At 56.4% G+C, this 54,464-nt stretch carries 61 protein-coding genes and 1 tRNA gene (1 of these 62 only partly in view); 41 read left to right on the top strand and 21 right to left on the bottom strand.

What is annotated here, in order from left to right:
* On the bottom strand, positions 1 to 1,168 hold the 5' portion of the coding sequence (locus AC2FEB_RS02775; protein WP_117869023.1) for a selenium-binding protein SBP56-related protein. Its footprint begins 233 nt before the window's first position; only the first 1,168 of its 1,401 coding nucleotides appear in the window; its start codon is at positions 1,166 to 1,168; its stop codon lies beyond the left edge, outside the window.
* Between the two features lie 117 nt (positions 1,169 to 1,285).
* A complete protein-coding gene (locus tag AC2FEB_RS02770) occupies positions 1,286 to 2,017 on the bottom strand; it encodes a FadR/GntR family transcriptional regulator (RefSeq protein ID WP_496673066.1) in 732 nt (243 codons plus the stop codon).
* Between the two features lie 115 nt (positions 2,018 to 2,132).
* On the opposite strand from AC2FEB_RS02770, the gene AC2FEB_RS02765 reads away from it, so the two are divergent.
* The 19 genes from AC2FEB_RS02765 to AC2FEB_RS02675 all read left to right on the top strand — a co-directional run bounded on the left by AC2FEB_RS02765 (position 2,133) and on the right by AC2FEB_RS02675 (position 18,905).
* Positions 2,133 to 2,897 (top strand): DUF2182 domain-containing protein, encoded by a 765-nt coding sequence (locus AC2FEB_RS02765; RefSeq protein WP_496883856.1) that lies wholly within the window; start codon positions 2,133 to 2,135, stop codon positions 2,895 to 2,897.
* A gap of 4 nt (positions 2,898 to 2,901) precedes the next feature.
* Complete coding sequence (locus tag AC2FEB_RS02760) at positions 2,902 to 3,606, top strand: DUF1326 domain-containing protein (RefSeq protein WP_117869020.1); 705 nt, start codon at positions 2,902 to 2,904, stop codon at positions 3,604 to 3,606.
* A complete protein-coding gene (locus tag AC2FEB_RS02755) occupies positions 3,606 to 4,133 on the top strand; it encodes a DinB family protein (protein WP_496673376.1) in 528 nt (175 codons plus the stop codon). Before AC2FEB_RS02760 ends, AC2FEB_RS02755 begins: the two co-directional genes overlap by 1 nt.
* Positions 4,134 to 5,237, top strand: coding sequence for a dimethylsulfoniopropionate demethylase (locus tag AC2FEB_RS02750; protein WP_496673069.1), 1,104 nt, complete (start codon positions 4,134 to 4,136; stop codon positions 5,235 to 5,237). It abuts the gene before it with no gap.
* A 90-nt stretch (positions 5,238 to 5,327) separates the two neighbouring features.
* Positions 5,328 to 6,323, top strand: coding sequence for an acryloyl-CoA reductase (gene acuI, locus AC2FEB_RS02745; protein WP_496673072.1), 996 nt, complete (start codon positions 5,328 to 5,330; stop codon positions 6,321 to 6,323).
* A gap of 182 nt (positions 6,324 to 6,505) precedes the next feature.
* Positions 6,506 to 7,069 carry a ribosome recycling factor gene (gene frr / locus AC2FEB_RS02740; protein WP_117869017.1) on the top strand — a complete coding sequence of 188 codons (564 nt, stop codon included), beginning with the start codon at positions 6,506 to 6,508 and terminating at the stop codon, positions 7,067 to 7,069.
* A 9-nt stretch (positions 7,070 to 7,078) separates the two neighbouring features.
* Positions 7,079 to 7,810 (top strand): undecaprenyl pyrophosphate synthase, encoded by a 732-nt coding sequence (gene uppS, locus AC2FEB_RS02735; RefSeq protein WP_496673075.1) that lies wholly within the window; start codon positions 7,079 to 7,081, stop codon positions 7,808 to 7,810.
* Positions 7,807 to 8,589 carry a phosphatidate cytidylyltransferase gene (locus AC2FEB_RS02730; protein WP_496673078.1) on the top strand — a complete coding sequence of 261 codons (783 nt, stop codon included), beginning with the start codon at positions 7,807 to 7,809 and terminating at the stop codon, positions 8,587 to 8,589. The genes uppS and AC2FEB_RS02730 overlap by 4 nt, the downstream gene beginning before the upstream one ends.
* Complete coding sequence (gene dxr / locus AC2FEB_RS02725; protein WP_496673081.1) at positions 8,589 to 9,761, top strand: 1-deoxy-D-xylulose-5-phosphate reductoisomerase; 1,173 nt, start codon at positions 8,589 to 8,591, stop codon at positions 9,759 to 9,761. The genes AC2FEB_RS02730 and dxr overlap by 1 nt, the downstream gene beginning before the upstream one ends.
* A 4-nt stretch (positions 9,762 to 9,765) precedes the next feature.
* A complete protein-coding gene (gene rseP / locus AC2FEB_RS02720) occupies positions 9,766 to 11,118 on the top strand; it encodes an RIP metalloprotease RseP (RefSeq protein ID WP_117872761.1) in 1,353 nt (450 codons plus the stop codon).
* Positions 11,119 to 11,196: 78 nt separating this feature from the next.
* Positions 11,197 to 11,325: a hypothetical protein gene (locus tag AC2FEB_RS02715; RefSeq protein WP_256369664.1), complete on the top strand. Its 129-nt coding sequence runs from the start codon at positions 11,197 to 11,199 to the stop codon at positions 11,323 to 11,325.
* Positions 11,326 to 11,560: 235 nt separating this feature from the next.
* Positions 11,561 to 13,813, top strand: coding sequence for an outer membrane protein assembly factor BamA (bamA, locus tag AC2FEB_RS02710; RefSeq protein ID WP_496673085.1), 2,253 nt, complete (start codon positions 11,561 to 11,563; stop codon positions 13,811 to 13,813).
* Positions 13,814 to 13,876: 63 nt separating this feature from the next.
* On the top strand, positions 13,877 to 14,398 hold the full coding sequence (locus AC2FEB_RS02705) for an OmpH/Skp family outer membrane protein (protein WP_496673088.1): 522 nt from the start codon (positions 13,877 to 13,879) through the stop codon (positions 14,396 to 14,398).
* A gap of 72 nt (positions 14,399 to 14,470) precedes the next feature.
* Positions 14,471 to 14,944 carry a 3-hydroxyacyl-ACP dehydratase FabZ gene (gene fabZ / locus AC2FEB_RS02700; protein WP_117869011.1) on the top strand — a complete coding sequence of 158 codons (474 nt, stop codon included), beginning with the start codon at positions 14,471 to 14,473 and terminating at the stop codon, positions 14,942 to 14,944.
* Positions 14,941 to 15,726, top strand: a complete 786-nt coding sequence (lpxA, locus tag AC2FEB_RS02695; protein ID WP_496673091.1) for an acyl-ACP--UDP-N-acetylglucosamine O-acyltransferase — start codon at positions 14,941 to 14,943, stop codon at positions 15,724 to 15,726. Before fabZ ends, lpxA begins: the two co-directional genes overlap by 4 nt.
* 4 nt (positions 15,727 to 15,730) lie before the next feature.
* Positions 15,731 to 16,525 carry an LpxI family protein gene (locus AC2FEB_RS02690; protein WP_496883831.1) on the top strand — a complete coding sequence of 265 codons (795 nt, stop codon included), beginning with the start codon at positions 15,731 to 15,733 and terminating at the stop codon, positions 16,523 to 16,525.
* Positions 16,525 to 17,691, top strand: coding sequence for a lipid-A-disaccharide synthase (gene lpxB / locus AC2FEB_RS02685; RefSeq protein ID WP_496673097.1), 1,167 nt, complete (start codon positions 16,525 to 16,527; stop codon positions 17,689 to 17,691). Before AC2FEB_RS02690 ends, lpxB begins: the two co-directional genes overlap by 1 nt.
* Positions 17,684 to 18,259, top strand: a complete 576-nt coding sequence (locus AC2FEB_RS02680) for a hypothetical protein (RefSeq protein WP_496673100.1) — start codon at positions 17,684 to 17,686, stop codon at positions 18,257 to 18,259. Before lpxB ends, AC2FEB_RS02680 begins: the two co-directional genes overlap by 8 nt.
* Positions 18,260 to 18,359: 100 nt before the next feature.
* Entirely contained in the window at positions 18,360 to 18,905 is a 546-nt protein-coding gene (locus AC2FEB_RS02675) for a carboxymuconolactone decarboxylase family protein (protein WP_496673103.1), read from the top strand.
* Here the strand turns inward: AC2FEB_RS02675 and mnmA are convergent.
* A complete protein-coding gene (gene mnmA, locus AC2FEB_RS02670; protein ID WP_117869005.1) occupies positions 18,902 to 20,047 on the bottom strand; it encodes a tRNA 2-thiouridine(34) synthase MnmA in 1,146 nt (381 codons plus the stop codon). The two genes, AC2FEB_RS02675 and mnmA, sit on opposite strands and share 4 nt — an antisense overlap.
* A 128-nt stretch (positions 20,048 to 20,175) precedes the next feature.
* On the opposite strand from mnmA, the gene sciP reads away from it, so the two are divergent.
* The 5 genes from sciP (at position 20,176) to AC2FEB_RS02645 (ending at position 25,970) form a co-directional block, all read left to right on the top strand.
* Entirely contained in the window at positions 20,176 to 20,469 is a 294-nt protein-coding gene (sciP, locus tag AC2FEB_RS02665) for a CtrA inhibitor SciP (protein WP_299896950.1), read from the top strand.
* Between the two features lie 86 nt (positions 20,470 to 20,555).
* The gene (gene ctrA, locus AC2FEB_RS02660; RefSeq protein WP_117869003.1) at positions 20,556 to 21,272 is read left to right on the top strand and encodes a response regulator transcription factor CtrA; all 717 of its coding nucleotides are present in this window, start codon (positions 20,556 to 20,558) and stop codon (positions 21,270 to 21,272) included.
* 123 nt (positions 21,273 to 21,395) lie between these two features.
* Positions 21,396 to 23,648 (top strand): NAD-dependent DNA ligase LigA, encoded by a 2,253-nt coding sequence (gene ligA, locus AC2FEB_RS02655; RefSeq protein ID WP_496673107.1) that lies wholly within the window; start codon positions 21,396 to 21,398, stop codon positions 23,646 to 23,648.
* Positions 23,645 to 25,735 carry an ATP-dependent DNA helicase RecG gene (gene recG, locus AC2FEB_RS02650; protein ID WP_496673110.1) on the top strand — a complete coding sequence of 697 codons (2,091 nt, stop codon included), beginning with the start codon at positions 23,645 to 23,647 and terminating at the stop codon, positions 25,733 to 25,735. Before ligA ends, recG begins: the two co-directional genes overlap by 4 nt.
* Before the next feature lie 112 nt (positions 25,736 to 25,847).
* Positions 25,848 to 25,970, top strand: a complete 123-nt coding sequence (locus AC2FEB_RS02645) for a hypothetical protein (protein WP_256367496.1) — start codon at positions 25,848 to 25,850, stop codon at positions 25,968 to 25,970.
* Positions 25,971 to 26,154: 184 nt separating this feature from the next.
* Here the strand turns inward: AC2FEB_RS02645 and AC2FEB_RS02640 are convergent, their stop codons facing one another.
* Together AC2FEB_RS02640 and AC2FEB_RS02635 are read right to left on the bottom strand one after the other, a co-directional pair.
* A complete protein-coding gene (locus AC2FEB_RS02640; protein WP_496673113.1) occupies positions 26,155 to 26,793 on the bottom strand; it encodes a MarC family protein in 639 nt (212 codons plus the stop codon).
* A gap of 59 nt (positions 26,794 to 26,852) precedes the next feature.
* Entirely contained in the window at positions 26,853 to 27,305 is a 453-nt protein-coding gene (locus tag AC2FEB_RS02635) for an iron-sulfur cluster assembly scaffold protein (protein ID WP_117868999.1), read from the bottom strand.
* Positions 27,306 to 27,353: 48 nt separating this feature from the next.
* On the opposite strand from AC2FEB_RS02635, the gene hisI reads away from it, so the two are divergent.
* Positions 27,354 to 27,743: a phosphoribosyl-AMP cyclohydrolase gene (gene hisI, locus AC2FEB_RS02630; protein ID WP_496673116.1), complete on the top strand. Its 390-nt coding sequence runs from the start codon at positions 27,354 to 27,356 to the stop codon at positions 27,741 to 27,743.
* A 10-nt stretch (positions 27,744 to 27,753) separates the two neighbouring features.
* Here hisI and gluQRS read toward each other — a convergent pair whose 3' ends face one another.
* The 4 genes from gluQRS to AC2FEB_RS02610 all read right to left on the bottom strand — a co-directional run bounded on the left by gluQRS (position 27,754) and on the right by AC2FEB_RS02610 (position 31,663).
* Positions 27,754 to 28,635 (bottom strand): tRNA glutamyl-Q(34) synthetase GluQRS, encoded by an 882-nt coding sequence (gluQRS, locus tag AC2FEB_RS02625; RefSeq protein WP_496673119.1) that lies wholly within the window; start codon positions 28,633 to 28,635, stop codon positions 27,754 to 27,756.
* Positions 28,632 to 29,246, bottom strand: a complete 615-nt coding sequence (locus tag AC2FEB_RS02620; protein WP_496883830.1) for a class I SAM-dependent DNA methyltransferase — start codon at positions 29,244 to 29,246, stop codon at positions 28,632 to 28,634. Before AC2FEB_RS02620 ends, gluQRS begins: the two co-directional genes overlap by 4 nt.
* A 37-nt stretch (positions 29,247 to 29,283) precedes the next feature.
* Positions 29,284 to 30,624, bottom strand: coding sequence for a methylenetetrahydrofolate--tRNA-(uracil(54)-C(5))-methyltransferase (FADH(2)-oxidizing) TrmFO (gene trmFO / locus AC2FEB_RS02615; RefSeq protein ID WP_496673125.1), 1,341 nt, complete (start codon positions 30,622 to 30,624; stop codon positions 29,284 to 29,286).
* Positions 30,625 to 30,877: 253 nt separating this feature from the next.
* Entirely contained in the window at positions 30,878 to 31,663 is a 786-nt protein-coding gene (locus AC2FEB_RS02610; RefSeq protein WP_496673127.1) for an enoyl-CoA hydratase, read from the bottom strand.
* Between the two features lie 58 nt (positions 31,664 to 31,721).
* On the opposite strand from AC2FEB_RS02610, the gene AC2FEB_RS02605 reads away from it, so the two are divergent.
* Positions 31,722 to 32,165, top strand: a complete 444-nt coding sequence (locus AC2FEB_RS02605; protein WP_496673130.1) for a PaaI family thioesterase — start codon at positions 31,722 to 31,724, stop codon at positions 32,163 to 32,165.
* Positions 32,166 to 32,226: 61 nt separating this feature from the next.
* On the opposite strand, the gene AC2FEB_RS02600 is transcribed toward AC2FEB_RS02605, so the two are convergent.
* On the bottom strand, positions 32,227 to 32,454 hold the full coding sequence (locus AC2FEB_RS02600; RefSeq protein WP_117868993.1) for a DUF1127 domain-containing protein: 228 nt from the start codon (positions 32,452 to 32,454) through the stop codon (positions 32,227 to 32,229).
* 99 nt (positions 32,455 to 32,553) lie between these two features.
* Here AC2FEB_RS02600 and AC2FEB_RS02595 point away from each other — a divergent pair, with 99 nt between their 5' ends.
* Positions 32,554 to 33,957, top strand: coding sequence for an aminotransferase-like domain-containing protein (locus AC2FEB_RS02595; RefSeq protein WP_496673133.1), 1,404 nt, complete (start codon positions 32,554 to 32,556; stop codon positions 33,955 to 33,957).
* A 3-nt stretch (positions 33,958 to 33,960) separates the two neighbouring features.
* Here the strand turns inward: AC2FEB_RS02595 and AC2FEB_RS02590 are convergent, their stop codons facing one another.
* The gene (locus AC2FEB_RS02590) at positions 33,961 to 34,326 is read right to left on the bottom strand and encodes a nuclear transport factor 2 family protein (RefSeq protein WP_496673135.1); all 366 of its coding nucleotides are present in this window, start codon (positions 34,324 to 34,326) and stop codon (positions 33,961 to 33,963) included.
* 241 nt (positions 34,327 to 34,567) lie between these two features.
* On the opposite strand from AC2FEB_RS02590, the gene rplM reads away from it, so the two are divergent.
* Together rplM and rpsI are read left to right on the top strand one after the other, a co-directional pair.
* Complete coding sequence (rplM, locus tag AC2FEB_RS02585; protein ID WP_117868990.1) at positions 34,568 to 35,026, top strand: 50S ribosomal protein L13; 459 nt, start codon at positions 34,568 to 34,570, stop codon at positions 35,024 to 35,026.
* A 5-nt stretch (positions 35,027 to 35,031) separates the two neighbouring features.
* Positions 35,032 to 35,517, top strand: coding sequence for a 30S ribosomal protein S9 (rpsI, locus tag AC2FEB_RS02580; protein WP_496673137.1), 486 nt, complete (start codon positions 35,032 to 35,034; stop codon positions 35,515 to 35,517).
* A 71-nt stretch (positions 35,518 to 35,588) separates the two neighbouring features.
* On the opposite strand, the gene AC2FEB_RS02575 is transcribed toward rpsI, so the two are convergent.
* The 9 genes from AC2FEB_RS02575 to AC2FEB_RS02535 all read right to left on the bottom strand — a co-directional run bounded on the left by AC2FEB_RS02575 (position 35,589) and on the right by AC2FEB_RS02535 (position 44,374).
* Positions 35,589 to 36,749, bottom strand: a complete 1,161-nt coding sequence (locus AC2FEB_RS02575) for an ABC transporter substrate-binding protein (protein WP_496673140.1) — start codon at positions 36,747 to 36,749, stop codon at positions 35,589 to 35,591.
* A gap of 25 nt (positions 36,750 to 36,774) precedes the next feature.
* Positions 36,775 to 38,661 carry an AMP-dependent synthetase/ligase gene (locus AC2FEB_RS02570; protein WP_496673143.1) on the bottom strand — a complete coding sequence of 629 codons (1,887 nt, stop codon included), beginning with the start codon at positions 38,659 to 38,661 and terminating at the stop codon, positions 36,775 to 36,777.
* Between the two features lie 5 nt (positions 38,662 to 38,666).
* Positions 38,667 to 39,440, bottom strand: coding sequence for an ABC transporter ATP-binding protein (locus AC2FEB_RS02565; protein ID WP_496673146.1), 774 nt, complete (start codon positions 39,438 to 39,440; stop codon positions 38,667 to 38,669).
* The gene (locus AC2FEB_RS02560) at positions 39,437 to 40,201 is read right to left on the bottom strand and encodes an ABC transporter ATP-binding protein (protein WP_496673149.1); all 765 of its coding nucleotides are present in this window, start codon (positions 40,199 to 40,201) and stop codon (positions 39,437 to 39,439) included. Before AC2FEB_RS02560 ends, AC2FEB_RS02565 begins: the two co-directional genes overlap by 4 nt.
* Positions 40,198 to 41,295, bottom strand: coding sequence for a branched-chain amino acid ABC transporter permease (locus AC2FEB_RS02555; RefSeq protein ID WP_496673152.1), 1,098 nt, complete (start codon positions 41,293 to 41,295; stop codon positions 40,198 to 40,200). The genes AC2FEB_RS02560 and AC2FEB_RS02555 overlap by 4 nt, the downstream gene beginning before the upstream one ends.
* A 3-nt stretch (positions 41,296 to 41,298) precedes the next feature.
* Positions 41,299 to 42,174, bottom strand: coding sequence for a branched-chain amino acid ABC transporter permease (locus AC2FEB_RS02550; RefSeq protein WP_299897000.1), 876 nt, complete (start codon positions 42,172 to 42,174; stop codon positions 41,299 to 41,301).
* A gap of 75 nt (positions 42,175 to 42,249) precedes the next feature.
* A complete protein-coding gene (locus AC2FEB_RS02545) occupies positions 42,250 to 43,278 on the bottom strand; it encodes an alcohol dehydrogenase catalytic domain-containing protein (protein ID WP_496673155.1) in 1,029 nt (342 codons plus the stop codon).
* A 198-nt stretch (positions 43,279 to 43,476) separates the two neighbouring features.
* Positions 43,477 to 44,034 carry a hypothetical protein gene (locus AC2FEB_RS02540; protein ID WP_496673158.1) on the bottom strand — a complete coding sequence of 186 codons (558 nt, stop codon included), beginning with the start codon at positions 44,032 to 44,034 and terminating at the stop codon, positions 43,477 to 43,479.
* Positions 44,035 to 44,284: 250 nt separating this feature from the next.
* Positions 44,285 to 44,374, bottom strand: a tRNA-Ser gene (locus AC2FEB_RS02535).
* A 123-nt stretch (positions 44,375 to 44,497) separates the two neighbouring features.
* Here AC2FEB_RS02535 and AC2FEB_RS02530 point away from each other — a divergent pair.
* From AC2FEB_RS02530 to AC2FEB_RS02490, 9 genes are all read left to right on the top strand, one after another.
* A complete protein-coding gene (locus AC2FEB_RS02530) occupies positions 44,498 to 45,340 on the top strand; it encodes a DUF2059 domain-containing protein (protein ID WP_496673247.1) in 843 nt (280 codons plus the stop codon).
* Complete coding sequence (locus tag AC2FEB_RS02525; protein ID WP_496673250.1) at positions 45,340 to 46,140, top strand: DUF2059 domain-containing protein; 801 nt, start codon at positions 45,340 to 45,342, stop codon at positions 46,138 to 46,140. The genes AC2FEB_RS02530 and AC2FEB_RS02525 overlap by 1 nt, the downstream gene beginning before the upstream one ends.
* A 211-nt stretch (positions 46,141 to 46,351) precedes the next feature.
* Positions 46,352 to 46,960, top strand: coding sequence for a 50S ribosomal protein L21 (locus tag AC2FEB_RS02520; RefSeq protein WP_117868979.1), 609 nt, complete (start codon positions 46,352 to 46,354; stop codon positions 46,958 to 46,960).
* Positions 46,961 to 46,971: 11 nt separating this feature from the next.
* Positions 46,972 to 47,241, top strand: coding sequence for a 50S ribosomal protein L27 (gene rpmA, locus AC2FEB_RS02515; protein ID WP_039535512.1), 270 nt, complete (start codon positions 46,972 to 46,974; stop codon positions 47,239 to 47,241).
* 95 nt (positions 47,242 to 47,336) lie between these two features.
* The gene (locus tag AC2FEB_RS02510; protein WP_496673254.1) at positions 47,337 to 47,945 is read left to right on the top strand and encodes a LysE family translocator; all 609 of its coding nucleotides are present in this window, start codon (positions 47,337 to 47,339) and stop codon (positions 47,943 to 47,945) included.
* Positions 47,942 to 48,478, top strand: coding sequence for a GNAT family N-acetyltransferase (locus AC2FEB_RS02505; RefSeq protein WP_299897077.1), 537 nt, complete (start codon positions 47,942 to 47,944; stop codon positions 48,476 to 48,478). The genes AC2FEB_RS02510 and AC2FEB_RS02505 overlap by 4 nt, the downstream gene beginning before the upstream one ends.
* Before the next feature lie 37 nt (positions 48,479 to 48,515).
* A complete protein-coding gene (gene obgE / locus AC2FEB_RS02500; RefSeq protein ID WP_299897080.1) occupies positions 48,516 to 49,550 on the top strand; it encodes a GTPase ObgE in 1,035 nt (344 codons plus the stop codon).
* Positions 49,538 to 50,644: a glutamate 5-kinase gene (proB, locus tag AC2FEB_RS02495; RefSeq protein ID WP_496673258.1), complete on the top strand. Its 1,107-nt coding sequence runs from the start codon at positions 49,538 to 49,540 to the stop codon at positions 50,642 to 50,644. Before obgE ends, proB begins: the two co-directional genes overlap by 13 nt.
* Before the next feature lie 33 nt (positions 50,645 to 50,677).
* Positions 50,678 to 51,940, top strand: coding sequence for a glutamate-5-semialdehyde dehydrogenase (locus AC2FEB_RS02490; protein ID WP_496673261.1), 1,263 nt, complete (start codon positions 50,678 to 50,680; stop codon positions 51,938 to 51,940).
* Here the strand turns inward: AC2FEB_RS02490 and AC2FEB_RS02485 are convergent.
* Positions 51,937 to 52,533, bottom strand: coding sequence for a histidine phosphotransferase family protein (locus tag AC2FEB_RS02485; protein WP_496673264.1), 597 nt, complete (start codon positions 52,531 to 52,533; stop codon positions 51,937 to 51,939). The genes AC2FEB_RS02490 and AC2FEB_RS02485 overlap by 4 nt on opposite strands.
* Positions 52,534 to 52,576: 43 nt before the next feature.
* Between AC2FEB_RS02485 and AC2FEB_RS02480 the strand changes: the two genes are divergently transcribed.
* From AC2FEB_RS02480 to olsA, 3 genes are all read left to right on the top strand, one after another.
* Positions 52,577 to 52,759: a DUF3553 domain-containing protein gene (locus AC2FEB_RS02480; protein WP_050602459.1), complete on the top strand. Its 183-nt coding sequence runs from the start codon at positions 52,577 to 52,579 to the stop codon at positions 52,757 to 52,759.
* 108 nt (positions 52,760 to 52,867) lie between these two features.
* Positions 52,868 to 53,623, top strand: coding sequence for an L-ornithine N(alpha)-acyltransferase (gene olsB, locus AC2FEB_RS02475; RefSeq protein ID WP_496673267.1), 756 nt, complete (start codon positions 52,868 to 52,870; stop codon positions 53,621 to 53,623).
* Positions 53,610 to 54,464 carry a lyso-ornithine lipid O-acyltransferase gene (olsA, locus tag AC2FEB_RS02470; RefSeq protein ID WP_496673270.1) on the top strand — a complete coding sequence of 285 codons (855 nt, stop codon included), beginning with the start codon at positions 53,610 to 53,612 and terminating at the stop codon, positions 54,462 to 54,464. Before olsB ends, olsA begins: the two co-directional genes overlap by 14 nt.

Here is a 54,464-nt window from a genome sequence, read left to right as displayed (position 1 = left end):
TGATTTCGACCATCTGTGGACCATAGCCAAAGGTTTGACCATTTGGGTGCTTTGTCTTTTTGACGATTCCACCGATCTCGACCTTGCCTGCCAGAGTTGGATTCATCGGGTCGGATACATCGTATTGATGCATCTCGCCGGTTCCCCAGCAAGCGACATAGAGGTACTTGTCATCCAGGCTCAGGTCGATATCAGTGACCAGCGGCGGAACAGCAGAGAAGCCCTTCAGAAGGTCAGGAAGGTCATCGGGATCAGCGGGTTGCGGATCGATTGTTATGGTTTTCTTGGCTTCGAACGTGCCGTCATCATTGCGCCACCAGGTGAAGATCGCACCTTGCAGGTTTGTTGTATCGACGACAACGCCGCAGAACCCGTATTGTTTTACGGGATCATGAGCGGGGCGGATTTCCAAGGCCATCTGATGGTTTTCACCCAGATCGATGGTTTGAATGTTCGTCCGGTTTCGAAGGTTCCAAAAATGGATGCTATGGCCGTATTTATTGGACAACAGGTCTTCGGCCACGAGTCCGTTTTCGAATTGCGGTGGCAGGCCCCATTCGGAACTGACCATGTAGTCACGCGGCAGGTTCCACCAGAAATCATAATGCTTGTCCTGCACGCCGCGCTCGATTTCATAGCGCCCGATTATATCGAAGGTCTCGCAGTCCATGATGAAAATGCCCGGAGGGCCATCTGTCCCGTCGGGGCCGCCACCACCAAGGGTGCTGACATAGATGCCCTCAGGCCCGCAATGGATCGTGTGCGGACGGGAATACCCAGTCTTTGCAAAGACTTCTTCGGGTTCGATGATCTTGTGTATCTTGGCCTCGAGCGGGTTTTTGACATCGATGACGTAAATTCGGCTGGACCGAATGCCTGGGATGATCAAATAGCGCCGCTCCAGAAACGCGTGACCGCTGAGTGGCGACAGGGCCGAAGAACAGGCGTTCCAACCGAAATGGTGAAACTCGTCGCCTTTCTCGGGCATGATCACCTGATGCACGATCTTTCCGAAATCGTCCGAGCTTGGATCAACATTCACAACCGCCAGTCCGTCTGGTTGTGAAAAGTCAGGGCTGAGCATCAGCGTGAATGCAAGTGTCTCAGCGGGGCCCTCCATCGCCAGTTTTGCGGATGGATAAAAGCTAGGGTCCGGTCTTTGATTCATAACGTCCTCCCGTAAGTCATAGATCTTAAATTCACATTGAGAGTTCCGGTCTTGGCGCCGGATGACAATCTGCCTGCTCGTGTGCCCCTTGTTCTGATTTTGTTTCGAATTCAGCCCTCAAGTCGGTTTACGTTTGCTCTTGGCCACATCATGGGCCAGCCGTCGTGTGTAACGTTCCAGATCAATCAGTGCTGAGTCCACGGTATCTGCATCTTTTGTCTCAAGCGCGTCCACTATTTTACCATGCAGGCTGATAATTTCCTCGCGGGATCGCGCAGTGAAAGTGATCATGTTCATCAGCGGTTGCATCGCTTCCACAGCACCTGCCAGTTGATAGGACAGGACCGGGTTTCCAGTCCCATCCACCAACGCGCGATGGAAAGTCACGTCTGATGCGCAAAAGGCTTCATCCGTCAGACCGGGTTGGGACTGGCGGAATATCTCCGCCCTCATAGTCGCCAGGTGATCTGCAGTGCGTCGCTGCGCGGACAAAGGCGCACAGGCCCTTTCCAGGGCATATCGCGCCTCGCAAGCCGTATCGAAGCTGACCGCATTCATCGACAGCAACAATGTCGAAGTCGTGACTTGCTGAGAATAGGCGTCCTCAAAGCTCAGGCGATTTACAAACGCGCCGCCGGAAGCGCCGCGTTGTGTGCGGATCAGGGATTGCGCTGCCAGCCGTTTCAATGCTTCACGCACAGTCGGGCGAGAGACCTGGAACTGATCCGACAGTTCCGCTTCGGATGGCAAGCGCGCGTCCACGATCAGCTCACCCGACACGATCGCATCCCGAATGGCCTGGGCGATCTGGGCAGACAGGTCTGCGGTTTTTCGGGGCGCGGTTTTCATCTTAAGACGACCTTGGGTAAATTTTTATTTGTCTGACATTTAAAAGTCTGACATTTGAAAAGCAAGGGAGTTGAGTCGGGAGGCTGAAGTGAGTCGCACGTGGCTGCGCAGCGGAATGTGGCTGGGCTTTTATGTTCTGATCCTGTTGGCGTGGTGGATCATGTTCTCGATGAGCCGGGACATGGACCTTGATCTGATCGGTCGCCCGGGGCCGATGGGGCAGGCGATGGCCGCAATGGATCCGCGCATGGATATGTACATGCCGATGGCCGAGTTCGGCCCGCTGTTTTCAATGTGGGCGATCATGATGGCGGCCATGATGCTGCCCACCCTGATTCCGACCCTGCGCAGTTACGAGGACCTGATCCGCAGTGCAAATGGCAGCCGCGCCGGCTGGCTGGGGGTTCTGGCCGGGTATTCCGTCGTCTGGGTCGGGTTTGCGGCTCTGATCGCAGGAATACAACTGCTTCTGCTGTTTGGTGGCGTTGTCGATATGCTGGGTATTGCCAAATCCGGCTGGGTCGCGGGCGGCTTGATGATTGCCGTGGGCGCCTTTCAGTTTTCCCGCGTCAAAGAGGTTTGCCACGGTGTTTGCCATGCTCCGATGACTTATTTCCTTGGGCATTGGAGAACCGGTTTTTCAGGCGGTTTACGTATGGGTCTGGGTCTTGGTGCCTTTTGCGTCGGCTGTTGCTGGGGCTTCATGGCACTTGGCTTTGTCGGCGGTATCATGAGCCTGTTGTGGATGGGGCTCGCAACCCTGTTCATGGTTTTGGAGAAACTCCCTCAGATCGGGCACGCTGTGACCCGTCCAATGGGATTTGTATTAATTGCGGGCGGTCTTTTTCTGCTCGTGTACCCAATTAGCTACGGAGGATAAGCCTATGGCTAAAAACAGAAAACAAGACGCCGATCGGCTACCTGTCAGCCAGCGCATCGACAGCCGCATGCCCAACCCCAAGCGGCGTGAAATGAGCCCGACGGAATGGGCCATCAAGGGCGAGCTGATCCTGAACTGTTCATGTGATGTGTTCTGCCCCTGTGTAGTGTCACTGGGCGCGCATCCTCCGACGGAAGGTCATTGTCATGCGTGGATGGGTATCATCGTTGATGAAGGCCACTATGAAGGCGAGGATCTGTCGGGTCTGAATGTCGGGTTGCTGGTCGATATTCCGGGCCGGATGGGTGAAGGCCAGTGGAAAGTCGCCGCTTACGTTGATGAGCGTGCAAGCGGCAAGGCATATAACGGGTTGTTGCAAATCTTCAGCGGTCAGGCGGGCGGTACCACCGGACTGTTTACTATGCTGGTTAGCGAGATCATTGGGGCGGAACGAGCTCCGGTCCAGATTGAGCGCGACGGAAACAAACGCCGGATCGCGATTGGTCGCAAAATCCAGGGCGAGATCGAGATGCTTGCGGGCAAGGATCCGGAGCATCCGGTGATGGTTTCAAACTCCAAATACTGGATGGGACCGGACATCATCGTGGCGCGTGGTACCAAATCGAAGGTGCGCGACTACGGCAGGGTCTGGGATTTCGGCGGCAAGTCCGCTGAAATCTGCCCCATCGACTGGCATGGGCCCAAATGATGATCACGGGCGCGTATGCGCGGGAAATGGCGCGGTACAATCATTGGCAAAACAAGCAGTTGTCAGAGTTTTTGCAATCTCTGACACCCAAGGAACTGACCCTTGAACGCGGGGCGTTTTTTGGCTCGATCATGGGCACGGTAAACCATTTGCTGTGGGGCGATTGGATGTGGATGTCTCGTTTCGAAAAGCGCGACGGGCCCGACGGCAATATTCACAATGCGGGCGGGGGTATCCATGAAAGTGTATACCTGTGCCCGGACCTGCAAAGCTGGTTGGCGTTACGCGAGAAGATTGATGGCCGTATCCAGAAATGGGCGAAAGGGTTGGGGGATGATCCGCTGACCGGATTGTTCACGTGGTACTCTGCCGCGAAAGAGGCCGATGTCACAATGCCTTACGCGTTGTGTGTGATCCATTTCTTCAATCACCAGACCCACCACAGGGGACAAGTGCATAAAATGCTGACCGAGACGGGCTCGGAAGCGCCTGTCAGTGATATCGTCTTTATGCCCGAGGAGGTATGAATGCCACAGATTTCCGCTTCACGCCGCTTGCGGCGCACTCCGTTCTCTGAAGGGGTCGAAGCTGCCGGGGTCAAGGGATACACGGTCTACAACCGTATGTTGTTGCCGACGGTTTTTGAAAGCGTTGAAGCTGATTACCGGCACCTGAAAACCCATGTGCAGGTCTGGGATGTGTCTTGCGAGCGGCAGGTCGAATTGCGTGGCCCTGATGCTGCACGTCTGATGCAGATGCTGACCCCGCGCGATCTGCGCGGTATGTTGCCGGGGCAATGTTTCTACGTGCCTATCGTTGATGAAACCGGCGGCATGCTGAACGACCCGGTTGCGGTGAAACTGTCTGAAGACCGCTGGTGGATATCGATTGCCGACAGCGATCTGTTGCTGTGGGTCAAGGGTATCGCCGTTGGCTACCGTCTGGATGTGCTGGTGGATGAACCTGATGTGTCGCCGCTTGCCGTTCAGGGGCCCAAGGCGGACGATCTGATGGCCCGTGTGTTCGGCGATCGCGTGCGGGACATCCGGTTTTTCAAATTTGATATGTTCGAGTTCGAAGGATGGGATCTGGCCGTCGCACGATCCGGCTATTCGAAACAGGGCGGGTTCGAGATCTATGTGGATGGCAGCGATATCGGCATGCCTTTGTGGAACGCGTTATTTACGGCAGGCGAAGACCTGCAGGTGCGCGCGGGCTGTCCGAACCTGATTGAGCGTATAGAGGGCGGCTTGTTGTCTTACGGGAACGACATGACCGATGACAATACACCGCATGAATGCGGTCTGGGGAAGTTCTGTAACACGCATACCGCGATTGGCTGCATCGGCAGGGACGCATTGTTGCGTGTCGCCAAAGAGGGACCAGTACAGCAAATCCGACCTATCGCCATTGATGGTGATCCGGTGCCGGGTTGCGATCGTCCCTGGGGTATGTTTGCGGACGGAAAGCGTGTGGGGCAGGTGACTTCGGCGGCCTGGTCTCCTGATTTTGAAACCAACGTCGCGATCGGTATGGTGCGCCTGAGCCATTGGGATGCCGGAACGGAACTGGACGTGGAGACACCGGATGGGATGCGTCGCGCAATCGTGCAATCGCATTTCTGGATTTAACACAGTTAAGGGCGCTGTTGTGTCGTCCTCGGGATATTTTTGGCCAGGTGAAGAATTGGGCTGGTCGCTGAAACACGAAAGGAATGACAGATGTTCAATGCTCTTGTAATGGACAAGGATGAAGAAAGCGGACTTGCCACCGGCTCGTTCAAACAGTTGTCAGTGGATGATCTGCCGCATGGTGAAGTCACGGTCGCCGTTGAATATTCCACAGTGAACTACAAGGATGGCCTGTGCCTGTCTCCGAAAGGGGGCGGGCTGGTGCGGGCCTATCCACATGTCCCCGGTATTGATTACGCGGGTACGGTCGAAGTTTCATCGGATGATCGCTACAAGCCCGGTGACAAGGTTGTTCTGACCGGATGGCGCGTGGGCGAGGCTCACTGGGGCGGTTATTCGCAAAAAGCCAACGCGCGGGCCGACTGGCTGGTGCCGCTGCCCGAAGGGCTGACCACGCGGCAGGCCATGGCCGTGGGCACCGCCGGGTTCACTGCGATGCTGGCGGTCATGGCGCTGGAGGATCATGGGCTTACCCCGGATCGGGGGCCGGTATTGGTGACCGGGGCCGCGGGTGGCGTCGGTTCGGTGGCCACAGCCATTCTGGGCAAGCTGGGCTATGAGGTCGCTGCGGTAACCGGGCGCCCCGAAACCGGTGATTATCTGAAATCCCTGGGCGCGACGACAATTGTTCCGCGAGAAGAATTGAATGAGACGACCAAACGCCCTCTGGAAAGCGAATCCTGGGCTGGCTGCATTGACGCTGTTGGCGGCGCCATGCTGGCGCGTGTTCTGGGCCAAATGAAATACGGTTGCTCCGTCGCCGCCGTTGGTTTGGCAGGGGGGGCTGCTTTGCCTGCGACGGTGATTCCATTCCTGCTGCGCGGCGTGAACCTTTTGGGGATCGACAGCGTGATGCAGCCCTATGACAACAGGGTGCGTGCGTGGAAACGGATCGCCACGGATCTGCCGATGGACAAGCTGGAGGCGATGGTTCAACCGGCCAGTCTGTCCGATCTGCCGCAACTGGGGGCCGACATTCTGAAAGGACAGGTCAAGGGGCGCGTCGTGGTTGATGTTAATGCCTGAGGCTGAGCTTTGAACTCAACCTGGCCGGAGAAACTCGGCCAGGTTCGGGAAGACGACGTTTGTCCAAATTGGTCGCAACACCTCTGGCCATTGATAAATTTCCCGATCATGATTGCTATACATCCCAATTGCGATGGCGTAAGACCCATCCAAAGAGTACCTGAAGACGGGGAGTGAGCAGAATGTCTGACGACTTCGAACTGGACACCGATGATCTGCAGCGCCGCATGGATGGCGCAATGGCCAATCTGAGAACCGAATTTGCATCATTGAGAACAGGACGCGCTTCGGCCTCGATGCTGGAACCTGTCATGGTTGACGCTTATGGCTCGATGACGCCAATCAACCAGGTGGGCACCGTGAACGTGCCCGAACCGCGTATGGTCACTGTAAATGTCTGGGATAAGTCACTGGTCGGTAAGGTGGAAAAGGCCATTCGCGAAAGCGGCCTTGGTATCAATCCGCAGTTGAACGGCACCATTATAATGCTGCCGATACCTGAGCTGAACGAGGAACGCCGCCGCGAGCTGAGCAAGGTCGCCGGTCAATATGCGGAAAGCGCACGTGTCGCGATCCGCAATGTGCGTCGCGACGGCATGGATCAGATCAAGAAAGCCAAAGCGGACGGGATGTCGGAAGATGACCAGAAGCTGTGGGAGGGCGAAGTTCAGGAAATGACGGATGAGATGATCAAAGCCGTGGATGCAGCACTGGAAACCAAGCAAGCAGAAATCATGCAGGTCTGAGCCCGACTGATGCCAAAAGACCCGCAAACCGACCTGGATTCCGGCCCGCGCCATGTAGCCATCATTATGGATGGCAATGGCCGCTGGGCACAGGCGCGCGGTCGTCCCAGGCTGTTCGGTCACCATGCCGGTGCGCGGCGCGTGCGCGAGGTTGTCGAGGCCTGTCCAAGTTTGGGAATCAAGTATCTGACGGTGTTCGCTTTTTCTACCGAGAACTGGAAGCGGACACAGGTCGAAGTGGCGGGCCTGATGAACCTGTTCCGCCGCTATATCATCAAGGAAACCCGGACACTTGCGGATAATGGCATCCGGGTTCGGTTTATCGGAGACCGCGTCCGGTTGGATTCGAAACTGATCGAGTTGATGGACTCTCTGGAAGAAGAAACCCAGAACAACGATCTTGTTCATTTGACAGTCGCACTGAATTACGGTGGGCGCGATGAAGTCGCGCGCGCCACCAAACGCCTGGCGCGGGATGTGGCTGAGGGGCGGTTAAAGCCCGAAGAGGTAGATGAAGAAACCCTGCCTAAGTATTTGGATACACGCGTTCTTCCAGACCCGGACCTTGTGATCCGAACCAGCGGCGAAGCACGAATTTCGAACTTTCTTCTGTGGCAGTCCGCCTACTCGGAATATGAATTCATCGATACCCTCTGGCCGGACTTCTCTGCCGCTGAACTAGCCCGTCTGTGCCAGAATTACGGCTCAAGAGACCGGCGGTTCGGAGCGGTTCTGGCATGAGTGAAGGCCGATGGTCTGACCTGACGACACGGGTCCTTTCTGCTGCTGTTCTGGTCGTAATCGGATCAATCGAAGTCTGGCTTGGCGGTTGGTGGTTCGAAACTTTCATTGCCGCAGCCTGTGGGCTGATGACCTGGGAATTGGTTCGGATGATTGACCCACAGGCCCGGGGCGTGGCTGTGCAATTGGGGATTCTGACAAGCGCGGCGGTTGTCCTCAGCTATCATCTGCCCCCGATCTACACTTTGCCGATCTTGCTTGCGCCTGCGCTTGTGGGTGTCGGGCAGGTCAGTCGTTCCAGGGTTCTGTTTGGGCTGTGTGTCGTCTGGATAGTTGGGGCCGGGCTCGGCTTCATTTCGATCCGGGAAAACTCCGGGTTTGGTTGGATGGTTTGGCTAATCGCGGTCGTGGTCGCCACGGATGTTGCTGGCTATTTTGTTGGCAAGGCGGTTGGCGGGCCGAAGTTCTGGCCAAGGGTAAGCCCGAAAAAGACATGGTCGGGAACGGCTGGTGGATGGGCCGCCGCCGCGTGCGTCGGTGTCGTGTTCGCAAGCCAGGCGGGGTTCGGATTCGGTTTTGTCGTTGTTTCCGTTTTGGCCTCAATGGCCAGTCAGGCTGGTGATATTATCGAAAGCGCGGTCAAACGTAAGTTCGGCGTCAAAGACAGTTCGAACCTGATACCGGGTCATGGCGGTTTTCTGGATCGGTTTGATGGCATGATGGGCGCCGCGCTGTTTGTTCTGATCGCAGGGTTGATCTATTCGCCGGGTGAAATGTAATGCGAAAGGTTTCTGTTTTCGGGGCCACCGGGTCGATCGGGCAGAATACGATCGATCTGATTTCGCGCGCGCCGTCCGAGTATGACGTTGTGGCTTTGACGGGGGGCGCCAATATTCAAAAACTTGCGGATGATGCGCGTCGGCTCGGCGCTGATATTGCCGTCACCGCTCATGAAAACCGGCTTGACGACCTGCGTTCAGCCTTGGCCGGCAGTGACGTTGAGGCCGCTGCGGGCCCCGGCGCTATTGTCGAGGCTGCTGCACGCCCGGCGGATTGGACTATGTCGGCCATTGTCGGCTCGGCAGGGTTGGCGCCGGGTATCGAAGTTTTGAAACAGGGTTCGACACTTGCACTGGCCAACAAAGAGACGCTGGTCTGCGCCGGGTCATTGGTTCTGGAAACGGCCAAACAGCATGGCGCGCGATTGCTGCCGGTAGACAGCGAGCATTCGGCTGTGTTTCAGGCTTTGGTTGGCGAGGAAATCGAAGCGGTTGAGCGCATGATCATTACGGCCAGCGGCGGCGCGTTCCGTGATTGGCCCCTGAGTGATCTAGCCAACGCAACTGTTGAGCAAGCCTCGAGCCATCCGAACTGGGATATGGGGCAGCGTATCACCATCGACAGCGCATCGATGTTCAACAAAGCACTGGAAGTCATAGAAACAAAAGAATACTTTGGCGTTGATCCGGATCAGGTCGAAGTGCTGGTTCATCCGGAATCCATAGTGCATGCCTTGGTCGGCTATCGGGATGGCGCTGTTATGGCTCATATGGGATCACCAGATATGCGCCACGCCATTGGATACGCGCTGCATTGGCCCGAAAGACGGGACTTGCCGATACAGCGGCTTGACTTGGCAAAGCTGGGGCAACTGCGTTTCAATGAACCGGATGTGGCGCGTTATCCTGCCCTGAAACTCGCGCGGGACGTGATGAAGCGTGGCGGCCTTGCAGGCGCTGTTTTCAATGCCGCAAAGGAACGCGCGCTGGATCATTTTATCGCACGCCGGATCGGGTTTCTGGATATGGCTGACGCTGTTTCCGCGGTCCTGGACAGGTTCGACGCGTCAGACAGCCTTATTGATGCCCCGATGACCCTTGATAACGTACAGCAAACCGACCATCTGGCACGTCAGTGGGTCGATGACACTGTGGTGGAACGAGCAGGATAGAATTTTGGACGTACTTTCCCTAATCCCCCAATTTGGCAACCTTCTGTGGACGATAGTTGCGTTTGTCATCGCGTTGTCGGTCATCGTCGCGGTGCACGAATACGGACATTACATTGTTGGACGCTGGTCCGGAATCCATGCCGAGGTCTTCTCGATCGGGTTTGGGCCAGTTCTCTGGAGCCGTATCGACAAGCGGGGAACCAAGTGGCAGATCGCGTTGCTGCCGTTTGGGGGCTATGTAAAGTTCCTGGGCGATGCCAATGCCGCATCCGGCAAGGATGAAAAGGCGATGGAAGGCATCGCAACCCAGAGCCCGGAAGAGCTGCGCCGCACCATGCACGGTGCCCCTTTGTGGGCGCGTGCCGCCACGGTCGCGGCCGGGCCTGTCTTCAATTTTGCGATGTCCATTCTGGTGTTTGGCCTGATCTTCTGGTCACAAGGCGTATCGAAAGAGCCGCTGACAGTCGGATCGTTGCAACCCTTGCCGGGCACCGTGCAGGAGCTGAGAGAAGGTGACGTGATCACGGCCATCGCGGGCACTCCAACGCCAGATTATGATGAAGAGGGGGCATGGCAGAACTTCATTGATGCGCTGCCTGTGGAACCGGTTCTGAACTATACGGTGATCCGTGACGGTGAAACCCTGGATGTTCAGGCACCCTGGATGTTTCCGCCACTGATCCGTCAGGTGGCCCCTCGCAGCGCGGCCATGGATATCCAACTGAAACAAGGCGATGTCATCATGTCAGTGAATGGCGAGCCGATCTTTGCCTTCGACCAGCTGAAAGACTTTGTCGAAGGGTCCGACGGTCGGGTTTTGCTGCTGGAGGTCTGGCGGGACGGGTCCGTGCTGGAATTCGCATTGGCACCCCGACGCACGGATGAACCGCAACCGGATGGTGGTTTTGTAACGCATTGGCGGATTGGGATCATTGGGGGCATGATGCTGGAACCGGCGACTGAACCGGCAGGTATTCTAGCTTCACTGACGGGTGGTGTCAGACAAACGGGTCGTATTATCGAAGGATCGCTGTCGGGCATGTGGCACATGGTGACGGGTGCGATTAGTACCTGCAACATCTCGGGACCGATCGGAATTGCTGAAACCTCGGGTGCCATGGCCAGTCAGGGGGCCCAGAACTTCATCTTCTTTATCGCGGTTCTGTCTACAGCGGTCGGATTGTTGAACCTGTTTCCGATCCCGGCACTGGATGGCGGACATCTTGTGTTCTACGCCTATGAGGCCATCGCCGGAAAGCCACCCAGTGACGGGGCCTTGCGGGTGCTCATGGGGGTGGGGATCACTTTTATCCTCACGCTGATGCTGTTCTCAGTGAGCAACGACCTGTTCTGCTGATTGTGGCGCTCAGTGCAAAATTGAGCCGCATTATCGCCTTAATTGGACGGTATTCTCTTTGCGTCTGAGGGAAATGCCATGACCAAAACGCTGAGAAAATCGTATCAGAGCTTTAGCTTCCTGTTCGTGTTGAATTGGGACGTTCTACTGAGCTTTGCGGTTACAGCTTTGGCGATGGCAGGTGCCGCCTATCTGGCGGCTATGTGATTCTTACTGAAACCGACGTCATTAAATTGCTTGGCAGTCTGAACGGCGGCTTTGATTTCGCCTTTTGACAAGCTCATTCAATCCCGTTACTCAGCATTAAAGTCTTAAATTCTGGGTAGAGCATAAAATGACTGACAGGCGAGGGGCGGGCACATCCTGCGGGCAGCAAGTGCCAACAATCAATATTTTGTGGCAGGCGCTAGCGGTTCTTTTCCTTTTTGTTGCAGCGAGCTTAATGACTTTTCCGCATGCAGCACTGGCGCAAAACTATACTATCAATTCGTTTGACGTTCAGGGCAATCGCCGGATTGAAACCGGTACGATCATCGCCCGAACGGGAATCGAACCAGGCCAGAGTGTAACCTCAGGGCAACTCAATGATGCCTATCAGCGTTTGCTTGACAGTGGTGTATTTGAGACAGTCGAACTGACGCCGCGCGGCTCTACGCTGGTCATCGAAGTTCAGGAATACCCGACAATCAACCAGATCAGCATCGAGGGTAACGCCCGTGTCAAAGACGACGTTCTGCTGGACGTAATCGAATCCCAGCCGCGTCGTGTTTTTACCCCGCAGGTGGCTGAAGCTGACGCGGATATAATTGCTGAAGTGTATTCGGCTCAGGGCCGTGTCGCCGCGACCGTGATCCCTCGGATTATCCGCCGTAGTGACAACCGGGTTGATCTGGTCTTTGAGGTGGCAGAAGGCACCACCATTGAAGTGGAACGTGTCAGCTTTGTGGGCAACCGCGCATTTTCGGATCGGCGTTTGCGCCGTGTTCTGGAAACCAAGCAGGCGACATTTCTGCGGACTTTCTTCCGGAACGACACTTTTATCGGCGATCGCATCGAGTTCGATAAGCAGGTCATCCGGGATTTTTACCTGTCACGAGGCTATGTCGACTTCCGTGTGAACAGCGCCAACGTCGAGTTTACCAGCGAACGGGATGCGTTTTTCCTGGTGATGAATGTAACCGAAGGTCAGAAATTCTCATTCGGTAAAATCACGACCGTCAGCGAAATACCGGGCGTGGATCCAGCACCTTATCAGGACTCGCTGAAAATCAAGCCCGGCGTAACCTATACACCGTCGCTGGTTGAAAATTCCATTACACGCCAGGAACGTCTGGGTCTGAAACAAGGTGTGGATTTCCTGCGGGTGGAGCCGCGTGTCAAACGCAATGATCGTGACCTGACTCTGGATATCGAGTTTGTCCTGACAAAAGGCCCGCGTATCTTTGTTGAGCGGATCGATATAGAAGGCAACACTACCACCCTGGATCGCGTGATCCGTCGTCAGTTTGACACCGTCGAAGGTGACCCGTTCAATCCACGCGAAATCCGTCAGGCGGCTGAGCGTATCAATGCCCTGGGTTTCTTCGCTGTCGCGGAAGTCGAACCGCGCGAAGGATCGTCGCCCAGTCAGGTCATTCTGGATGTGGACGTTGAAGAACAACCCACAGGCTCGCTGAGCCTTGGAGGCAGCTACTCGGTTACGGACGGTTTCGGGATTGCAATTGGTCTGAACGAATCCAACTTCCTGGGCCGTGGCCAGAACCTCGGTGTCTCGATCTCTACCGCGCAGGACTCGGAGGAATACACAATCAACTTTACCGAGCCCTACCTGCTGGGCCGCAAGCTGCGATTTGATCTTGGTCTGGGTTTGTCAGGCACCAATTCCGGGTTTGCGAGTTACGACACAAGCAGTCTTTTCTTTGCACCTCAGCTGACCTACGCGATTGGTGAATTGTCGGCTCTGCGGGTCCGCTATGGCTGGGACCGCAGCGAGATGACGCAGCAGGACAACGAAACTAACGGTGCAGTGATTGCTTCTGAAATTGCGCAGGGCAAGCGGACGTCCAGTTCTTTGGGTCTGTCCTACATTTACGACAGCCGTCTCGGCGGCCTGGACCCGAATTCCGGTGTATTGTTCGAAGTTGGTGTTGATGCCGCTGGTCTTGGTGGGGACAACAAGTTCTTCAAGACCACGGCGCGCGGTATCGCGCAAACCCGTGTCTGGAATGAAGAGGTGGTGCTTCGGGCTACGATGGAGCTGGGCGCCTTGCATTGGCGCGGCAACGATTTCAGCCGGACTGTGGACCGGTTTGTCCTTGGTCCCAACACCTTCCGTGGTTTCGAACCTGCGGGTATCGGACCACGTGACCTGTCCAACGGTCAGGATGACGCGATCGGGGGCAACTACTATTGGGTTGCCCGTTTCGAAACCGACTTCCCGCTGGGTCTGCCCGAGGAACTGGGTTTGCGGGGTGGCTTGTTCTATGATGTTGGTAACCTCTACAACATCGACAACGTGAACACGGCAGGTGCAACTATTGTCGGCGCAAATGGTTCGATCCGCCACGTGATCGGCATTTCGGTTCTGTGGGAAACCCCGTTTGGACCGTTGCAGTTCAACTTCTCGCAGCCTCTGAAGAAAGAGTCTTTCGACAAGGAACAGAACTTTGATTTCACGATCCAAGCCCGGTTCTGATCCGCGATGCTGAACAGATTGCTTAGCAGAACACGGGGCCCGCTTTGGGCCCTGTGTGCATTTATGACGATGGTCTCGGCGCCTTTGGCAAATGCACAGCAGCTTGGTGTGCCGCAAGCCAGTGTGGTTACCCTGTCCAGTGAAGAGTTGTTTGCCAAGTCAGCCTTTGGACAACGGGTTTTGCGCGAAATTGAAAAGGAAAGCGCCCTACTGGCCGAAGAAAACCAACGGATTGTCGCGGAACTGAGCAGCGAAGAAAAGGAACTCACCGAGCAGCGCGCCACCATGTCGGCCGACGAGTTCCGCCCCTTTGCCGAGGCGTTTGATCTTAAGGTTCAGTCCCATCGCGAGGGGCAAAGGGCAAAGCTGGACGTTCTGGCCCGTCGCAGCGAAGAAGCCCAACAAACATTTTTCGAGATTGTGCGCCCGGTGCTGGTCGATCTGTTGCGCGAAATTGGGGCCAGCGTGATGATTGAACGATCCAATGTCGTTGTCAGCACATCCGACATCACCGAGGCCGCAATCATCCGAATAGATGCGGTAATTGGTGATGGAAGCGATGTGCAAGAAGGGAAGGGCGAATAGGTTCGCTTGCCCTTGGGGTGGTGTATTGCTAACCACGCAAAAAAGAAACATCCAAAACGGGATTTCTGCATAATGAGCACTGAAACCAAAAGCGCAGACATTCAGCTGATCCAAAGGATCCTGCCGCACCGCTATCCGTTTTTGCTGGTTGATAAAGTGGTAGATATTTCGGGCTATCAGTCGGCACGTGGAATCAAGAATGTCACCATGAATGAACCGCATTTTCAGGGGCATTTCCCGGGTACGCCGATCATGCCGGGCGTCACGATTGTTGAGGCAATGGCACAGACCGCCGGCGTGATGCTGGGCGTGGGAATGGACGTCATTGATACCGAGCTGTTGATTTACTTCATGAGCATCGACAAGTGCAAATTCCGCCGCAAGGTTGTGCCCGGTGATGTGCTGGAAATGCATGTGGAAACCGTACGCGGGAAAAAAGGCGGTAAGCTGTTCAAGTTCAGCGGCCGTGCCACCGTCGAAGGGGACGTGGCCGCCGAGGCGGAATTCTCGGCCTATGTCGACTGGGATATGGAAAAAACAACATGAACGGAGTCCATCCCAGCGCAATTATCGAAGACGGTGCGCAGATTGGACAGGATTGCATCATCGGTCCATTCTGCCATGTGGGCGCACAGGTGAAACTGGCGGGTCGGGTCGAGTTGAAATCGCACGTGGTCGTGACGGGTGACACCTCGATTGGCGAAGATACCGTTGTGTTCAATTTCTCGGTGATTGGTGAGATCCCTCAGGATCTGAAATTCAGTGGCGAAAACACCCGTCTTGAGATTGGCAAACGCAACCGCATTCGCGAGCATGTGACAATCAATACCGGAACCGAAGGTGGCGGAGGTGTTACGCGGATCGGCGACGACTGCCTGTTTATGGCGGGTGTTCACGTGGCCCATGACGTTCAGATCGGCAACCGTGTGATCATGGTCAACCATTCAGGTGCGGCGGGGCACTGTATCGTCGAAGACGACGTGATTATCGGCGGCATTTCGGGGCTGCATCAATGGGTGCGCGTTGGACGCGGGGCCATTATTGGCGCGCTGACCATGGTGCCCAAGGATGTTATTCCTTATGGCCTGGTACAGGCGTCGAGGGGTGAACTGGATGGCTTGAACCTCGTCGGTCTCAAGCGCAAGGGTGTATCACGCGAAGATATCTCGGCGCTGCGCGCGGCCTTCAAGGAACTATCTGACGGCGAAGGTACCTTTATGGATCGTGCCAGCCGGATCGGTGAAGGTAACGAAAGCGACTATGTGCAGCAGATCGTTGATTTCGTCACCGGCCATAGTGATCGGTCCTTCCTGACCCCGAGAAAGTAGGATCATGCTTGCGTTGATTGCGGGAACCGGGGCGCTGCCCACCGAAGTTGTTGCCCAGTTGGCAGAACGTCCCCTGATCTGCGCGATGGAGGGGTTTCTGCCGGACACCCTGAGCGCGGATGTCGTGTTTCCTCTGGAACAGTTGGGCAGCTTCATCGCCGACCTGAAGGCGCGGGGCGTGACTGATATCTGTCTGGCCGGCGCTGTTCGGCGCCCGCCAATCGACCCCTCTCGCATCGATGCCGCGACACTGCCGCTGGCTCCGATCATCCAAAAGGCCATCCTGTCCGGGGATGACGGAGCTTTGCGCGCCATGATCGGAATTCTTGAGGGGGCCGGTCTCAACCTCAGGGCCGCGCATGAAATCGCGCCCGGTTTGTTGCCGCCGGTGGGGTGCCTGACCGAAGCGCATCCCTCGGACGCCGACATGGCCGACGCTGACCGTGCAGCGGGTATTCTTCGGGCAATGGGGGCGGCGGATACGGGGCAGGCCTGCGCCATATCCAAAGGGCAGGCGCTGGCTATCGAGGGGATATTCGGCACTGCGTGGATGCTGCAATCCCTGACGCAACGCCCCGACGCAGGCGGGGGCATTCTTTTCAAAGGTCCCAAACCCGATCAGGATCGGCGCGCTGATTTGCCCGCCATAGGACCGGATACCGTCACCGATGCGGTTGCGGCAGGATTGTCCGGGATCGTATTGGAAAAAGGCGGTGTACTCGTTCTGGAAAAAGAACGTGTCATCGCTGAATGCAATCGCCTGGGTCTGTTCCTGTACATCCGCGAGCGGGCGGTCTGATGCGTGTCTTTCTGGTCGCTGGTGAACCTTCGGGTGACCGGCTGGGCGGAGCGCTGATGGAGGGGTTGAAAACCCTGGTGCCTGATGTTGAATTCGACGGGGTCGGTGGCCCGTTGATGCAAGCGCAGGGTCTGAGCAGCCGGTTTCCCATGTCCGAACTTACGGTCATGGGGCTTGTTGAAGTTCTGCCGAAGTTTTTCCACCTGAAACGGCGTATTTCCGAGACAGCACAGGCGGTGCTGGACACGAAACCGGATGTATTGATCACGATAGACAGCCCTGATTTCAGCTTGCGCGTCGCCAAGATCGTCAAAGCCAACAGCAATATCCGAACCGTCCATTATGTTGCCCCCAGCGTCTGGGCCTGGCGACCCGGGCGTGCTGACAAGATGGCAAAGGTCATCGACCATGTGCTGGCGCTTCTTCCTTTCGAGCCTCCATACATGGAACAGGCAGGGATGGACTGCGACTTTGTCGGCCATCCTGTGGCCAGCGAGCCGATTGCCACACCAGACGAGATCGCGGCCTTTCGGAACCGCTTCGATCTGGCAGACGCGCCAATCCTCCTGGCTTTGCCTGGTTCGCGGCGGAGTGAGATCGAACGTCTGGCAGAGTCTTTCGGCGGCGCATTGCGGTTGTTCATCGATGACCACCCGAATTACCGCGTGGTGATCCCGACGGTAGGTTCGACAACCGATCTGATAAATGAATTGGTGCGAGAATGGCCCGGCGCCCCCGTGGTGCTGGACCCTCGCAATGTAGGCGCAGAGCAAGCCACAGCCGACAAACGTGCAGCCTTTGGTGTCGCAGATCTTGCACTTGCTGCATCGGGAACGGTTTCGCTGGAACTTGCGGCGCAGAATACGCCGATGGTCATTGCGTACAAACTCAACTGGCTGACGCAGAAGGTGGCGGAACGGATGGTCAAACTGGACAGTGTTACTCTGGTCAATCTGGTATCGGACACGCGCGCCGTGCCGGAATGCCTGCTGGATAATTGTCAGCCTGAAAAGATCGCCGAAGCCTTGCGTGAGGTGGCCGGCGCACCCGACGCGCAACAGCACGCCATGAACCTGACCATGGATCGGTTGGGGCGAGGGGGAGAAGCACCTGGTTTGCGCGCGGCGCGGGCTGTTCTGAACAGAATGCAGCCAGAAAATGCTTGATCACGCGCTGTTCGCCGTTTCGGCCGGGATCGCAGTGATTTCCACCAATCTTGACAATCTGGCTGTCTTGTTGGGCTTGATCCTGGTGATGGAACAGCGCCGCGCGCTCGTGGGCTTTGCGGTCGCTCAGACAATTGTACTTTCCCTGGCCATGACCGTGGCTGTGGGCCTGAACCAAAGCGGTCTTCCGTTTTGGATCGGCTACCTTGGCCTTGTCCCATTGGTGTTTGGTTTGCGCGGTATCTGGCGGCAATTTCGCAACGCGGAAACTGAAAACACAGAGTCAAAAGGGGCTGTGACCTCAGTGGTGACGCTGTTTCTGAGCCTCTCGATAGACAGTTTCGCGGTTATGACCCCTCTGCTGGCGGACTCGGCGCCTTCTTATCGTGTCGTTGCGTTGGTTGGCGCTGTCACTGCGGCCGCGGGTCTGGTCGTAGTAGCGGCATGGGGGGCACCCTACGCCAAAAGCCTTGGACCTCGCGTTGCCCGTTTGGATCGGATCGCTCCATATATCATGGTCTGCGTCGGGCTCTATATTCTCTTCAACTCTCCCACGGACATGCTGTGACCGCACCGAGAGAGCACTTTATCTCGCACATGTGATCTCTATTCGGCTGTTGCAGTGATGCAGGTCCGAGGTATCGTCACCCGAAAAAGGAGCTTTCGACATGACCCGCATTCCCCCTTTGTCGGATCAGGAAATGACAGTCGACGCGCGCGCGTCCCACGCAACATTGGGCGCGTATGGTCCGTTTGACAACTGGGCCCGCGTTGCGGCGTATTGCCCTCCGGTTCTGAACCATGTCACGGGAATGCTGACAACCCTGCGAGAGCAGGAGAACCTGCCGCGCCGTGCGTTGGAGCTGGCTATGGTGACGGTTTCGAAACTGAATGCCTGCGATTATTGCGTCTCGCATCACACACCGCTGCTGACGGTGGCGGGTCTCAGCCCCGAAGGTGCGGCGCGTCTGCCAGACGTCGCAAATCATTCGGAACTCGATGCCTGTGACAAGGCGGTCGTTCGCTATGCCGAAGCCGTGACGATCCGGTCGGGCCGTATGCGGGACGCTGAAGTGGCGGATCTGAGGGAATGGTTCACGGATGCTCAGATCGTCGAGCTGACCTGGCGCATCGCCTTGTGCGGTGCGTTCAATCGGTTCAACGATGCATTGCAGATTCAGATCGAATCCGAGGTCAAACCGGTTTCAGCTTAATACCCACGCCAGATCCAGCCGCCGCCGAATACGCGGCTGTCTTCACTTGCGTAAAACACACAGGCCTGCCCTGGCGAGATGCCTTCCTCGGGGGTCAGCAGTTCGACCTCGGCCGTTGTGTCCGACAGCGGCCGAAGGATTGCCTCGCGCGGCGGGCGGGTCGAGCGGACTTTGACGGATAGGTGCCATTCATCGCGTGACGTGAAGGGTTCGTCGCCCAGCCAGTTGATCTCGCGCACCGGAACGACGCGCGTTGCCAGCATCTCTTTCGGGCCCACTACGACCTGCTTTTTGTCAACGTCCAGTTTGACGACGTAAAGCGGCTCGCTGAGGCCGCCGATGCCAAGACCTCGACGTTGCCCGATCGTATAGTGGATTACACCGTTGTGCTGCGCCAGAACGCGGCCATCCGCGTGAACGATCTCGCCGGGTTCCGCGGCTCCGGGGCGTAGTTTTTCGATGACGCTGGCATAGTTGCCGTCGGGCACGAAGCAAATATCCTGACTGTCAGGCTTGTCTGCTACAGACAGCCCATATTGTGCAGCCATTTCACGGGTTGCATCTTTTGACGGCAGGTGGCCCAGCGGGAAGCGCAGGAAGTTCAGTTGCTCCGGCGTGGTCGAGAACAGGAAATAGGACTGATCGCGATTGGCGTCTTCGGCGCTATGCAGTTCCGGACCGTTGGCGCCCATCTTGCGCTGAATGTAGTGGCCGGTGGCCATGCAGTCTGCTTCAAGATCCTTGGCGGTTTCCAGAAGATCCTTGAATTTCACCCGCTCGTTGCAGCGGATGCAGGGAACTGGCGTTGCACCTGCCAAATAACTGTCGGCGAACTCGTCGATCACGGCATCCTTGAAGATGTTCTCGTAATCCAGAACGTAATGTGGAAATCCACGCTCTTCCGCCACGCGGCGCGCATCATGGATATCGATTCCTGCGCAACAGGCACCTTTCTTGGCCAACGCCGCGCCGTGGTCATAAAGCTGCAACGTCACACCGACCACATCATAGCCCTGATCGGCCAGATAGGCCGCGACAACGGAACTGTCGACGCCCCCCGACATCGCCACAACGACCCGCGTCTCCGAGGGCGGTTTGGCAAAGCCAAGCGAGTTCAGCGGGGTCTCGGTATCGAGGGCCATTGCAGTTTCCAGTCCGAGTTAAGAAAGACCGGCAGAATATAAGAAAATTCTACACACTCTCAAGGGGCGGTTTCACGCGACCTTAAGTAGGCTGGTGTCAGCTTTGGTGCAGCAAGAAGGGTAAAGCGATGTATTTGCACAAAGTTGAAGGGCCAAGGTCTGTTGCTCTGCCGGATGGATCTATTTTGACGCATGCCGATCTGCCGCCCGCAAACACAAGGCGATGGGTGGCGTCACGCAAGATTCTTGTCGTGCGTGGAGTACTTTACGGTTTGATCAGCCTGTCGGAAGCAAAAAGGAAATACGGCATCAGCGACGAAGAGTTCAACGGTTGGGTGTCGTTGGTCGCAGAGCACGGCGTTGAGGCATTGAAAGCGACGGCGCTAAAAAAGTATCGACAACCTAAAGGCGAGTGTGAATAAATAATTCAACGGCAACGTCAGATTAACCATTCTTGGTCAGGTTTAATTTTAATTGGAATTATTGACCCGAATTGGAGCAGTGAAAAATGCGCATACTTCTTGTCGAGGATGATCCGACCACGTCCAAAAGCATCGAACTGATGCTGACGCATGCGAACCTGAACGTCTACGCGACGGATCTTGGCGAAGAAGGAATCGATCTGGCGAAACTCTATGATTACGACCTGATCTTGCTGGATCTGAACCTGCCGGACATGAACGGGCATGAGGTTCTGCGCCAATTGCGGATCGCCAGGGTGGAAACGCCGATTCTGATTCTGTCCGGTGCTGATGATACTGAAAGCAAGATCAAAGGCTTTGGATTTGGTGCGGATGATTATCTGACCAAACCCTTCCATCGCGAAGAACTTGTGGCGCGCATTCATGCCATTATCCGCCGTTCCAAAGGGCATTCGCAATCGATCATTCACACAGGGCGTGTAGCAGTGAATCTTGATGCCAAAACCGTCGAAGTGGATGGTAAGACTGTGCATTTGACCGGCAAGGAATACCAGATGCTCGAGTTGCTCAGCCTGCGTAAAGGGACGACTCTGACGAAGGAAATGTTTCTGAATCACCTCTATGGCGGCATGGATGAACCCGAACTGAAAATCATTGACGTATTCATCTGCAAGCTGCGCAAAAAGCTAAGCAATGCAACCGGAGGAGAGAACTACATCGAAACCGTTTGGGGCCGCGGTTATGTGCTGCGAGATCCGCAAAACAACTCGCTGGACGAAACACGGATGGCAGTCGGTCTCTGATTTGAAACACCAGTGCCGCCGGTGGTCCAGGGCGGCACATTGCACTCACGGCTCAGCACGTCTGGACCTGGCCATGGCCTCGCCCTATCACTGAGGTCCAAGTACGCGTGACAGGGCGAGGCCATGAGCAACTTAACTTCCATATCCGAGCTGACAGAAGATGAGGCACGTGCCGAGCTTGCACGTCTGGCCGAACTGTTGTCGAAAGCAAATACGCTGTATCACACGGCTGACGCGCCTGACATGTCGGATGCGGAGTATGATGCTCTCAAGCGTCGCAATGCTGAAATAGAAGCGCGCTTCCCCTATCTCAAGCGTTCCGACAGCCCGACGGATCAAGTGGGTGCAAAGCCTGCTGACGGTTTTTCGAAGGTGACGCACGCCGTACGCATGATGTCGCTGGGCAATGCTTTCGATGATGAGGACGTTGCAGATTTCGACAGATCGATCCGGAAATATCTGGGCCTTGGCTTCGGGGAAAGCCTTGCCTACACAGCCGAACCTAAGATTGATGGCCTGTCTCTGTCATTGCGTTACGAAAAAGGACAGCTTGTTCAGGCCGCGACGCGTGGAGATGGTGAAGTCGGTGAAAATGTAACGGCCAATGCCCGCACGGTCTCCGATATCCCGCAGCACTTGCAAAACGCACCCGAGGTTCTGGAAGTCAGGGGTGAGGTTTACATGTCTCATCCGGATTTCGAGGCGTTGAACGCGCGGCAAGCAGAGCGCGGTGGCAAACCCTTTGCCAATCCGCGCAACTCGGCGGCGGGGTCTTTGCGACAACTGGATTCGGAAATCACGCGCTCGCGCCCGTTGCGTTTTTTCGCTTATGCCTGGGGAGAGGTTTCGCAACCATTGGCCGACTCGCAGATGGGGGCGATCGAGCGGCTTAAATCACTTGGGTTTTCGACGAATCCGCTGACCCGTCTGTGCGCAACGACGCACGAGATATTGGAGCATTATCGCAATATTGAAGCCCAACGTTCCACCTTGGGCTATGACATTGATGGGGTTGTCTACAAGGTGAATGATCTGTCGCTTCAGGCGCGTTTGGGGTTTCGCTCAACCACACCGCGATGGGCGATTGCACACAAATTTCCAGCCGAACTGGCATGGACACGGTTGGAGGCGATCGACATTCAGGTCGGTCGCACAGGCGCGCTTAGCCCGGTCGCACGGTTGCATCCAGTGACGGTGGGCGGTGTTGTTGTTTCCAACGCCACTTTGCACAACGAAGACTATATCGCGGGACGCGATGCCAAGGGCGGCACGATCCGCGATGGCAAGGATATTCGTGTCGGTGACTGGGTTCAGGTTTATCGCGCCGGGGACGTGATTCCGAAGCTGTCTGATGTTGATTTGTCCAAGCGTCCACCTGGTTCGCAAACCTTTGCCTTTCCAACGCGCTGTCCGGAATGTCATAGCGAGGCGATCCGCGAAGAAGGCGACGCAGTCCGCCGCTGCACCGGTGGCTTGATTTGCCCCGCGCAGGCCGTTGAAAAACTGAAGCATTTCGTCTCGCGCAAAGCGTTTGATATTGAAGGCCTTGGCGTGAAACAGATCGAGATGTTCTATGAAGATCCGATCCTTCCGATTAAAACTCCGACGGATATCTTTACATTGGAACAGCGTGACAAGGGCAATTTGGCTCAGCTGAAGAACCGGGATGGGTGGGGGGAAACCTCAGCCAGAAATCTGTTCGCCGCGATCGACGAAAAGCGAACCATTCCGTTTGCGCGCCTGTTGTTCGCTTTGGGTATCCGACATGTGGGTGAAGTCGGAGCGCGTGATCTGGCGCTTTATTACCGCGATTGGGAGACCCTGACACAAGCCCTGGACGCCGCGCACCCGGCAGCTCTGGCTCAACGGCAAGCGGATGAGGCGGAAGATGCCGAACGGGCGGCCGCGCTGGCAGAAGGTCGTCGGGCGCGCGTCAAGGAAGCGCGGGATGCGGCCATCACCGCGGCGTGTGTTACGCCGGATGCCAATGCCGCCTGGGCGGAATTGATCGGAATCGATGGGATTGGTGCAACACTTGGTCTGTCTCTGTCCGATGCGTTTTCGAACGTGGAAGAAAGACGCGCCTTCGATACATTGCGCAAGGAATTGACAATAATCGCACCTGATGCACCGGCATCAGACAGCCCAGTGGCAGGCAAGACGGTTGTGTTCACCGGGACGCTGGAAAAGATGACGCGCGCCGAAGCCAAGGCGCGGGCCGAGGCGTTGGGTGCGAAGGTGTCAGGTTCCGTCAGCAAGAAAACCGATATTCTGGTCGCCGGTCCCGGTGCGGGTTCGAAAGCCAAGAAAGCGGCAGAGCTGGGTATCGAAACCCTGGATGAGGATGGCTGGTTGCAGCTGATCGAAGGCGCATGAGCGGGAGGCCGGAACAGCTGTTCCCGCTGTTTGCGGAGCTGGAAACACTCGACGGCGTTGGCCCCAAAACCGCGCAAGCCCTGGAACAGGCCGGTATTGAGAGCCCACGCGACGTTCTGTTCGGCCTGCCCTATGCCGTTGTCGATCGACGCCGGCGAGAGACGATTCAGGGCGTCGATCTGCCCGCCACGTTGACCGTCGAAGTGACGGTCGGTCCACACAGGCCGCCTCGAAACAAGGGTGGGGCATACCGCATTCATGTCGAAGACAGTCAGTCTGATTTTCAGTTGGTTTTCTTTCACGCGCGCGGGGACTTTCTGAAGAAAGTGCTGCCTCAGGGTTCGCGCCGTGTGGTTTCGGGCAAGCTGGAGCTGTTCGATGGCATGGCTCAGATGGTGCATCCGGATCATATGTTGCCCGTCGAGCAAGCCAGTGAGATCCCAGAGTTCGAACCGGTTTACCATCTGACACAGGGGCTGACCCAAAAGACGGCGCTCAAGGCCAGCCGCAGTGCTCTGGCGCGGGCGCCGGAGCTGGCGGAATGGATCGACCCTGCGCAGATGGCACAGCAAAACTGGCCGGATTGGATCTCTGCAATTCGTGCTGGTCACAATCCTCAAGGGGCTGATGATGTCTCACTGTTTGCGCCCGCACGTCAGCGTCTGGCCTATGACGAGCTGTTCGCGCATCAGATGACGCTGGCTATGGCGCGTCAGCGAGAGCGGAAATCCCGTGGCGTCGTCAGCGTAGGGACAGGCGCGTTGCAATCCACGGTCTTGGCCAGTCTTCCTTATCGTCCGACCAGCGCGCAAAGCCGCGCGATCGAGGAAATCGCGGCCGATATGGCATCAGACGCCCGCATGAACCGATTGTTGCAGGGTGACGTGGGGGCCGGCAAGACGTTGGTGGCTTTCATGGCCCTTCTGATTGCAGTCGAGGCCGGAGGGCAGGGTGTGATGATGGCCCCGACCGAGATCCTCGCGCGACAGCATCTTGAAGGGTTACGCCCGCTGGCGGAAGAGGCGGGAGTGGTGCTGGAACTGCTCACCGGGCGAGACAAGGGCGCAGAGCGGCGCGCCAAGCTTGAGGCTTTGAAAAATGGCAACATTCAAATTCTGGTCGGCACCCATGCCGTGTTTCAGAGTGATGTTGAATTCAAAGCGCTGCGATTGGCTATCGTTGACGAACAGCACCGGTTTGGTGTGCGCCAGAGGATGGAATTGTCGGAAAAAGGGCAGGGTGCGGACGTATTGGTGATGACTGCCACACCTATTCCACGCAGTCTGGCGCTGGCCCAATATGGCGACATGGACGTCTCTGTGCTGGACGAAAAGCCGCCGGGGCGCAAACCTATCAAGACAGCGATTGTCAGCACGGAGCGCATGGATGAGGTCGTATCCCATCTGCGTCGCGCGATTGAAGAGGGGCGGCAGTGCTATTGGGTCTGCCCTTTGGTCGATGAATCCGAGGTTTCGGACCTGACGGCTGCTGAAGAACGATTCAAGCACTTGCGTGCTATATTGGGCGAAGGTGTGGTCGGGCTGGTTCATGGGCAGATGCCGGCGGCCGAAAAAGACGCGGCAATGTCTGCATTCCAGAATGGGGCCACCAAGGTTCTTGTGGCCACGACCGTCATTGAAGTAGGGGTCAACGTGCCCAATGCCACGATCATGGTCATTGAACGGGCCGAGATATTTGGTCTGGCCCAACTACATCAACTGCGCGGTCGCGTGGGGCGTGGTGACGCGGAATCGACATGTTTGCTGATGTACCAACCGCCGCTCAGCGAGGGGGGACGTAAGCGGTTGGAGGTTCTTCGTGAGACTGAAGACGGGTTTCGTATCTCTGAAACCGATCTGGAAATGCGTGGTGCGGGGGATCTGATCGGAACCGCACAGTCCGGTCTGCCCAAGTTCCGCATTGCTGATCTTGAGCGTCAGGCCGGATTGATGGCTGTAGCCCAATCCGATGCCCGGGCGTTGCTGAATGCGGATCCCGAGCTGACCTCAGACCGGGGCCGCGCGGCGCGTATGCTTTTGTGGCTGATGAAGCAGGATCAGGCGATCCGTTTGATTTCAGTAGGTTAGGCAAAAAGTTCCAAAAAGTTCACAAATGTTCTCAAAAAGTTCTTTACCGACTCGGGCAAATATGAGAACAAAAGGTCAACAAAGGATTAAAACTCTGACCGGAGGTTACCCTATGCTGACCCAGATCAAGACTGTATTCAGCCGCTCGCAATCGACTATCCTGCAGGATGCAGTGGGCGTGATGTCTCTGGTCGTGATCCTGATGGTCGCCCTGCACCTTCCGGTTGGATTCTAAGCCTTTCTGCCTGCGATCTCGTGCCAAAATAACCGCGCTGTCATCCCCATTTCAGTCAAGGGTGACCTGCCTGTCCCAAACCCCTTGAGGGGCCATGCCTCGGCCCCGTGCGGTAATCCGGACCCCACGCGAGACACGCAATGCCTGCCGCCGCCCTTTCGCCCGGAAGGTGCGGCGGCTTTTTTTACAACTGTCCGGTTCTGAAAATCTCAAGCAATGCGGACAGGACGGAATTGACCGCGACAGAGGCCAGGATCATCCCCATGATACGGCTGATGATCGCCGCTCCAGAGTGGCCAATCAGGCGAATGATCGGTTCCGCCAAGAGCATGAGAACAAAGGCAACAACCAGAACTGAAAGCATGACCAGCGCGGTAATCCCTTGATCTGCTGCACTATATCGATGGTTGTCTGTCAGGATGACGACGGCCAGCATCGCCCCGGGTGAGGCCAGAGACGGAACGGCAAGAGGGAAGATTGCAGGGTTTTGCTTGTGATACTTGTCTTCCTGATCTTCTTCGGCCTGACGTTGTTCAATTTCCTGTTTGCTCTCGCCGAAGATCATCGTCAGTGCAAAAAGAAACAGTATGATACCCCCAGCCACCTGAAACGAATTCAGACCGATATCCAGCGCTTCGATCAGCAATTGCCCGAACACAAGAAAAAACAGCAAAACGCCTGCGCTTATAAGGGCGGCTAACAGGGCCGTTTTCCGCCGGGCCGCAGCAGTAAGACCGGCGGTGACGGCGATAAAAACCGGAATTGTGCCAATCGGGTCAATGACGACCCAAAGCGTCACAAAATGCTCAAGCAGATTATTCAATACCCATCCCTCCTTAAATCTGTACGGAAGGTAAACGGGTTTGTCTCAAATAGCTACAATCAGGCGCAATGTGCCTGTTCCGCCTGCGCCATGGCTTCCGCAGTGGCGTCCAGCGCCAGCAGGATTGAAGCATGGCGGTTCTTATAGTCCCGCGCTGGCATCAGAACCTTGAGACCGTCGAAGGGCGCGTCCGGAGCGGGGCCATCCTTTTTCAACATCGCAGCAAGCTGATCGCGCGCCGCTTCGACCTGTGCACGCGTCGCGCCAATGATTGCGTCGCCAACCAACGAAGCGGACGCCTGACCCAACGCACAGGCCTTCACGTCCTGTCCAAAGGCACTGACGCGACCATCCTGAACGTTCAGATCAACCGTCACTGTAGAGCCGCATAGAGGTGCGCGTTTCTTGACCGTTGCATCCGGGTTTTCCAGCCGATCCAGATGCGGGATGTCCGCCGCCAGCGCCAGAATGCGTCCGGAATACAGCTTAATCAGGTCGTTCTCGCCGCTCATGGCTTTCCCTCGTCGTGTGTTCCTCATACATAGTGACCAGCCAACCGGATGCAAAAGGTTTTTGTCATGTCTGACCCCGTCGCGTTTGATCCATCGACTCTGAAATATAACGAGGCGGGACTGATTCCGGCAATTGCGCAGGATGAGGTGTCAGGTGAAGTTCTGATGATGGCATGGATGAATGCGCAGGCCATTGAAAAGACATTGGAAACGGGCAGGGTGACCTATTGGTCACGCTCGCGTCAGTCTTTCTGGATCAAGGGCGAAACCTCGGGTCATGTGCAGAAACTGGTGGACTTCCGCATCGATTGTGACCGCGATTGCCTGTTGGTTCTGGTGCGTCAAACCGGTGCTGCCTGTCACACCAAACGCCGGACGTGCTTTTACACCGCGGTGCGGGACGGGACCGAAACCGAACTGATGGCTCCGATGGAGTAACGGAGCAAGATCAAAGCCCCACCATATGGCGGATGTCAGCCGGGTTGGCACCTTCGGCCCGATATTTCGAAATCGCACGTGCGTCGTCCCGTTTGGCCAGTCGTTTGCCCGCGTCATCGCGGATCAGATCGTGGTGGAAATACTCGGGTGTAGGCAGGTTCAACAGCGCCTGAAGCAGAACATGAATCCGGGTGGCTTCGAACAGATCCCGACCGCGAACCACACGGGTGATCCCTTGAGCTGCGTCGTCAAGAACGACGGACAAATGGTAGGACGTACCCATGTCACGGCGGGAAAGTACAACATCGCCGATATTTGTTGCCATTTCATCCGGGGTGAATGTGACAGTTCCTGTTTCGCCATCGGGACCTGAGCCCAGTTCCGAGAATTGGAATTTGGCAGGATCTCGGATTGCTCGACAGGCTTTGGCAACGTCCAGTCGCAGCGCCTGGTTTCGCGGATGATGGATTCGGCTTAAGTCTTTGGCTTGGTTAGCATTTCGACATGTTCCGGGATATACTATTCCATCTGGTCCAAGCAAGGGCGCGCCTTCTTGGGGGGCGCTTGCGGCGGCAGCAATATCTTTGCGGTTACAGACGCAGGGATACAGAAGACCCCTTTTCCACAACCGATCCAACGCTCGATCATAGATACTCAGCCGATCTGATTGACGCAAAACCGGTTTCGGCCAGGTCAGCCCCAACCATTTGAGGTCATCGTAGATCTGATCCTCCCAATGCCGACGCGAGCGGGACTGATCGATATCTTCGATGCGCAGCAAGAACTGTCCATTTTCGGATCTGGCCATGTCGCTGGCGATCATCGCAGAATAGGCGTGCCCAAGGTGAAGTGGACCGGTCGGGGATGGCGCGAAACGCGTTACGAAAGTCACGCTTTTTCTAATACATACACGTCAGAGTTAAGGTTGATACCGGGCAAGTGTGGCCCGTATTCACGAAATAGAAAACGTGCTGCCCCCATGTCGACCCAATCCGTCAGTCGGCAGGTGAATTTGTGATCTGCCAGCGCATGATCGTTCAAGGAATACGCAAGCAACCCACCTTTGGGCAAGGCGTGCATCAACAGGTCGAATGTCTCGGGTGGCGCCGCGCCCTGGCCGATGACACCAATGGCCGTGATCACCGAATACGCGTCGCGCCTGAGCAGGGCTGGCTTGGTGATGTCAAAACCGGTCAGGGTTCGGTAAACACCCTTGGCCTCTGCCTCTTCCAGCATTTTGGGGGTAGGATCGATACCATCGATGACTTCAAATCCCGCCGCCCGCAAGGCGAGACCGGAAAGCCCGGTTCCACAGCCGAAATCCAGAATTGGCGTTTGGGGGTGAGGGTGGAATTTCCACAAAGCCGCGGCCACCCGCCCCGGGGTTGCATATCCCTGTTCCGCGACCTCTTTTTCGTAGGTCGCAGCCCAGTTCTGATAGTGCGTTTCAGTGTCTTTGGGCGTGTCGAGATTGTAGGTGTTGTCCAGGAACTTGTCGCTCATCCCGGCATGCTAGGCCGATAGCATGTCGCGCGTCCAGTCAGCATTGGTCCAACCATGTTTGCCATTCTGCCTTGGCGCGATCGGTATAGGCTTTGTACCGGTCCCTCCGGCCCCGCCGCCCGCCTTTCAGGCCGTCGACGGGGCGGAATAGGCCGAAGTTTACGTTCATCGGTTGAAACGTCTTGGCTTCGGCCCCTCCGGTAATGTGATGGATCAACGCACCCATTGCACTGTCTTTGGGTACTTCGGGCAATTCACACCCCAGTATTTCCGCGGCGGCCGTGCGACCGGCAAGCAATCCCATCGCGGCACTTTCAACATAACCTTCGACGCCCGTAATCTGGCCGGCAAAGCGGATGTTGGGCTTGGATTTCAACCGCATCTGTGCATCGAGCAGGGTGGGAGAGTTGATGAACGTGTTGCGGTGAATGCCGCCGAGACGAGCAAAACTGGCGTTTTCCAGACCGGGGATCCTGCGGAACACGTCGGTCTGGGCTCCGTATTTCATCTTGGTCTGAAACCCTACGATGTTGAACAATGTGCCCAATGCGTTATCGCGCCGCAACTGAACCACGGCATGGGGTTTGACATCAGGCGCATGAGGATTTGTCAGTCCTACCGGCTTCATCGGACCGTGGCGCAAGGTCTCGCGTCCGCGTTCGGCCATGACTTCAATTGGAAGACAGCCATCAAAATAACCTGCAGTTTCACCCTCGTGAAACTCGGTTTTGTCCGCAGCCAGAAGGGCGTCTATGAAAGCTTCGTATTGATCACGGTCCATCGGGCAGTTCAGATAAGCCGTGCGTTCTTCCTCGGTCTCACCTTTGTCGTACCGGGATTGCATCCAAGCTTTGCTCATGTCGATGCTGTCGGTGTAGACAATCGGCGCGATTGCATCGAAAAATGCCAGCGCGTCAGATCCTGTCTCGGCCCGGATTGCTTCCCCCAGTGCAGGTGAGGTCAACGGACCGGTCGCAAAGATCCACTGTCCATCGTCGGGAAGGGCGGTCACTTCTTCGTCGGTAATCGTCACACGCGGATGTGCGCGGAGTTTTGCGGTGACATCTTCGGCAAAGCGATCGCGGTCCACGGCGAGCGCACCACCGGCTGGCAGGCGATGTGCATGGGCTGTGGTCATGATCAACCCATTGGCGGCACGCATTTCCCAGTGCAGCAGACCCACGGCATTTTGTTCATCGTCATCTGATCGGAAAGAGTTTGAACACACCATTTCCGCCAGGTTTCCGGTTTGATGTGCAAAAGTGCCAACAGTGGGGCGCATTTCATGAATGATCACGTCAACGCCCATTTCAGCGGCTTGCCAGGCCGCTTCGGACCCAGCCATTCCACCGCCAACGATATGCAAAACTTGTGTCATGTGCAGCCACATAGGGCACCGCACACACAGGCGCAACTGCCGTATTTTTTATGACTGTTTCAGAGGGAGGGTCTTGGGGTCGCCGCTGCGGGAATGTCAGCGCTGGTGAGAGAGACCAGCTGGAGGGACCTTCCGCCCACGGCGACCCAAAAGTGTACTGAGGCCTTAGCCTCGACCCAGCTTTGCCACAGAGTTGCCCTTTTGGAAAGTGCTAAAATGAAAACAGTGGCAAAAAATGTTCAAAACAATTGCGTCATTGGGTCCAATTCGGGGGGCGCTTTTCAATAAAGGCGGAAATGCCTTCTTCTGTATCGCGGTACAACATATTCTGCGCCATTGCGTCTCCGGTATAGCCATAAGCCTGATCCAAAGGCATTTGCAGCTGTTGATAGAACGCTTCTTTCCCGATCTTCACGGCCACGCCAAGCTTGGATGCGACCAGTTCCGCCAACCCGTTGGCTTCTTGTTCCAGCAGCGTTTCCGGAACGACACGATTTACCAGACCCAACTCGGCGGCGCGTTCCGCTGAGATGAACTCGCCGGTGGTCAGCATTTCAAAGGCCTGCTTTCTGGGAATATTTCGGCTGAGCGCCACCATCGGCGTGGAACAGAAAAGGCCGATATTGACTCCGTTGACGCCAAACCGTGTCCCTTCCGCAGCCACCGCCATGTCACAGGTTGCAACCAACTGACACCCAGCGGCGGTCGCAATGCCATGGATTTGCGCGATAACAGGTTGAGGCAGGGATTGGATGGACATCATCATCCGGGCGCAGCGGGAAAAGAGGTCCTGAAAGTATGTCTTGCCGCCATCTTCTGATTGGCGTCCGGCGGTCATCTGTTTCAGATCATGCCCGGCACAAAACGCCTTTCCTGCCCCCGACAGGACCACGGCCCGGATCGAGCTGTCCTCGCGCAGTGCATCAAGTTCGGCCTGCAATGCAGCCAGCATCTCATCACTCAGCGCGTTCAGCCGGTCCGGTGCGTTCATCTTAAGTCTTGCAACCGCGCCAGTGTCGTTACGTTCCAGAATTGTCATCTTGCCCTCCGATCCCAAGTTGGGCCAACTCTAGGTCGGCAAGAGCAGGAGGGGAAGTATGGCTTTAGAAATGAACCGAGACGAACTGTCACAATACCTCAAAGAGGTGTTCCCTCAGGTGCGCAAGGATTTCGTCGTCGAAGACTTGACCGAAGACACCATCACCATGCGCCTTGTGGTTCAGGACCAACACCTGCGCCCCGGAGGCACGGTATCAGGCCCGTCCATGTTCGGGCTGGCCGATGTCAGTGTCTATGCGATGGTTCTTGCGCGTAAGGGGCGTCAGTCATTGGCCGTTACAACCAACAGCTCATTTGATTTCCTGCGCAAACCGGAAGGCGGCGCCGATATGATTGCGGCCTGTCGTCTGTTGAAGCTGGGAAAGACACTGGCCGTTGGGGATGTGCTTTTGTACTCGGATGGCGGCGATCTTCCGGTTGCGCGGGCAACGATGACCTATTCCCTGCCGCCAGCACGGTCCGCTGCCGCGAATTTCGGATAAAAAAGGCCGGGGACAGGCCCCGGCCCAGGAAGAGGTCCCAATAATTGGGACTGGGGATCAGTCAAGGCTGCCAGAAAAAGCGCTTTGTTTCCCGGCCGGCCTGATGGCGGGTCAGCCCGACGTCCTGCAGCAAACGGTCATCCAGATAGCCCAGATTGACACGACTGCGGCGACGGCGTTCCCATTGAGTGACCGCCGCCGCAAACCGCACGGCCAGAGCAGCGAGCAGAGGCAGCCGTGGGCTGTCGTTCAGCAGCAGAAGGGCGGGGGTGTGCATTGTGCGTGTCATCTCAGAAATCCTTTCAAATTGTATTGACACAAAACAGTACCATTTGGTACATAGGTTTGATACATTCAGAATTGTGCCAAAGGCAAAGGAAGAATTGTAATGGATACAATTTGGCCGGACGCTCTGCCAAAATCCAAGGGTCCCAAATATACATTGGTTGCTGACGCGATACGGAAAGCTATTGATGACAAGACATTGGATGTCGGTGCTAAGCTTCCCCCGGTGCGCGAACTGGCTTACCGGTTGCAAATCACACCTGGTACAGTCGCACGGGCCTACACGATCCTGACCGATGAGGGCTTGCTCCACGCCGAGGTTGGGCGTGGTACATTTGTAGCCCCGCCAAAATCTCCGATTCTGGACGATGTCTGGGCCAGGCAACTGTATATGAAGGATGACAAATACAACGCCAACGTCAGTTTGTTCAGCCCACGCCTGCCGGATGCAGGGCAGGTCGCGCTTATCCGGGAATGCCTGCAAAAGGTTGCGCAAGCTGACCCTGGGCTTTTTCTGAATTACCCCACGCGGGACGCATACAAACCCATGAGGCAATCAGTTGTGGATTGGTTGTCAGATTTGCCACTGGGTCCGCTCTCACATGATGACATCGTTTTGACCCATGGCGGCCAGAACGGATTGTGTCTGGTGTTTCAGACCATCCTACGCGGACCCAGACCGATTGTGCTGGTCGAAGACCTCTCTTACGCCGGGTTTCGCCGGGCCGGGGAGTTGATGCGCGCCGAAGTCATCGGAATCAAAATGGACAAATGGGGCATTGATCCTGAGTCCATGGAGCATGTTTTGCGACAAACCAATGCTCAGGCCATCTGCGTTTCGCCAGAGGTTCAGAACCCCACCGGGGTTCACACGCCGTTGGAACGCCGGAAAGAGGTGGTGGACGTCGCGCGGCGTTACGACCTTCAAATCATAGAAGACGATTGCTATCGCATGGGAGAGGCGCGAGAACCCAGTTATCGTGCGCTTGCTCCGGAACGCGGATGGCACGTTTCATCAATTTCAAAGATCCTCACCCCGGCTTTGCGCGTGGGTTTTGCCATTGCCCCAAAGGATCGCAGCGTCGATCTGCGTCGATCTGCCGAATATGGGTATTTTGGCCTTGCCCAGCCGCTGGCCGAGCTCACGCGGTTGCTGCTGTCGGATCCGCGTACCCGTCAAATTGCCCAGGATGTACGCAAGCGGATGGGCGACTACGTTCGGATCACTGTCAATGCGCTGGGGGGGTTTGATCTGAACTGGGCTCCGGACGTGCCCTTTGTCTGGCTGAACCTGCCGTCAGGTTGGCGCTCTGCTGCGTTCAGCCGTGCGGCAGAACGGGAAGGTATACAACTCAGATCGGCGGATGAATTTGCCCTGCGCGATGGCCGGGCACCAAACGCAGTACGCATCGCAATGAATGGGCATGTTTCGCTGGAACGGTTCGAGGATGCAATGCTGAGGTTGCGCGCTTTGCTGGACAATCCGCCTGAACAGATCAGCGTCTAGCATTCAGGTCAGCGGGGGCGGATCGCCAAAGAATCCGGCCAGATGGGCGATCTTTCCATCTTCGTCCAATCGAATGAAATCATGCCCGGCCACCATGATTGCGCCGTCGGGCGCCACCATATGCCACGTGAAGTGAACGACATCGTGGTGCGAAACCGGACTGCTGGTGATTTCGACGCGCCCATTCGAGCTTTCAAGTATCTCTCCGATATGAGCATTCAACCGCTCACGCCCCGAAACATCAGCTGTTGGATCCACATATCGACCGTTTTCCGCAAAACAATGCGCCAAGAACTCAAGCCGTTTTCCTGAGGATTTTTCCTGCCAGGCGGCACCGTAGCTTTCAATTGTGTGCATTAAATCCTGCATGCAACTCTCCGTGGCTTGACGCGATCAAGTCTGATCTAGTGTATCAGAGTGTTGAAATTAGGAGAATTCCAATTCAGAAATATGGGGTAAAATAATACCTATTTTGCAAGTTGTTGTTTTAATTATATTTAATTAGCATTGGGTCGCTTGACGTGGCAATCATGGGTGTCTAGATACGCATCCATCGAATTCGGGCCGCTCCGCTGGGGCGGTCTTTCACATCAAACAGGACTATCCTGCCATGAAAACCTTTTCTGCAACACCTGCAGACATCGACAAGAAATGGATCCTGATCGACGCCGAGGGCGTTGTTCTGGGTCGTCTTGCCTCGATCGTCGCCATGCGCCTGCGTGGCAAGCACAAAGCGTCGTTCACCCCGAACATGGACATGGGCGACAACGTCATCGTGATCAACGCTGACAAAATCCAGATGACCGGCAAGAAGCGCGAAGAAAACTTCTACTGGCACACGGGTCATCCGGGTGGCATCAAGTCGCGGACCAAGCAGCAGATCCTCGAAGGCAAACACCCTGAGCGCGTCGTGACCCAAGCCGTCAAACGCATGCTGCCAGGCAACCGCCTGTCGCGTCAGATTATGACCAACCTGCGCGTTTATGCCGGTGCCGAGCATCCCCATGAGGCGCAAGCGCCCGAAGTTCTGGATGTTGCATCCATGAACAAGAAAAACACCCGGAGCTAATGACCATGGCTGATCAGATCAATACTCTCGAAGAGCTGGGCGCCGTCGCAGGCGTTGAGGTTGTGGCCGAAGAAGTCATCGTGCGTGAACCCGTACGTGACGAGCTGGGTCGTTCGTATGCCACCGGCAAGCGTAAAGACGCTGTTGCCCGCGTCTGGATCAAACCCGGCTCCGGCAAGGTTACCGTGAATGGCAAGGACCAGGACAAGTATTTTGCACGTCCCGTTCTGCAACTGATCCTGCGCCAGCCGTTCCAGGTTGCTGGTGTTGAAGGTGAGTTCGACGTCGTTGCAACCGTCAAAGGCGGTGGCCTGACCGGTCAGGCCGGTGCGGTCAAGCACGGCATCTCGAAAGCGCTGCAACTGTACGATCCCAACCTGCGTGGCGCTCTGAAAACGGCCGGCTTCCTGACCCGTGACAGCCGCGTTGTGGAACGTAAGAAATTCGGCAAGCGCAAAGCCCGCCGTTCCTTCCAGTTCTCCAAGCGTTAATTCGCCGGGAAAAACCAATAAGAAAGGGCTCGCACATGCGAGCCCTTTTTTGCTTTGCTTTGTCTATGAACTTATTCTTCGTAGACAAGTTTCCACGCGCCGTTTTCAACGACATTGACGAAAACCGTATCCGCCCCCTGGTGATCGTCCGGGCCATAGGAAATATGGTTGCCGACCAGGTCATCCTGATAGTCCAGTGACTCCATCGCTTCGATAAAGCTGTCATGTGTCAGGTCAGGGCCCGCGGCCTCTATTGCTTTGACCATCATTTCAGCAGCGGAATAGCCCAACATGGCGAATCCAACCGGGTCTTCGCCCGTGGCGGCCTTGTATTCTTCGATAAATGCCGCCGGGGCAGGTTGATCCGCACGCGCCCAAAGATCCTGCCACGACGCTGCTGCATAGAATCCATCGGTCACTCCACCGGGAACCTGTGCCACAACAGTCAGGAAACTGGCCGAAGTGCCGAGGAACTTCATGTCCGTCAGGCCCATCTTCTTGGCCGTGCCAACTACGGTGATCGCCTGCCTTACCCCAAGCGCCATGGTGACGATATCGCAGCCCTCTTCCTTGAGCTTGCTGAGCGATCCGACAAAATCCGTCTCATCCGGCTTGTGGGTTGTTTCAGATCCAAAAGCGATACCGGCTTCTTCGGCTCCGGCCTTGCTGCCTTCCAGGATTTCCTCACCGAAATCTGTTGGCAGATACATGGTGCAAACCGACTTTGATCCGAATTCGCCGGCCAGATATTTCACGCCAATACGCGCCTGATCGAAATAGGTCGAGAAGGACGTGAATTTGTTCCGCATCGGTTCCTGCAACATCTGACGCGCAGCAGTCAGAGGCGCAACATTGGGAATGCCCTTGGGATCCAACAACTTGAACCCCGCCATGTTCATCGGCGTGCCCAGCGATTGCAGCATCGCGAACACCTTGTCGCGGTTCAGCAGCTTGTTGTAGCCCTGCATCGCACGCGGCATCTGATAGCCGTTGTCCTCGACCACATAGCGGATCTTGCGCCCGTGAATGCCACCGGCTTCGTTCACTCGGTCGAATACCACGTTGGCACCCTTGGTCGCCGGAACACCCACTGCGGCAAAGATGCCGCTCAGGTCGTTGACGGAACCAATGACTATCTCGTCGTCCGTAACGCCCTGTGTCTGAGCCGAGCCGATGCTTGCTGAGGCGGTCAACGCCGTGGCTGCGGCCAGCCATTTGAGTGACTTCTTCATCTTTCTCCTCCCGAAAACTCTTTGCCTAAGTGTACATGTCTTCAATCAGATGTCCGTGTTTCTTTTCCACCAGACCGCGTTTCAGTTTCATCGTGGCGGTAAGCTCGTCATCTTCGGCGGTCAGCAAAACGTCGATCAAGCGAAAATCCTTGATCTGTTCAACTCTTGCAAACTTCGCATTGACGGTTTCGACTTCGGAACCGATCAGATCCCTGATTTCGGACGCGGCACAAAGCGAGGCAAAGTTCGAGAATGGGATCTTCTGGTCTTGCGCATATTTCTCGACGTTTTCCTGATCGATCATGATCAACGCCGTGAGGTATTTACGCTTGTCACCAATGATAACCGCGTCCGAGATGTAATGGCTGAACTTCAGCCGGCTCTCGATTTCGGCCGGGGTGATGTTCTTGCCACCGGCGGTGATGATGATGTCTTTCAACCTGCCGGTGATGGTAACGAACCCGTCCTTGTCGATACGTCCCATATCGCCGGTGCGCAGCCAGCCATCGGCGGTAAAGCTTTCCGCCGTCTTTGCGTTATTGCGCCAATAGCCCTGAAAGATGTTCATGCCCTTGAGCTGAATTTCACCTTCGTCCGAGATACGGATATCGCACCCCGGGACGACCTTTCCGATGGTTCCGATCTTGTTGCTTTCAACGGTGTTGAGTGTCGCAAGGCCGGACGTTTCGGTCATGCCGAAGCCCTCGACGATCGGCACTCCGATGGCCCAGTACCATTTCAACAAATCCGCCGAGATAGGGGCAGCACCCGTGCCACCCCGGCGCAGCTTGTCCAAGCCCAGCATCCGGCGCAAATTCTTCAGAACCAACTGATCCCAAAACCAGAACCGGGCCGCGATGGCGGCGGGAACGGGTTTTCCCGAACTCACGTATTCGGCCCGGCGCGCGCCGGCCTTCAGGGCAAGACCGTATGCCATTCGACCCAGCGACGTTGCATCCTGCGCCATGATTTGCACATGCGCATAGATCTTTTCCCAAACTCTAGGTACTGCCGTGAAGGTCGAAGGCGAGACCTCTTGCAGATTTGCAAAAACCGTCTCGGGGCTTTCCGCGAAGTTCACGGTGCAGCGGGCGGCCAGCGGGAAATAGACAGATACGTCGCGTTCCAGAATATGACAGAGCGGCAGAAAACACAGCTGTTCGTCACTGGCCTGCGTTGGCAATGACCAGGCACCGGCCTCAATGCCAGCCAGGATGTTTTCATGGCTTAGCATCGCACCCTTGGGTTGGCCGGTGGTGCCGGATGTGTAAACCAGCAAAGCTGTGTCCTGAGGTTTAGCCTGCGCGATTTCGGCTTCGAACCGTCCCGGATCTTCGGTTTCGACCTGCTGGCCCAAAGCGTAAAGATCGTCGATCATCATGCAGCGTGGATGGGTCAGGTCATGCAAGCCTTCGCCCTCCAGTATGATCACCTTGACCAGGTCCGGAACTTGACTCTCGACTTCCAGAAACTTGTCCAGATGTTCTTCGTCCTCGACGATCAGGAACTTGCTGCCACTGTCATTGACCAGATATTGCAACTGATTGGCAGAATCCGTGGTGTAGACGCCAGAAGAAATGCCACCGACGCACTGAATGCCCATGTCGAACCACATCCATTCCTTGCGGTCCTCGGACAGGATTGAAACAACGTCTTCGCGTTCCAAACCCAGCTTTCGCAGGGCGAGCCCGATCCACTTGGCGTGCCGCCAGTAGTCGGCCCAGGAATATGACTTCCAGATGCCCAAGTCCTTTTCACGATGGGCTGTTCGATCCCCCAGTTCCGCACAACGGCTTTTAAACAGCGCACTGATGGTTGTGTACCCATCCACACGCAACGGGCGTTGTCCGGGGGTTGTATTAAGTTCAATGCCGTTGATCCTGATCTGCGGGGCGAGGGGCGTTGCATCCATCTTGCTTACCTCCACGTCTTTTTGCGTTTCCACCGGCGGTTTTCGCGCGCGCCTTCTTCCCGCACGCCTAGATAGAAGTTCTGGATATCCTCGGACTTCAGTAACTCATCCGCAGCGCCGTCCATGACGATGCGTCCAACCTCCATCACGTAACCATGATGCGCCAGTTCCAATGCTGCATTGGCGTTCTGCTCGACCAGCAGCATTGTCATATGCTGTTCTTCGTTCAGACGTTTCAGAATGCCGAATATCTCTTGTACCAGTAGCGGCGACAGACCCAGTGACGGTTCATCCAGCAGCATGATGCGGGGGCGGGCCATCAGCCCACGTCCGATCGCCAGCATCTGTTGTTGCCCACCTGACAGGGTGCCGGCCTCTTGCGTGCGGCGATCTTTCAGAACAGGGAAATAACTGAAAACAAGGTCGCGGTCCTGGGCGATCTGCGCTTTGTCCGAGCGAGTATACGCTCCGAGGCTCAGGTTTTCATCGACGGTTAGTAGAGGAAATACCTCGCGCCCTTCGGGCACATGCACAATCCCGCGCTGGACGACTGTATGCGGCTCAGCCCCCTGAATGTCGTCGCCATCAAAGGTAATCGTGCCCTTTTCCGGGTCCATCACACCCGAGACGGTTTTCATCAATGTCGTTTTACCTGCACCATTTGCGCCAAGGATCGAGGCAATCGTTCCTTCGTGAACGTCCAGCGAAACACCGCGAATGGCCATTATCGGGCCATAAAAACTTTCGACATTTCGGATTTTCAGGATTGGCAGGCTCATGAGGCTTTCCCCAGATAAGCTTTAATCACCGCCGGGTGCGATTGAACTTCGGCCGGGCTTCCAAGCGCCAGTTTAGCACCATCTGCCATGGCCAGAACCCGGTCTGACACGCCGGAGACCAACCCCATGTCATGTTCTACCATCAAAACGGTGATACCCATCTGTCGTCGGATATCATCGATCCACCAACGCATGTCTGTTGTCTCTTCGACGGACAACCCCGAGGCCGGCTCATCCAGCAGCAGCAATTTGGGGTCGGTTGCCAAAGCGCGGGCAACTTCAACCACTTTGCGTACGCCGTAGGGAAGCCCCGATATCATCTTGCCGCGATAGGCTTGCAGGTCGAGAAAGTCGATGATCCGTTCGACTTTCTCGCGGTTTTCCAGTTCCTGTTGCTTTGCGGAAGGGGTGAACAGAATCTCGGAAATCAGGTTTGTCCTGCGGTGGCGGTGCCGCCCGACCAGCAGGTTTTGCAGAACTGTGGCGTGTTCGAACAGTTCGATATTCTGAAAGGTCCGCGCAACACCATAGGCGGCGACGCCGGACGGCTTGACCTGAAGCAGATCGTGACCGTCAAACTGGATCGCTCCTTCAAAAGGATCGTAGAACCGGGAAATCAGGTTGAAAACAGTGGACTTGCCCGCACCGTTTGGGCCGACAATGGCAAAAACCTCACCTTCCCGAACATCAAATGACAGGTCATCCACCGCCGTCAGACCGCCGAATTTCAGAGTGACGTTTTCAAACTTCAGCAAGCTCATCTCAGACGTTCCGTTTTGAGATAGGATTTTTGACGTTTGAACATGTCCTTTCGATAGAACGGGAACAATTCGAACCATGTACGGATCTTAAGCCAGCGGCCGTAAATCCCCATCGGTTCGAACAGGATGAACGCGATCAGGATCATTCCGAAGATGCCGAACTCCAATCCCGGAATGGCCACCGTATTGCCACCGAACAGGGCCCCGGCATATTCTTTTGAGATCGACAAAAACTGCGGCAGGAACCCGATCACGATCGCGCCCAGAAACGCGCCGTGGATCGACCCAAGCCCACCGATCACGATCATCATCAACAATTGGATCGAGATCAGAACACTGAAGGTTTCGTTGTTGAACGCTCCGGCAAACAGCCCCATCAGTGCCCCGGCCCAGCCCGTAACGGCACAGGACAGGGCGAAAGAGATCATCTTTGTCCGCGCGATATCGATTCCCATCGCCTGGGCCGAAACCTCAGAGTCGCGTACCGCGATGAAGCTGCGCCCCAAAGGCGCGCGCAGCAGGTTGATATATCCGAGTGTGACCAGCACGGCGACGGTCAGGACCAGCCAGAAAAATTGATCGGGCGTTCCCCAGCGGTCAACCAGATGGCCGAAGATTTCGACCCCGCCGACATATTTGCCCGCCACGCCTCCGGTGATAGGTTCGGACAGTACGATGACGTCATCCATCAGGATGGAAAGCGCCATAGTGAAGATGGCCAGATAGATTCCGTGCAGCCGCAGGGCAGGGATCGCGACCGTCACGCCCGCTATCCCGGTCAGAATGCCGGCCAGCGGGAACGCTACCAGAAAGGGCACCCCTGCTTCGATCAGGGCAACGTTGGCATAGCAGCCAAAAGCCAGAAAGGCCGCGTGGCCCAGACTGACTTGCCCCGTGTGCCCGGTCAGGATCATCAGGCCCAACCCGGCAATAGCCCAAATCAGGACGTTGGTCAGCTCACCCAGATAAAACTCATCAAGCCACCAGGGGGCTGCGGCAACAACTGTCAGAAGGATCAGATACAGGACAAGCTGATAGCGGTCTTTCCATGGATGGATATCCTGCATGTAGCCTGTTTTGAAGACGATCCGCATGGCTCAGACCTTTTTGACCCGAACCTGACTGAACAACCCGTTGGGTCGAAAGATCAGCACGGCAAGCAGCAGGGCGTATGGCGCGATCTGGCTGTAACCCGCCGCGATATAGCGGCTGGCAAAAGGTTCGATCACCCCGACTATAAGTCCACCAGCCAACGCACCGGGCAGGCTTCCGAACCCGCCGATGACGGCGGCGGCAAATGCCTTGATGCCCAGCAATCCGGTTGTCGGATCCACCGCACCCTTGGCGGCGAACAGAATGCCCGCAATCCCCGCAACGACTCCGGCCAGCGCCCAGATGAATCCCTGGACCCGCTTGACAGGCACGCCCATGTAATAAGCTGCCAGCTGGTTTTGCGACGCCCCCTGCATCCCAAGGCCAAGTTTGGTGCGGTTGAAAAAGACGTAAAGGCCCCATGTCAGCAGGATGGTCACGACGATTACGGCAACATCTTCCATACCCAGCACAAGGCCTCCAAAGCGCACCTCTCTGCCCGCAAGCGGGTTCTGCAGCGTTTGCGGTTCGTGCCCCCAGATCAACCCGGCCGCAAAGCGGATCACAAAGCCAAGGGCGATGGTCAGGATAACAACGGCGGTCTGGCTTTCGCCAAAAAGACGTCGGATGATCAGGCGATCCAAAAGATAGCCCAATGCACCCATGATCCCCAATGACATCGGCAAGGCCAGCCAGAACGGCAGACCCATGTACTCGGTGTTGGTCAGGCCGATGGTCACAAAGGCCCCCAGCATCATGAAATCACCTTGGGCGAAATTCACCGCCTCGGTCGCCTTGTAGATCAGAACAAAGCCAAGCGCGATCAGGCCATAGACACATCCGTTTGCCAGTCCGCTGATCAGCAGCTGTGCGTTATCCAAGCTGTCCTCCCTCGACCGGTTTGCCGGCGTCGCGTTCCGCCCGCGCCCGTCGTCCGGTAACGCAGGTTTGTTCTACTATGGCGTGACAATCACCTTGCCGTCACTCTTTTTCAGCGCATCTGCCAGATTTGGCACAAGATTTTTCAGCCTAAGATGTTCTGAAACATCCGTTTTCCAACGCCCGTCGGCAAACCGGGCCTGAACCTCGGCCACGACGCGCATCTGATCAGCGGGCGGGGTCGACATCATCCAGTTCGTCAGCCAGAAGCCTTCGATCCGCTTGCTCATAAAGATCAGTTGACCGGTCTGAGTCAGCGTCGGCGCCTCGGTTGACAGCTTGCCATAACTGATCCAGCGCGCCCGGTTGGGCATTACGCAGAACAGTTGTTCAGACAACTGGTCCGTCACGGCATCCAGAAACACGCGCGGTTTCAGATGCGCGCTCAGATCCGCAAACTTTGTGACAACGTCTTCATCGGTTGTCACCAGCACTTTGGCCGCACCAAGGTCTTTCAACATCTCTACCGTCTCGGCCCGGCGCACCAAAGCGATCGGCTTCAACCCCAGATCGCGGCCAAGGCTGCACATAAGCTTGCCCAATTGGCTGGTCGCGGCTGATACGACAAAGGCATCGCCGTCAGCTTTGGCCATATCCACCATGGCCATCGCCGTCATTGGATTAACGATCTGAGCAGCCCCATCATCGTCCGAGATATCAGGGCGCAGAGGGATGCACATCTGCATCTGTGTAACGACAAATTCCGCCCAGGCCCCTGATCCGGCGGCGACAAACGCGACGCGTTGCCCTTGCAGGGCCTCGGCGCCCTTGCCGACGGCGACGACGTCTCCGCAACCTTCAAATCCGGCGGGCGAACCCTTGATCCTTGGCTGTCCGTATTCACCTTTGATGAAGTGCAAATCTGACGGATTGACCGAAGCTGCGCGCAACCGGATTAGCACCTGACCGGGGCCGGGTTTTGGTGTTGGAACTTCTGCTTCTTCCAACCAGCCAGCGGCATTTTCAATGGCCGGTCCGGTGGCCGTGCCGGAGTACCCGTCATGTTTCAGGATTGCGGCGAACATAGTCTGGGGCAGGTCGGTCATCGGGTCATCCTCGAAATGGCTAAAGCAAAGCCCGCACCATATCTGGAAGGCCCCCAATAGTACGGGTAAGATGCGGGCTGTTTGTCTGGCACAGCCAATCAAAAGCCGCGAAGGACGTCAATTCGACGACGCCATAACGTAGGGGCAGCGCAGATGCGCCCTTGGGAAAGGCCGACCCGTGGATCGGCCTCAATCACTTTACTGTTGGGTCAACAAGTTGGTCAGTTCCTGAATCTTCTGAACAATTGTTTCAGGTGAGTCCTTGATATCATTTACAATCTTGATCGCCTGATCCTTCAGATCAGTGGCCAGAGTGCTTTCCTGAAGGGATGTCATAATGCCTTCATAATCGAAATTTGTGGGGTCCAGCTTGCCTTCCTGAACCCATGAATTCAGCAACTCCTGACCCTGACCGGCCAATGCTGCCACCTGATCGCCAGCCTCCTGGGCGGCATCAGAGGCCTGATCCGCTACGGATGACGCCGCTTCGCTTGCCTGATCCGCCACCGAAGAGGCCGCTTCAGTTGCTTGGTCCGTCAATGACGATGCTGCTTCAGCGGCTTTCTCGGTCGCTGCATCGACTGCGTCAGAGGCAGCGTCCTGAGCAGAGGAAGCCACGTCTGTCACCGCTTCGGCGGCTTCTTCTGCCGCGGTTTCCAAACGTTCAGCGGGTGTGGGTTCGGGTTGTTTCAGGTAAAAATACCCGCCAGCACCAATTGCGGCGATGACGATGGCAAGAATGAGAGTACGCGACATGTGTGTCTCCTTTGGAAAATGTGTCGCCGGGATGCGCTAAAAATAACTCAGGAACAAAGGGGAATTCCCAATAATTCTCAGCAGAATAGAGTATAAGCCGGGCTACGCTCATTGCCCGACGAAACGCGGCAAGAATATGCCTGCACAAAGGCACCGCGACCGGATTGAGCAGCGATCCGCGGGGAATGGCAGCAGCAGAAGTAAATCCTTGGGAAGTCTCTGGTTGACCTAAAAGCCAGCATTGGCAGTGTGGCGGAGAGACAGGGATTCGAACCCTGGGTGGGCTTGCACCCACAACGGTTTTCGAGACCGCCCCGTTCGACCACTCCGGCACCTCTCCGCGGGGGTCTGTGAAGGGGGGATTTAGTGAGGAACGGGCAGGGGTGCAAGCAGAAAATTCGGGAATTTACGAAACCCGGGTTTTTCCGTTGCCAGCAGGCATAAAACGCCTAGTCTGATAAGTATGACACAGTTTGTACGCCGCTTTGCCTTTTGGTTTCTGGCCCCGCTTTTTGCGCTTGTACTTATCCCATTGGAACTTTCCGCTGCCAACCGGGACCGGATTGAGGCTTTTCTGACGACAACCGGGTTTAACGTAGCGTTGGAAAGCATCGCGCTGAGCTCGAGGTCCGCCCCTCAGATGCTGGGGATAGACCCTGAGGGATTTGGCTCGGACTGGGCCCGTCTGGCAGACGAAGTCTTTGAGGTCGGCGCCATGCACGAGACCGCAGTTTCCATCCTGGAAAAAACTCTGAGTGATGAAGCCCTGACGCATGCGGTTGACTTTTATGCATCCGACCTGGGGCAGCGCCTGGTAGAGGCCGAAAACGCCTCGCATATGCTTGAGGACGATGAAGCCAAACAGTTGGAAGGGCAAATGATCATCTCGGACCTGATCAAGGACGGATCGGAACGGGTCGAAAGTTTCAAGCGCATGAACAATGCCATCGATTCGACCGGCACCGCGGTGCGGGCCCTGCAAGAGATTCAGGTGCGTTTCCTTCTGGCAGCCAGCGCATCAGGTGTCATCGAGCTGCAACTGGATGCGGATGAATTGCGTGCGCTGATGAAGCGGAACGAATCCGGCATGCGCCAGTCTCTCCAACTGTCCAGCCTTGCAGGGGCAGCTTACACCTATCAGGATTTTTCTGATGCGGATGTCGTTACCTATGTCGAAGCATTGGAACAACCCTTGATGCAGGAAGTGTATGAATTGCTGAACGCAATCCAGTACGAAATCATGGCCATGCGGTTCGAAGTTCTTGCGGCCCGAATGGCCGAATTGCATCCTGCACAGGATATTTGATGCGCCGCGTTTTTTTGGCGATTGCAGTTGTTCTGTGGGGTGTTCCCTTGCAGGCCGATCAAAAAGTTGACCGGCTGGCGCAGGCCATGCACCTGTCGCATGTGATGGAAATTCTCGTACAGGAAGGGCAGGTGCACCGCGAGGAACTTGACGAAACGTTGTTGGACAAGACTGGCGGAGCGTTCTTTGAAGCGCAGGTCAGGGACATTTACGATCCGGATTGGATGCAAAAACAACTGACGGATGCGTTTGAAGCAGGTTTGTCTGATGCGCAGCTTGATCAGGCGATCTTGTTTTTCGAAAGCGATCTCGGTCAGACGATTGTGGCGCTGGAAAACTCGGCCCGGCAGGCGATGTCAGACCAAGCCATAGAGGACATGGCCCGTGAAGCATACGATTCCGTCAAACGAAACACGACTCGCTTTGAGTTGGTCGATGAGTACATTCAGGCAAATGACCTTATCGACAAGAACGTTCAGGGGGCTCTGAGTTCAGACTACAGCTTCTTTCAGGGTCTCGATGTTGACGCGCAAGGCGACGATCAGGAATTGCTGGCCGAGCTTCTTTCTCAGAAAACGAGCCGCGCCGCCGAAACCGAGGCGTGGCTGTATTCTTTTCTGCTGATGGCTTACCGGCCTTTGGACGAGACCCAGATGCGCGAGAATATCGCGTTTTCCAGAACCGAAACGGGTCGCGCCCTGAATGAGGCGTTGTTCGACGGTTTTGACCGCATGTTCAACGACATCTCGTTCCGGATGGGGCGGGCGGTTGCCCAGACGCTCAGAGCGTCTGATCTTTGACATCGCTTTGGTGTTGACTTTTTCCGACGTTCTATAGATAAGCGCGCATCCCGGCCGGTTTTCCGCGCCGGGTATCGTTATTATTTGACCCATTCGACATCGTCACAGGGTCATTCACACAGCCCGAAAAGGGCTCGCTGTTCGAGGTGGCTTAGGCCAGCAACACCCGGTTCAGGGGACCACAGAACGCGGATATGAAAAGGAAAGACGCATGTTTGCGGTCCTCAAGACTGGCGGCAAGCAGTACAAGGTTCAGGCGGGCGATATGCTCCGCGTTGAAAAACTGGCTGCCGACGCAGGAGAAAAAGTTCAATTCAACGATGTTCTGATGCTGGGCGGTGACGCTCCGGTTGTTGGCGCACCTTTCGTTGAAGGCGCAGGCGTACAGGCCGAAGTGATCGAACAGGTCAAAGGTGACAAGGTCATCAAGTTCGTCAAGCGCCGTCGTAAGCACAGCTCGAAGCGTACCGTTGGCCACCGTCAGAAACTGACTCTGGTCAAGATCACCGACATTCTTGCGTCGGGCGCTGACAAGTCGGGCATCAAGGCTGCAACCGGATCCGCTCCGGCAGGCGACTCTGCTCCGGCGGCAAAGCCTGTAAAGAAAGCTGAAGCCAAAGCCGATACACCCTCTGCTGCTGCGGACGATCTGACCGCGCTGACTGGCGTCGGCCCAGCCGCTGCCAAGAAGCTGAACGAGGCCGGTATCGAAAGCTTTGCCGCTCTGGCCGCCTTGTCGGATGAGCAGATTGCTGCTATCGAAACGGTCAAAGTGAAGCCCGAATGGGTTGAGCAGGCCAAAGAACTGGCCAAAGGCTAAGGAGAGAGAGAATGGCACATAAAAAAGCTGGCGGTTCCTCCCGTAACGGTCGCGACTCAGCTGGTCGTCGCCTTGGCGTGAAACTGTATGGTGGCCAGGCCGCTATCGCAGGTAACATCATCGTGCGTCAGCGCGGCACCAAGTTCTGGCCGGGCGAAGGCGTAGGTATGGGCAAGGACCACACCATCTTCGCAACCACCGATGGCGCCGTTAAGTTCCATAAAGGACTTAAAAACCGCACCTTCATTTCGGTCCTGCCAGTGGCGGAGGCCGCAGAGTAAGCCGAAACCCAGAAGGTTTAAGAAAAATTCATGGGGGACCGGCACAAAGTGCCGGTCCCTTTTTCGTTCTAACGCAGTCGTGATCAATCAAACCGATGACAGTCGCAACCACCAGTTTCCTGATTTTTGCCGCCAGCCAGGTCGGCACGCCGGGACCGGCCAACATGGTCCTGTTGGGAACGGGTGCGCGCTATGGCTTTCGGGCAGCATTACCTTTTGTCGGGGGGGTGATTCTGGGGAAGCAGTTGATCATTTGGCCGATTGGTTTTGGGTTACTGCATCTCGCGGATCAGGCACCTGAGGTGTTTACGGTACTTAAATACGCGTCAGCGGCCTATATCATGTGGTTGGCGTGGAAAATTGCCAACACGCGGTTGTCGCGACAACAGTCCGAGGGGAGGGCCCCCGGCTTTCTGGCGGGATTGATTGTTCATCCGCTCAATCCCAAAGCCTGGGCCATGATCATTGCCGGTTTCACCGGGTTTGTGGCCGCGGGCACGCCCAGTTTTGAAGCGACGATTACGATCGCTCTTTGTTTGTTGTTTTGTCAGGTGGTTCTTCATCCGATCTGGACTTTTGCGGGCGATAGAATTGCCCACGCGGTTGAAGGACGGCCAGTTGAAAAGTATCTGATGTGGACGTTGGCGGGTCTTACGGTTGCGTCCGTACTTTTCGTGTTGTTCGGAGGAGGAACACACCCATGAAACTTGAAGCAATAATAAATCAGCCGGTCATAGAAACCGAGCGGTTCGATCTGCGCCCTTTGCGTCGGTCGGATATGGGGCTGATCGAGCATTATGCCGGTGATGAGCGTGTGGCACGCATGACAACCAGTATTGCACATCCTTTGGCCCCAGGCTCGACCGAAGCGTTTGTCACGCGCTCAATGGCTGAAGACCGGGACGAGGATGTCTGGGTCATGGATGCCACCAAGGATGGTGGCCCGGAGCTGATTGGTCTGATCACGCTGAAACGGCTGGATCGGAATCAGTCAGAAGTCGGCTATTGGGTTGCGCCGATCTATTGGAATACCGGCATTGCCTCTATGGCTGTCGAAGCGCTGGTGAATGCCAACCCGCTGGAGAACGCGACCATGTTTGCCAGCGTGTTCCAGGACAATCCGGCCTCTGCCCGGGTTCTGACCCATTGCGGGTTCCAGTATCTTGGCGATGCAGAAAGCTATTCGGTGGCGCGTGATGCGAATGTGCCCACCTGGACGTACAGTAAAAAACTCTAACTTGTGGCCGATGGGGCCTTTGCAGTAGGGGACACACATGAAATTTCTCGATCTTGCAAAGGTCTACATCCGGTCCGGGGCCGGAGGTGGCGGCTGCGTCAGCTTTCGGCGCGAAAAGTACATCGAATACGGCGGCCCTGATGGGGGGGACGGTGGTAAGGGCGGTTCCGTCTGGGTCGAAGTTGTGGACGGGCTGAACACCCTGATCGACTTCCGCTATCAACAGCATTTCTTCGCCAAGAACGGCCAGCCGGGCAGGGGGCAGCAACGTACCGGCAAGGACGGTGATGACATTGTCTTGCGCGTGCCTGTCGGCACCGAGATTCTGGACGAAGACGAGGAAACGGTCATCTGCGATCTGACCGAAGTGGGCCAGCGCGTTCTGCTGGCCAAGGGCGGCAATGGCGGTTTCGGCAACCTGCACTTCAAATCCGCCACCAATCAGGCGCCCCGCCGTGCAAATCCGGGGCAGGCAGGCATTGATCGTACGATTTGGCTGCGTCTCAAGCTGATCGCCGATGTGGGCTTGCTGGGTATGCCAAACGCGGGAAAATCGACCTTTCTTGCAGCTACGTCCAACGCGCGGCCCAAGATTGCGGATTACCCGTTTACCACGCTACACCCTAATCTGGGAGTGGTGGGCGTCGACAATGCGGAATTCGTCGTGGCCGACATCCCCGGCCTGATCGAAGGCGCCCATGAAGGACGCGGGATCGGAGATCGCTTCCTTGGTCATGTTGAGCGCTGTGCTGTGCTTCTGCATCTTGTCGATGGAACGTCGGAAACGGTTGCCGATGATTACCGCACGATTATCCACGAGCTTGAAGCCTATGGTGGTGAACTGGCCGAGAAACCCCGGATCACCGTCCTGAACAAGGTTGATGCGCTGGATGATGAAGAACGTGATCTGGCCAAAGCCGAACTGGAAGAGGCCGTTGGCGGCCCCGTGATGACGATGTCCGGCGTTGCTCATCAAGGTGTAACCGAGGTTCTGCGCGCGTTGCGCGGCCAGATTGATGACAACCGTGTTCGCCAGAAACCCGCTGAGGAGGCGCAGCCTTGGCAGCCCTGACCTCAGCGCGTCGCCTGGTCGTCAAAATCGGCTCTGCTCTGCTGGTCGATCGGGATACAGGTTTGCTTCGTTCCGATTGGCTGCATACGCTGGCGCAGGACGTGGACTGGCTCAAACGGCAAGGGACGGATGTTATTCTGGTCTCGTCGGGGTCGATCGCGCTGGGGCGCGGTGTTCTGGGTCTGCCCACAGCGGCTTTACCTTTGGAAAAATCGCAGGCTGCCGCTGCCGTTGGACAAATTCGTCTGGCACGCGCCTATGAAGAAGCGTTAGCACCACATGGAATCACCACGGCGCAGGTTTTGGTGACGCTGGAGGACAGCGAGAATCGCCGCAGATACCTGAACTCGCGCGCGACTCTGGAAACATTACTTGGCCTTGGTGTCGTGCCGATCGTCAATGAAAATGATACAGTGGCAACGGATGAGATCCGGTATGGTGACAATGACCGTCTGGCCGCGCAAATCGCGGTAACGGTCGGCGCGGATCAGCTGATCCTTCTGTCAGATGTTGATGGCTTCTATTCCGGCAACCCGAATGAAGATGCTTCGGCTACCCGGTTCGAAACCATAGATCGGATCACGCCCGAAATCGAAGCCATGGCGGGTGATGCGGGCTCTGGTTTGTCAAAGGGCGGAATGAAGACAAAACTGCTGGCTGCCCAAATGGCCGCCGCGGGCGGTTGTGCGATGGCGATCACTGAAGGATCGACCTTGAACCCTCTGAAAAGGCTGGAGAATGGTTCAAGCTGTACGTGGTTCACCGCAACGTTGGACCCGCATGCAGCGCGCAAGCGTTGGATTTCAGCCATGAAACCGCGTGGTGAGATCACTGTCGATGAAGGGGCTGCCAACGCGCTGGCCAATGGCAAAAGCTTGCTGCCCGCGGGTATTGTCGAAGTGACTGGTGATTTCGGGCGCGGCGACCCCGTTTCGATCCTTGACCCAAAAGCGCGCCGACTGGGGCAGGGTATCAGCCGTTATACCGCGCAGGAGGCGGGCGCGATCAAGGGGCGTAAGTCTTCCGAGATCGAGGCCACGCTGGGCTACCCCGGCCGCGCTGCCCTGATCCACCGGGATGATCTGGCCCTGTAACCATCGAATAAGACGACCTGAGAGGCACGCGACATGAAAGACTTTGACAGCATTCCAGCTCTGATGGCCGATCTTGGGAAACGTGCCAAGGCGGCATCACGTGAACTGGCTTTTGCCAGCGCCGAACGAAAGCATGCCGCTCTGATTGCGGCAGCCGACGCGGTTTGGGCCAATCGCGGGCAGATCATCGAAGCCAACCAGAAGGATCTGGAGTTTGGCCGTGAGAAGGGCCTGAGTCCGGCGATGATGGATCGCCTTATGCTGGATGAGACGCGTGTTCAGGGCATGGTCGATGGTTTGCGCGCGGTGGCTGATCAGACCGATCCGGTGGGCGAAGTGCTGGCCGAATGGGACCGCCCGACAGGATTGAATATCCAGCGCGTGCGCACCCCGCTGGGTGTGATCGGCGTGATCTACGAAAGCCGCCCGAATGTAACCGCTGACGCAGGCGCGTTGTGTCTGAAATCCGGAAATGCTGTCATCCTGCGGGGCGGCTCCGAGAGCTTTCATTCTTCGACCGCGATTCATGCCTGCTTGGTAGAAGGGCTGAAGGCCGCCGATCTGCCGGAAGATGCGATTCAGCTGGTGCCGACACGTGACCGCGTGGCGGTGCAGGAGTTGCTGACCCTGACCGACTATGTCGACGTCATCGTTCCGCGCGGAGGCAAGGGGTTGGTGGGCCTTGTGCAGCGTGAGGCTCGTGTGCCTGTCTTTGCGCATCTTGAAGGTATCGTGCACATCTATGTCGACAAGGCGGCTGATCCGCAGAAAACGTTGGACGTGGTGCTGAACGCCAAAACCCGTCGCACCGGCATCTGCGGCGCTGCCGAATGCTTGCTGATCCATCAGGACATCGCCGAAACGCTGGGGCGTGACGTGATCGCCGCGCTCGTGAATGCTGGTGTTGAGGTTCACGCCGACGACATACTTGCGGTTGAGGGTACAGTTTCCGCAACGGCTGAGGATTGGGGAAAAGAATTTCTGGACAGTGTTATCGCGGCCAAGCCTGTCGCTGATATCGACGCAGCCATTGCGCATATCCAGCGATACGGATCAAACCATACCGATTGTATCATGACCGAGGACGGTGCTGCTGCGGCCCGTTTTTTTGAGCGCCTCGATAGCGCGATCCTGATGCACAACGCTTCGACTCAGTTCGCCGATGGTGGTGAATTCGGGATGGGCGCCGAGATCGGAATCGCCACGGGCAAAATGCATGCCCGCGGCCCGGTGGGGGCCGCCCAGTTGACCAGTTTCAAATACCTGGTGCGCGGGAACGGAACGACCCGGGACTAAAAGCGCAGCAAAACGCGGGTCGCAGCGGTTTCGACTGAAACGCGCCGACCCATTGCATTTGCCGTTTCGGGCAGCAGAGCGAACTGGACCTGCGCAGGTGTAATCTTGTTGGGGAACCGACCGGTTGCAACGTGTTTCCACAGTTCAGCATCCACATTCAGTTTGTCTGCGGTCCCGGTGATCGTCCATTTTTCATCTTGGGTTTTTATTTCGACCGTTCCGCCCAGTGGCATGGCGCTTTCGCAGCACATGATTCCCAAAAAGGCCAGTTTGACCTGATTTCGCGGCACGGGTTCCTTCAGATTCCAAATGACCCGTACCCGTCCGGTGCGTTCCATATCCTTGAGCAGTTCAGTCACTTCGGCTCGCCCCAGCGGTTGTTCTCCTGCTGATCCAAAGGCAACCCTGAAAAAACGGATGCGCGCACCAGCGCTGCCGACGCTGCCCGAGATCAGCTCCATCTCGGGGCCCTGCACCGCGCCAACCATGTCCAACAGTTGCAGCCCGTTGGTGATGGCACCGATCGGGCTGATCAGATCGTGGCAGATTCGGGAGCCGATCAATTCAGCCAGGTTGACGTTCGTGTTGCCCATGCGTACCTCCTGCGGTATCTGTCGCAGGAACCGGAAGCCCCAAATGACAGACATGAATGCTATTCTTGCACCGGGCATGTTTGTTCGCCACCCGGATTTCCCCGAATGGGGTGTCGGACAGGTTCAGTCCAACATCGCAGGCAAGATCACCGTGAACTTTCGCGAGCAGGGGAAAGTGGTAATCGACGGAACGCGCATCGCCTTGATGCCGGTCTTTGATCCGTGAAACTGGTTTAAGAAGAGTTAACAGAAAAGGCCAGATGCCCACTTGTTGCCTTCCCCTGAAGAACTGGGGTATCAGCCGCGATGACAACATAGGATCGATAAGTCAGACATGCCGGACGCTGGCCCCTCGTTCACGATCAAATTGGCGGAAACTCAAGACGAACTGCACGCCGCGCAGCGGTTACGCTATGACGTGTTCGTGCGTGAACTCGGCGGCGGGGGCGAGCTGATCGATCATGTGACTGGGTTGGAACGTGACCGGTTTGATCCTTACTTCGATCACTTGCTGGCCCTTGATGATGCGACAGGGGAAGTCGTAGGCGTTTACAGGCTGTTACCGGGCGATCGTGCGGCAGAATTGGGTCAATTTTATTCCGAAGACGAATACGATCTGACCGTTCTCAAGCAAAGTGGCCGCAAGCTCTTGGAACTGGGCCGGTCGTGCCTGCACAGGGACTACCGGGGCGGTACGGCGATGTATCATCTCTGGAATGGTCTCTCTAGGTATGTGGCCGAGCGTGAGATCGAAATCCTGTTCGGTGTCGCCAGTTTTCATGGCACGGATGTGCAGGAACTGGCCCAGCCATTGTCCATGCTGCATAACAATCATCTGGCGCCGCCAGACCTGCGGGTGAGGGCTCAGCCGAGCGTGTTTCAGACCATGGATCTTGTCGCACCGGACGCATTGGATCGTCGCAGCGCCATGGTGCAGGTTCCAGCCCTGATCAAAGCCTATCTGAGGCTCGGCGGTTTCGTCGGCGAGGGGGCGTTCATCGATCACGACTTCAACACCACCGATGTGTGCCTGATCCTAGATACGACCCGTATGAACGAGCGGCAGAAGCGCATCTATGGCGGAGCTTGAATCGGTGAATGATCCGCTTTGGAACAGTGAGGAAGCGCCGGACCCAATCGAACTGGGTTTTGTCGGTTGGATACTCGTTATACTGAGGGGATTGCCTTTGGCCATCCTTGTGTTCGGCGGTCTGCTTGTTCTGTTGGCCATTCGACTGATCGAGTTGCCGTTTTTTGGCGTTCACCGCCCCGTTACACCTTTTATCAGCCAGTTCGTCTGCCGAAACGCGCTTCGCATCCTTGGAATTGGATTTCACTGCTCGGGCGCGTTGATGAAGGAGCACGGTGCAGTTGTCGCCAACCACACATCCTGGCTGGATATCTTTGCCTTGAACGCCCGCAAGAGAGTCTACTTCGTGTCCAAGGCAGAAGTTGCAAACTGGCCGGGTATCGGATGGTTGGCGCGGGCCACCGGGACCTTATTCATCGAGCGGGATCGCAAAAAGGCGCGCGAGCAGACGGCGATCTTCGAAGAACGACTCAAGGCCGGACACAAATTGTTGTTCTTCCCCGAGGGCACCTCGACCGACGGGTTGCGTGTTTTACCTTTTAAAACAACACTCTTTGCCGCGTTCTTTTCAGAAGAATTGCGTGATTTCATGTATGTTCAACCGGTTTCGGTGGTGTTCCACGCACCGAAAGGTCAGCCTGACCGTTTCTATGGCTGGTGGGGCGATATGGATTTCGCGCCGCACCTGCTCAAGACTTTGGGTGCGCGCAGACAAGGATCCGTTGAACTGATCTATCATTCGCCGGCCCGGGTCAGGGACTTCGCCAACCGCAAGGAACTGGCGGCCCATTGCGAAGCGGCGGTGCGCCACGCTCATGCATTGGCGCGGCTTGAAAAATAA

It is taken from the genome of Ruegeria sp. YTSC106, from assembly GCF_059609765.1.
Note: the sequence above shows the minus strand (reverse complement) of the source record. Positions and strands in the feature narration are given on the sequence as shown.

Excerpts from the sequence above, each read along its gene's own strand:
- AC2FEB_RS02520 (WP_117868979.1), top strand. The coding sequence starts at position 46,352 with ATGTTTGCGGTCCTCAAGACTGGCGGCAAGCAGTACAAGGTTCAGGCG.
- ligA (WP_496673107.1), top strand. The coding sequence starts at position 21,396 with ATGAGCAACTTAACTTCCATATCCGAGCTGACAGAAGATGAGGCACGT.
- lpxA (WP_496673091.1), top strand. The coding sequence starts at position 14,941 with ATGAACGGAGTCCATCCCAGCGCAATTATCGAAGACGGTGCGCAGATT.
- AC2FEB_RS02530 (WP_496673247.1), top strand. The coding sequence starts at position 44,498 with ATGACACAGTTTGTACGCCGCTTTGCCTTTTGGTTTCTGGCCCCGCTT.
- AC2FEB_RS02525 (WP_496673250.1), top strand. The coding sequence starts at position 45,340 with ATGCGCCGCGTTTTTTTGGCGATTGCAGTTGTTCTGTGGGGTGTTCCC.
- AC2FEB_RS02730 (WP_496673078.1), top strand. The coding sequence starts at position 7,807 with ATGAGTGAAGGCCGATGGTCTGACCTGACGACACGGGTCCTTTCTGCT.
- fabZ (WP_117869011.1), top strand. The coding sequence starts at position 14,471 with ATGAGCACTGAAACCAAAAGCGCAGACATTCAGCTGATCCAAAGGATC.
- AC2FEB_RS02620 (WP_496883830.1), bottom strand. The coding sequence starts at position 29,246 with ATGAGCGACAAGTTCCTGGACAACACCTACAATCTCGACACGCCCAAA.
- AC2FEB_RS02565 (WP_496673146.1), bottom strand. The coding sequence starts at position 39,440 with ATGAGCCTGCCAATCCTGAAAATCCGAAATGTCGAAAGTTTTTATGGC.
- AC2FEB_RS02770 (WP_496673066.1), bottom strand. The coding sequence starts at position 2,017 with ATGAAAACCGCGCCCCGAAAAACCGCAGACCTGTCTGCCCAGATCGCC.
- hisI (WP_496673116.1), top strand. The coding sequence starts at position 27,354 with ATGCAAAAGGTTTTTGTCATGTCTGACCCCGTCGCGTTTGATCCATCG.
- AC2FEB_RS02760 (WP_117869020.1), top strand. The coding sequence starts at position 2,902 with ATGGCTAAAAACAGAAAACAAGACGCCGATCGGCTACCTGTCAGCCAG.
- AC2FEB_RS02755 (WP_496673376.1), top strand. The coding sequence starts at position 3,606 with ATGATCACGGGCGCGTATGCGCGGGAAATGGCGCGGTACAATCATTGG.
- AC2FEB_RS02560 (WP_496673149.1), bottom strand. The coding sequence starts at position 40,201 with ATGAGCTTGCTGAAGTTTGAAAACGTCACTCTGAAATTCGGCGGTCTG.
- rpsI (WP_496673137.1), top strand. The coding sequence starts at position 35,032 with ATGGCTGATCAGATCAATACTCTCGAAGAGCTGGGCGCCGTCGCAGGC.
- AC2FEB_RS02705 (WP_496673088.1), top strand. The coding sequence starts at position 13,877 with ATGACGATGGTCTCGGCGCCTTTGGCAAATGCACAGCAGCTTGGTGTG.
- AC2FEB_RS02595 (WP_496673133.1), top strand. The coding sequence starts at position 32,554 with ATGGATACAATTTGGCCGGACGCTCTGCCAAAATCCAAGGGTCCCAAA.
- trmFO (WP_496673125.1), bottom strand. The coding sequence starts at position 30,624 with ATGACACAAGTTTTGCATATCGTTGGCGGTGGAATGGCTGGGTCCGAA.
- AC2FEB_RS02490 (WP_496673261.1), top strand. The coding sequence starts at position 50,678 with ATGAAAGACTTTGACAGCATTCCAGCTCTGATGGCCGATCTTGGGAAA.
- olsB (WP_496673267.1), top strand. The coding sequence starts at position 52,868 with ATGCCGGACGCTGGCCCCTCGTTCACGATCAAATTGGCGGAAACTCAA.
- obgE (WP_299897080.1), top strand. The coding sequence starts at position 48,516 with ATGAAATTTCTCGATCTTGCAAAGGTCTACATCCGGTCCGGGGCCGGA.
- AC2FEB_RS02750 (WP_496673069.1), top strand. The coding sequence starts at position 4,134 with ATGCCACAGATTTCCGCTTCACGCCGCTTGCGGCGCACTCCGTTCTCT.
- AC2FEB_RS02765 (WP_496883856.1), top strand. The coding sequence starts at position 2,133 with ATGTGGCTGGGCTTTTATGTTCTGATCCTGTTGGCGTGGTGGATCATG.
- mnmA (WP_117869005.1), bottom strand. The coding sequence starts at position 20,047 with ATGGCCCTCGATACCGAGACCCCGCTGAACTCGCTTGGCTTTGCCAAA.
- rpmA (WP_039535512.1), top strand. The coding sequence starts at position 46,972 with ATGGCACATAAAAAAGCTGGCGGTTCCTCCCGTAACGGTCGCGACTCA.
- ctrA (WP_117869003.1), top strand. The coding sequence starts at position 20,556 with ATGCGCATACTTCTTGTCGAGGATGATCCGACCACGTCCAAAAGCATC.
- AC2FEB_RS02675 (WP_496673103.1), top strand. The coding sequence starts at position 18,360 with ATGACCCGCATTCCCCCTTTGTCGGATCAGGAAATGACAGTCGACGCG.
- AC2FEB_RS02590 (WP_496673135.1), bottom strand. The coding sequence starts at position 34,326 with ATGCAGGATTTAATGCACACAATTGAAAGCTACGGTGCCGCCTGGCAG.
- dxr (WP_496673081.1), top strand. The coding sequence starts at position 8,589 with ATGCGAAAGGTTTCTGTTTTCGGGGCCACCGGGTCGATCGGGCAGAAT.
- AC2FEB_RS02610 (WP_496673127.1), bottom strand. The coding sequence starts at position 31,663 with ATGACAATTCTGGAACGTAACGACACTGGCGCGGTTGCAAGACTTAAG.
- AC2FEB_RS02575 (WP_496673140.1), bottom strand. The coding sequence starts at position 36,749 with ATGAAGAAGTCACTCAAATGGCTGGCCGCAGCCACGGCGTTGACCGCC.
- AC2FEB_RS02635 (WP_117868999.1), bottom strand. The coding sequence starts at position 27,305 with ATGAGCGGCGAGAACGACCTGATTAAGCTGTATTCCGGACGCATTCTG.
- uppS (WP_496673075.1), top strand. The coding sequence starts at position 7,079 with ATGCCAAAAGACCCGCAAACCGACCTGGATTCCGGCCCGCGCCATGTA.
- AC2FEB_RS02605 (WP_496673130.1), top strand. The coding sequence starts at position 31,722 with ATGGCTTTAGAAATGAACCGAGACGAACTGTCACAATACCTCAAAGAG.
- AC2FEB_RS02680 (WP_496673100.1), top strand. The coding sequence starts at position 17,684 with ATGCTTGATCACGCGCTGTTCGCCGTTTCGGCCGGGATCGCAGTGATT.
- recG (WP_496673110.1), top strand. The coding sequence starts at position 23,645 with ATGAGCGGGAGGCCGGAACAGCTGTTCCCGCTGTTTGCGGAGCTGGAA.
- AC2FEB_RS02545 (WP_496673155.1), bottom strand. The coding sequence starts at position 43,278 with ATGACCGACCTGCCCCAGACTATGTTCGCCGCAATCCTGAAACATGAC.
- AC2FEB_RS02600 (WP_117868993.1), bottom strand. The coding sequence starts at position 32,454 with ATGACACGCACAATGCACACCCCCGCCCTTCTGCTGCTGAACGACAGC.
- AC2FEB_RS02540 (WP_496673158.1), bottom strand. The coding sequence starts at position 44,034 with ATGTCGCGTACTCTCATTCTTGCCATCGTCATCGCCGCAATTGGTGCT.
- AC2FEB_RS02715 (WP_256369664.1), top strand. The coding sequence starts at position 11,197 with ATGACCAAAACGCTGAGAAAATCGTATCAGAGCTTTAGCTTCCTGTTC.
- sciP (WP_299896950.1), top strand. The coding sequence starts at position 20,176 with ATGTATTTGCACAAAGTTGAAGGGCCAAGGTCTGTTGCTCTGCCGGAT.
- olsA (WP_496673270.1), top strand. The coding sequence starts at position 53,610 with ATGGCGGAGCTTGAATCGGTGAATGATCCGCTTTGGAACAGTGAGGAA.
- AC2FEB_RS02480 (WP_050602459.1), top strand. The coding sequence starts at position 52,577 with ATGACAGACATGAATGCTATTCTTGCACCGGGCATGTTTGTTCGCCAC.
- AC2FEB_RS02510 (WP_496673254.1), top strand. The coding sequence starts at position 47,337 with ATGACAGTCGCAACCACCAGTTTCCTGATTTTTGCCGCCAGCCAGGTC.
- AC2FEB_RS02485 (WP_496673264.1), bottom strand. The coding sequence starts at position 52,533 with ATGGGCAACACGAACGTCAACCTGGCTGAATTGATCGGCTCCCGAATC.
- AC2FEB_RS02570 (WP_496673143.1), bottom strand. The coding sequence starts at position 38,661 with ATGGATGCAACGCCCCTCGCCCCGCAGATCAGGATCAACGGCATTGAA.
- AC2FEB_RS02555 (WP_496673152.1), bottom strand. The coding sequence starts at position 41,295 with ATGCGGATCGTCTTCAAAACAGGCTACATGCAGGATATCCATCCATGG.
- AC2FEB_RS02690 (WP_496883831.1), top strand. The coding sequence starts at position 15,731 with ATGCTTGCGTTGATTGCGGGAACCGGGGCGCTGCCCACCGAAGTTGTT.
- rplM (WP_117868990.1), top strand. The coding sequence starts at position 34,568 with ATGAAAACCTTTTCTGCAACACCTGCAGACATCGACAAGAAATGGATC.
- frr (WP_117869017.1), top strand. The coding sequence starts at position 6,506 with ATGTCTGACGACTTCGAACTGGACACCGATGATCTGCAGCGCCGCATG.
- AC2FEB_RS02505 (WP_299897077.1), top strand. The coding sequence starts at position 47,942 with ATGAAACTTGAAGCAATAATAAATCAGCCGGTCATAGAAACCGAGCGG.
- AC2FEB_RS02645 (WP_256367496.1), top strand. The coding sequence starts at position 25,848 with ATGCTGACCCAGATCAAGACTGTATTCAGCCGCTCGCAATCGACTATC.
- bamA (WP_496673085.1), top strand. The coding sequence starts at position 11,561 with ATGACTTTTCCGCATGCAGCACTGGCGCAAAACTATACTATCAATTCG.
- acuI (WP_496673072.1), top strand. The coding sequence starts at position 5,328 with ATGTTCAATGCTCTTGTAATGGACAAGGATGAAGAAAGCGGACTTGCC.
- lpxB (WP_496673097.1), top strand. The coding sequence starts at position 16,525 with ATGCGTGTCTTTCTGGTCGCTGGTGAACCTTCGGGTGACCGGCTGGGC.